Annotated in this window: 57 protein-coding genes, 1 pseudogene and 1 riboswitch (1 of these 59 cut by a window edge); of the genes and pseudogenes, 48 read left to right on the top strand and 10 right to left on the bottom strand. The window is 54.3% G+C overall.

Features of this window, described 5'->3' with window-relative positions; genetic code table 11:
- The 3 genes from ACFSW5_RS04725 to ACFSW5_RS04715 form a co-directional block, all read left to right on the top strand.
- A protein-coding gene (locus tag ACFSW5_RS04725) for an S-layer homology domain-containing protein (protein ID WP_379270255.1) crosses the window boundary here: on the top strand, positions 1-1,194 show its 3' portion. The gene continues 48 nt to the left of window position 1, outside the view; 1,194 of the gene's 1,242 nt are visible here — the last part of the coding sequence; the start codon falls outside the window, past its left edge; its stop codon occupies positions 1,192-1,194.
- A 141-nt stretch (positions 1,195-1,335) separates the two neighbouring features.
- Positions 1,336-2,085 carry an ABC transporter ATP-binding protein gene (locus tag ACFSW5_RS04720; RefSeq protein ID WP_379270254.1) on the top strand — a complete coding sequence of 250 codons (750 nt, stop codon included), beginning with the start codon at positions 1,336-1,338 and terminating at the stop codon, positions 2,083-2,085.
- On the top strand, positions 2,082-3,338 hold the full coding sequence (locus ACFSW5_RS04715) for an ABC transporter permease (protein WP_379270253.1): 1,257 nt from the start codon (positions 2,082-2,084) through the stop codon (positions 3,336-3,338). Before ACFSW5_RS04720 ends, ACFSW5_RS04715 begins: the two co-directional genes overlap by 4 nt.
- Before the next feature lie 395 nt (positions 3,339-3,733).
- Here the strand turns inward: ACFSW5_RS04715 and ACFSW5_RS04710 are convergent, their stop codons facing one another.
- On the bottom strand, positions 3,734-5,026 hold the full coding sequence (locus ACFSW5_RS04710; protein ID WP_379270252.1) for an aminotransferase class I/II-fold pyridoxal phosphate-dependent enzyme: 1,293 nt from the start codon (positions 5,024-5,026) through the stop codon (positions 3,734-3,736).
- Between the two features lie 338 nt (positions 5,027-5,364).
- Between ACFSW5_RS04710 and ACFSW5_RS04705 the strand changes: the two genes are divergently transcribed.
- The gene (locus ACFSW5_RS04705; protein ID WP_379270251.1) at positions 5,365-6,150 is read left to right on the top strand and encodes a helix-turn-helix domain-containing protein; all 786 of its coding nucleotides are present in this window, start codon (positions 5,365-5,367) and stop codon (positions 6,148-6,150) included.
- A gap of 156 nt (positions 6,151-6,306) precedes the next feature.
- Here ACFSW5_RS04705 and asd read toward each other — a convergent pair whose 3' ends face one another.
- Positions 6,307-7,119, bottom strand: coding sequence for an archaetidylserine decarboxylase (asd, locus tag ACFSW5_RS04700; protein WP_379270250.1), 813 nt, complete (start codon positions 7,117-7,119; stop codon positions 6,307-6,309).
- Positions 7,120-7,302: 183 nt separating this feature from the next.
- Here asd and ACFSW5_RS04695 point away from each other — a divergent pair, with 183 nt between their 5' ends.
- From ACFSW5_RS04695 to ACFSW5_RS04650, 10 genes are all read left to right on the top strand, one after another.
- A complete protein-coding gene (locus ACFSW5_RS04695) occupies positions 7,303-7,611 on the top strand; it encodes a hypothetical protein (protein ID WP_379270249.1) in 309 nt (102 codons plus the stop codon).
- A gap of 158 nt (positions 7,612-7,769) precedes the next feature.
- On the top strand, positions 7,770-8,963 hold the full coding sequence (locus ACFSW5_RS04690; protein WP_379270248.1) for a glycosyltransferase family 4 protein: 1,194 nt from the start codon (positions 7,770-7,772) through the stop codon (positions 8,961-8,963).
- 9 nt (positions 8,964-8,972) lie between these two features.
- Positions 8,973-9,077: riboswitch (TPP riboswitch) on the top strand.
- Positions 9,078-9,164: 87 nt separating this feature from the next.
- Positions 9,165-9,476, top strand: coding sequence for a hypothetical protein (locus ACFSW5_RS04685; protein WP_379270247.1), 312 nt, complete (start codon positions 9,165-9,167; stop codon positions 9,474-9,476).
- A gap of 33 nt (positions 9,477-9,509) precedes the next feature.
- Positions 9,510-11,270 carry a phosphomethylpyrimidine synthase ThiC gene (gene thiC / locus ACFSW5_RS04680; RefSeq protein ID WP_379270246.1) on the top strand — a complete coding sequence of 587 codons (1,761 nt, stop codon included), beginning with the start codon at positions 9,510-9,512 and terminating at the stop codon, positions 11,268-11,270.
- Positions 11,263-12,591, top strand: coding sequence for a ThiF family adenylyltransferase (locus ACFSW5_RS04675; protein WP_379270245.1), 1,329 nt, complete (start codon positions 11,263-11,265; stop codon positions 12,589-12,591). Before thiC ends, ACFSW5_RS04675 begins: the two co-directional genes overlap by 8 nt.
- A gap of 18 nt (positions 12,592-12,609) precedes the next feature.
- Positions 12,610-13,464: a thiamine phosphate synthase gene (gene thiE / locus ACFSW5_RS04670; protein ID WP_379270244.1), complete on the top strand. Its 855-nt coding sequence runs from the start codon at positions 12,610-12,612 to the stop codon at positions 13,462-13,464.
- A 16-nt stretch (positions 13,465-13,480) separates the two neighbouring features.
- Positions 13,481-14,287 (top strand): thiazole synthase, encoded by an 807-nt coding sequence (locus ACFSW5_RS04665; RefSeq protein ID WP_379270300.1) that lies wholly within the window; start codon positions 13,481-13,483, stop codon positions 14,285-14,287.
- The gene (gene thiO / locus ACFSW5_RS04660; protein ID WP_379270243.1) at positions 14,284-15,420 is read left to right on the top strand and encodes a glycine oxidase ThiO; all 1,137 of its coding nucleotides are present in this window, start codon (positions 14,284-14,286) and stop codon (positions 15,418-15,420) included. The genes ACFSW5_RS04665 and thiO overlap by 4 nt, the downstream gene beginning before the upstream one ends.
- Before the next feature lie 78 nt (positions 15,421-15,498).
- Entirely contained in the window at positions 15,499-16,533 is a 1,035-nt protein-coding gene (locus ACFSW5_RS04655) for a FecCD family ABC transporter permease (protein WP_379270242.1), read from the top strand.
- A gap of 1 nt (position 16,534) precedes the next feature.
- Complete coding sequence (locus tag ACFSW5_RS04650) at positions 16,535-17,542, top strand: FecCD family ABC transporter permease (protein WP_379270241.1); 1,008 nt, start codon at positions 16,535-16,537, stop codon at positions 17,540-17,542.
- A gap of 119 nt (positions 17,543-17,661) precedes the next feature.
- On the opposite strand, the gene ACFSW5_RS04645 is transcribed toward ACFSW5_RS04650, so the two are convergent.
- A complete protein-coding gene (locus ACFSW5_RS04645; protein WP_379270240.1) occupies positions 17,662-18,267 on the bottom strand; it encodes a copper amine oxidase N-terminal domain-containing protein in 606 nt (201 codons plus the stop codon).
- Positions 18,268-18,533: 266 nt separating this feature from the next.
- Here ACFSW5_RS04645 and ACFSW5_RS04640 point away from each other — a divergent pair, with 266 nt between their 5' ends.
- The 6 genes from ACFSW5_RS04640 to ACFSW5_RS04615 all read left to right on the top strand — a co-directional run bounded on the left by ACFSW5_RS04640 (position 18,534) and on the right by ACFSW5_RS04615 (position 26,012).
- Positions 18,534-23,174, top strand: a complete 4,641-nt coding sequence (locus ACFSW5_RS04640) for a WIAG-tail domain (protein ID WP_379270239.1) — start codon at positions 18,534-18,536, stop codon at positions 23,172-23,174.
- A 206-nt stretch (positions 23,175-23,380) separates the two neighbouring features.
- Entirely contained in the window at positions 23,381-24,730 is a 1,350-nt protein-coding gene (locus tag ACFSW5_RS04635; protein ID WP_379270238.1) for a glycosyltransferase family 2 protein, read from the top strand.
- 70 nt (positions 24,731-24,800) lie between these two features.
- Entirely contained in the window at positions 24,801-25,097 is a 297-nt protein-coding gene (locus tag ACFSW5_RS04630; RefSeq protein ID WP_379270237.1) for a nucleoside-diphosphate sugar epimerase, read from the top strand.
- 63 nt (positions 25,098-25,160) lie between these two features.
- Positions 25,161-25,484: a restriction endonuclease subunit S gene (locus ACFSW5_RS04625; RefSeq protein WP_379270236.1), complete on the top strand. Its 324-nt coding sequence runs from the start codon at positions 25,161-25,163 to the stop codon at positions 25,482-25,484.
- A 4-nt stretch (positions 25,485-25,488) separates the two neighbouring features.
- Positions 25,489-25,809, top strand: a complete 321-nt coding sequence (locus ACFSW5_RS04620; RefSeq protein ID WP_379270235.1) for a hypothetical protein — start codon at positions 25,489-25,491, stop codon at positions 25,807-25,809.
- Positions 25,806-26,012 carry a hypothetical protein gene (locus tag ACFSW5_RS04615; RefSeq protein WP_379270234.1) on the top strand — a complete coding sequence of 69 codons (207 nt, stop codon included), beginning with the start codon at positions 25,806-25,808 and terminating at the stop codon, positions 26,010-26,012. The genes ACFSW5_RS04620 and ACFSW5_RS04615 overlap by 4 nt, the downstream gene beginning before the upstream one ends.
- Here ACFSW5_RS04615 and ACFSW5_RS04610 read toward each other — a convergent pair.
- From ACFSW5_RS04610 to ACFSW5_RS04600, 3 genes are all read right to left on the bottom strand, one after another.
- Positions 25,991-27,016 carry a ketoacyl-ACP synthase III gene (locus ACFSW5_RS04610; RefSeq protein WP_379270233.1) on the bottom strand — a complete coding sequence of 342 codons (1,026 nt, stop codon included), beginning with the start codon at positions 27,014-27,016 and terminating at the stop codon, positions 25,991-25,993. The two genes, ACFSW5_RS04615 and ACFSW5_RS04610, sit on opposite strands and share 22 nt — an antisense overlap.
- A 405-nt stretch (positions 27,017-27,421) precedes the next feature.
- Entirely contained in the window at positions 27,422-28,477 is a 1,056-nt protein-coding gene (locus ACFSW5_RS04605) for an oxidoreductase (protein WP_379270232.1), read from the bottom strand.
- Between the two features lie 57 nt (positions 28,478-28,534).
- The gene (locus ACFSW5_RS04600; RefSeq protein WP_379270231.1) at positions 28,535-28,921 is read right to left on the bottom strand and encodes a RidA family protein; all 387 of its coding nucleotides are present in this window, start codon (positions 28,919-28,921) and stop codon (positions 28,535-28,537) included.
- A gap of 231 nt (positions 28,922-29,152) precedes the next feature.
- On the opposite strand from ACFSW5_RS04600, the gene ACFSW5_RS04595 reads away from it, so the two are divergent.
- The 5 genes and pseudogenes from ACFSW5_RS04595 (at position 29,153) to ACFSW5_RS04575 (ending at position 33,835) form a co-directional block, all read left to right on the top strand.
- On the top strand, positions 29,153-30,004 hold the full coding sequence (locus tag ACFSW5_RS04595; RefSeq protein WP_379270230.1) for a LysR family transcriptional regulator: 852 nt from the start codon (positions 29,153-29,155) through the stop codon (positions 30,002-30,004).
- Positions 30,005-30,314: 310 nt separating this feature from the next.
- Positions 30,315-31,214 (top strand): YhcN/YlaJ family sporulation lipoprotein, encoded by a 900-nt coding sequence (locus ACFSW5_RS04590; protein ID WP_379270229.1) that lies wholly within the window; start codon positions 30,315-30,317, stop codon positions 31,212-31,214.
- A gap of 249 nt (positions 31,215-31,463) precedes the next feature.
- Positions 31,464-31,661: pseudogene (locus tag ACFSW5_RS04585) on the top strand (LuxR C-terminal-related transcriptional regulator); the annotation flags it as partial.
- Positions 31,662-32,384: 723 nt separating this feature from the next.
- The gene (locus ACFSW5_RS04580; RefSeq protein WP_379270228.1) at positions 32,385-33,239 is read left to right on the top strand and encodes an ATP-dependent DNA ligase; all 855 of its coding nucleotides are present in this window, start codon (positions 32,385-32,387) and stop codon (positions 33,237-33,239) included.
- Positions 33,240-33,505: 266 nt separating this feature from the next.
- Complete coding sequence (locus tag ACFSW5_RS04575) at positions 33,506-33,835, top strand: YolD-like family protein (RefSeq protein ID WP_379270227.1); 330 nt, start codon at positions 33,506-33,508, stop codon at positions 33,833-33,835.
- Here the strand turns inward: ACFSW5_RS04575 and ACFSW5_RS04570 are convergent.
- Positions 33,832-34,023 (bottom strand): hypothetical protein, encoded by a 192-nt coding sequence (locus ACFSW5_RS04570; protein ID WP_379270226.1) that lies wholly within the window; start codon positions 34,021-34,023, stop codon positions 33,832-33,834. The two genes, ACFSW5_RS04575 and ACFSW5_RS04570, sit on opposite strands and share 4 nt — an antisense overlap.
- Positions 34,024-34,440: 417 nt before the next feature.
- Here ACFSW5_RS04570 and ACFSW5_RS04565 point away from each other — a divergent pair, with 417 nt between their 5' ends.
- Both ACFSW5_RS04565 and ACFSW5_RS04560 read left to right on the top strand, forming a co-directional pair.
- Positions 34,441-34,782, top strand: a complete 342-nt coding sequence (locus ACFSW5_RS04565; protein WP_379270225.1) for a hypothetical protein — start codon at positions 34,441-34,443, stop codon at positions 34,780-34,782.
- Between the two features lie 133 nt (positions 34,783-34,915).
- Entirely contained in the window at positions 34,916-35,200 is a 285-nt protein-coding gene (locus ACFSW5_RS04560) for a DUF5052 family protein (protein WP_379270224.1), read from the top strand.
- 34 nt (positions 35,201-35,234) lie between these two features.
- On the opposite strand, the gene ACFSW5_RS04555 is transcribed toward ACFSW5_RS04560, so the two are convergent.
- A complete protein-coding gene (locus ACFSW5_RS04555; RefSeq protein ID WP_379270223.1) occupies positions 35,235-36,248 on the bottom strand; it encodes an acyltransferase family protein in 1,014 nt (337 codons plus the stop codon).
- Positions 36,249-36,376: 128 nt separating this feature from the next.
- On the opposite strand from ACFSW5_RS04555, the gene ACFSW5_RS04550 reads away from it, so the two are divergent.
- A complete protein-coding gene (locus ACFSW5_RS04550) occupies positions 36,377-38,485 on the top strand; it encodes a glycosyl hydrolase family 28-related protein (protein WP_379270222.1) in 2,109 nt (702 codons plus the stop codon).
- A gap of 286 nt (positions 38,486-38,771) precedes the next feature.
- Here ACFSW5_RS04550 and ACFSW5_RS04545 read toward each other — a convergent pair whose 3' ends face one another.
- Both ACFSW5_RS04545 and ACFSW5_RS04540 read right to left on the bottom strand, forming a co-directional pair.
- Positions 38,772-40,091: an ISL3 family transposase gene (locus ACFSW5_RS04545; protein WP_379270221.1), complete on the bottom strand. Its 1,320-nt coding sequence runs from the start codon at positions 40,089-40,091 to the stop codon at positions 38,772-38,774.
- Positions 40,091-40,297 (bottom strand): hypothetical protein, encoded by a 207-nt coding sequence (locus tag ACFSW5_RS04540; protein ID WP_379270220.1) that lies wholly within the window; start codon positions 40,295-40,297, stop codon positions 40,091-40,093. The genes ACFSW5_RS04545 and ACFSW5_RS04540 overlap by 1 nt, the downstream gene beginning before the upstream one ends.
- Positions 40,298-40,823: 526 nt before the next feature.
- Between ACFSW5_RS04540 and ACFSW5_RS04535 the strand changes: the two genes are divergently transcribed.
- The 20 genes from ACFSW5_RS04535 to ACFSW5_RS04440 form a co-directional block, all read left to right on the top strand.
- Positions 40,824-41,138: an HNH endonuclease gene (locus ACFSW5_RS04535; RefSeq protein ID WP_379270219.1), complete on the top strand. Its 315-nt coding sequence runs from the start codon at positions 40,824-40,826 to the stop codon at positions 41,136-41,138.
- Positions 41,131-41,337, top strand: a complete 207-nt coding sequence (locus ACFSW5_RS04530; RefSeq protein ID WP_379270218.1) for a hypothetical protein — start codon at positions 41,131-41,133, stop codon at positions 41,335-41,337. The genes ACFSW5_RS04535 and ACFSW5_RS04530 overlap by 8 nt, the downstream gene beginning before the upstream one ends.
- A 158-nt stretch (positions 41,338-41,495) precedes the next feature.
- Positions 41,496-41,936, top strand: a complete 441-nt coding sequence (locus tag ACFSW5_RS04525) for a hypothetical protein (RefSeq protein WP_379270217.1) — start codon at positions 41,496-41,498, stop codon at positions 41,934-41,936.
- Complete coding sequence (locus ACFSW5_RS04520) at positions 41,933-43,648, top strand: terminase large subunit (RefSeq protein WP_379270216.1); 1,716 nt, start codon at positions 41,933-41,935, stop codon at positions 43,646-43,648. Before ACFSW5_RS04525 ends, ACFSW5_RS04520 begins: the two co-directional genes overlap by 4 nt.
- A gap of 27 nt (positions 43,649-43,675) precedes the next feature.
- Positions 43,676-44,908: a phage portal protein gene (locus ACFSW5_RS04515; RefSeq protein WP_379270299.1), complete on the top strand. Its 1,233-nt coding sequence runs from the start codon at positions 43,676-43,678 to the stop codon at positions 44,906-44,908.
- Positions 44,874-45,509 carry an HK97 family phage prohead protease gene (locus tag ACFSW5_RS04510; protein WP_379270215.1) on the top strand — a complete coding sequence of 212 codons (636 nt, stop codon included), beginning with the start codon at positions 44,874-44,876 and terminating at the stop codon, positions 45,507-45,509. The genes ACFSW5_RS04515 and ACFSW5_RS04510 overlap by 35 nt, the downstream gene beginning before the upstream one ends.
- Positions 45,510-45,536: 27 nt before the next feature.
- The gene (locus ACFSW5_RS04505; RefSeq protein WP_379270214.1) at positions 45,537-46,769 is read left to right on the top strand and encodes a phage major capsid protein; all 1,233 of its coding nucleotides are present in this window, start codon (positions 45,537-45,539) and stop codon (positions 46,767-46,769) included.
- 54 nt (positions 46,770-46,823) lie between these two features.
- The gene (locus ACFSW5_RS04500; protein ID WP_379270302.1) at positions 46,824-47,222 is read left to right on the top strand and encodes a hypothetical protein; all 399 of its coding nucleotides are present in this window, start codon (positions 46,824-46,826) and stop codon (positions 47,220-47,222) included.
- A 2-nt stretch (positions 47,223-47,224) separates the two neighbouring features.
- Positions 47,225-47,515, top strand: a complete 291-nt coding sequence (locus tag ACFSW5_RS04495; RefSeq protein ID WP_379270298.1) for a phage head-tail connector protein — start codon at positions 47,225-47,227, stop codon at positions 47,513-47,515.
- On the top strand, positions 47,515-47,832 hold the full coding sequence (locus tag ACFSW5_RS04490) for a phage head closure protein (protein ID WP_379270213.1): 318 nt from the start codon (positions 47,515-47,517) through the stop codon (positions 47,830-47,832). The genes ACFSW5_RS04495 and ACFSW5_RS04490 overlap by 1 nt, the downstream gene beginning before the upstream one ends.
- Positions 47,825-48,271 (top strand): HK97-gp10 family putative phage morphogenesis protein, encoded by a 447-nt coding sequence (locus tag ACFSW5_RS04485; RefSeq protein ID WP_379270212.1) that lies wholly within the window; start codon positions 47,825-47,827, stop codon positions 48,269-48,271. Before ACFSW5_RS04490 ends, ACFSW5_RS04485 begins: the two co-directional genes overlap by 8 nt.
- A 4-nt stretch (positions 48,272-48,275) precedes the next feature.
- On the top strand, positions 48,276-48,656 hold the full coding sequence (locus ACFSW5_RS04480) for a DUF3168 domain-containing protein (RefSeq protein WP_379270211.1): 381 nt from the start codon (positions 48,276-48,278) through the stop codon (positions 48,654-48,656).
- Positions 48,657-48,669: 13 nt separating this feature from the next.
- Entirely contained in the window at positions 48,670-49,086 is a 417-nt protein-coding gene (locus ACFSW5_RS04475) for a phage tail tube protein (RefSeq protein WP_379270210.1), read from the top strand.
- A 70-nt stretch (positions 49,087-49,156) separates the two neighbouring features.
- A complete protein-coding gene (locus tag ACFSW5_RS04470) occupies positions 49,157-49,510 on the top strand; it encodes a hypothetical protein (RefSeq protein WP_379270209.1) in 354 nt (117 codons plus the stop codon).
- A gap of 89 nt (positions 49,511-49,599) precedes the next feature.
- Entirely contained in the window at positions 49,600-49,887 is a 288-nt protein-coding gene (locus ACFSW5_RS04465; RefSeq protein ID WP_379270208.1) for a hypothetical protein, read from the top strand.
- A gap of 41 nt (positions 49,888-49,928) precedes the next feature.
- Positions 49,929-52,538, top strand: a complete 2,610-nt coding sequence (locus tag ACFSW5_RS04460) for a phage tail protein (protein ID WP_379270207.1) — start codon at positions 49,929-49,931, stop codon at positions 52,536-52,538.
- A 14-nt stretch (positions 52,539-52,552) separates the two neighbouring features.
- Positions 52,553-52,903, top strand: coding sequence for a DUF6711 family protein (locus ACFSW5_RS04455; RefSeq protein WP_379270206.1), 351 nt, complete (start codon positions 52,553-52,555; stop codon positions 52,901-52,903).
- 9 nt (positions 52,904-52,912) lie between these two features.
- The gene (locus ACFSW5_RS04450; RefSeq protein WP_379270205.1) at positions 52,913-54,481 is read left to right on the top strand and encodes a hypothetical protein; all 1,569 of its coding nucleotides are present in this window, start codon (positions 52,913-52,915) and stop codon (positions 54,479-54,481) included.
- Position 54,482: 1 nt separating this feature from the next.
- Positions 54,483-54,890, top strand: coding sequence for a hypothetical protein (locus tag ACFSW5_RS04445; protein WP_379270204.1), 408 nt, complete (start codon positions 54,483-54,485; stop codon positions 54,888-54,890).
- 3 nt (positions 54,891-54,893) lie between these two features.
- Positions 54,894-55,438 (top strand): hypothetical protein (locus ACFSW5_RS04440; protein ID WP_449290232.1); only part of this gene is annotated, 545 nt, incomplete at its 3' end.

The raw sequence follows: 55,438 nt of genomic DNA, 5'->3' as shown, positions 1-55,438 counted from the left end.
TTGCTGGTGCTGGCAGGCGGCGGCACGGCGGCTTTCGCCCAAGGAGGGCAAGGCGGCCATGACGATAAAGACCGCGGCAACGAATCCCGCAACAGCGAAAAAGAGAAAAACAACGGCAATAAAGCGACTTGGAAGTTCGAAGACGAAGCCGAATTGAAATGGGCCACGGAATCCATCATGCGGCTCGCTTCCAAAGGTGTGTTTACCGGATACGAAGACGGCACCTTCAAGCCTAACCAAAAAATTTCCCGCATTGAAGCGATCGTAGCGGCCGTTCGGGTCATGGAGCTTGAGGACGAAGCGCAAGACGCGATGGATACGGAATTGAACTTCAAGGACGCCGACCTGATCGAGAAGAAATATCCGTGGGCGGTAGGCTACGTTGCCGTAGCGCTTGAGAACGATCTGTTCGCGGAAACGGAAACGAAGATCGATCCTGCGGTCAACGCTACCCGCCTATGGTCGACGACGCTGCTGGTGAAAGCGCTTGGTCTCGAGGAGGAAGCCAAGGAGAAAAGCAACACGAAGCTGGACTTCAAGGACGCGGACAAGATTCCGGCCGGTTCCGTCGGTTATGTGGCCGTAGCGCTTGAGAAAGGCATTATTACCGGCTACAACGACAATACGTTCCGCCCGAATCAGCCGGTTACCCGCGCCGAGCTGGCCGCCCTTCTCGACCGCACGGACGAAGAGCTGCCGGATCATGACGCTGCGGCCATCGAAGGCGAACTGAAGTCCGAGCCGAAAAACGGCAAAATGACGATCGTCAAGGACGACGACACGGAGCTTACGCTTGAGCTTGCATCCGATGCCTTTATTTTCCGCGAAGGGAAAAAAGTAAAGGCAAGCGCTCTTGAAGAAGGCGATGAGCTGTTTATTCGTACCTACGAGAACAAAGCCGTCTTTATCGAAGTGACGGAAGCGGCCGATGAAGAGGACGAAGATCAAAACGAAGAGGAAGACGAATCGTTCGAAGAGACCGGAGTCATCAGCTCGATTACGCTGAACGCAAGCGGCAAATTGGCGGCGATCTCCATTGTGCAGGAAGATGACGACGACGATTCGGAAACCGTACTCATCTTTAACGTCAGCTCCGACGTAAAGATTAAGGGCGACGCGTCCGACCTTGCGAAAGGAACGGAAGTTGAGCTGGAAGGCGAAAACTCGACCGTCACGAAAATTACGATAAAATAACATCATGCGAAAACAGTTCCGGCGACGAACAGTCCCGGGACTATTTTTTTGATATTCGGGTTTGGATTAGGTATGCTATATAAGTTGAGCAATTGTTTTTGAAGCCATCCCATATCTTCTTAATATTGCAGGTGAACGGTTATGGAAACGGTGTTGCAGGTGACGGGATTAAGCGGGGGCTACAGTCCGCGCAAGCCTGTCCTGCATAATGTCACTTTTGAAGTAAAAGCCGGCGAGATGATCGGCCTGATCGGCTTGAACGGAGCCGGCAAGAGCACGACGATCAAGCACATTCTTGGGCTTATGAAGCCGCAAGAAGGGCAGGTCAAAGTAATGGGAGCCGAACTGGAGGAAAACGCGGAGCGCTATCGTTCGGCGTTCGTTTACGTTCCGGAGACGCCGATCCTGTTCGACGAGCTGACGGTCGAGGAGCATCTGAGGCTGACGGGAATCGCCTACGACGTAAAGCGGGAAGATTTCGAAGCGAGAAAGGAAAGGCTGCTGGAGCAGTTTCAAATGAAACCTAAGCTGAAGGCGTTCGCCTCCCATCTGTCCAAAGGGATGAAACAGAAGGTGATGATCATGAACGCGCTGCTTGCCGAGCCGCCGTTGTACATTATCGACGAGCCGTTTCTCGGTCTCGATCCGCTTGGCATCAAATCGCTGTTGGAAAGACTCGTCGAGGTGAAGCGGCGCGGCTCGGCCATCTTGATGAGCTCTCATATTCTGGCGACGGTTGAAGCTTATTGCGACCGTTACATCGTGCTGCATCAGGGGCGGATCGTGGCACAAGGAACGCTGGAGGAAATCAGGCAGGCGGCCGGATTGGACAAAGGGGCCGGATCGCTGGAGGAATCGTTCTACAAATTAGTTTCCGAGGAACCGCAATGAGAGAGGAAGAACGATCGCTTCAATCGTTATGGCGCAGAAGAGCCGCAAGCTTCGGACGGGAAATGCTGCCTTACGTCCGGTACGTCGGGCAGAGCGGCTTGTCTCTCGTTTTGTCGTTTCTGGTCATTACGTTCGCCATTCGTTACTTCCAGCTCCTGCGCGACGTCCCGTCCGATTTTCCGGTTACGGCTGTTGGCGTCCTTGCTTTGACGATCGCGGTCGCCTGGAGCCCGCTTCGAACATGGCTGTCCGCCGCGGATATCGTCTTTCTCATGCCCCGCGAGGCCGAGATGAACGTCTATATCTTCAGATCCTTCCGCCGCGCAGCCGTTCAAACGGCGCTGCTGCTGGGCGCCCTCCTGCTGTTGTATGCGCCGATCTACCGGCAAGGTCCGGGAAAGGCCGGCATCGCGGCGGTCGCGTTGATTGCGGCGGCGGTCAAGGCTTTAAGCATGTGGGGAGCGTGGCGCGAAAGGCAAGTCGCATGGCCGCGGATAAGGCTTCTTCTCCGCTCGCTGCGCTGGCTGGCCATTGCTCTCATTATGGCGGCGGCGCTCGTTTCCGAGCCTTGGCAAGGCGCGTTGTTCCTTGTTTTGGTCGCGGCGCTCATGGCGCTGCTGTATCGCTTGCCCCGCCGGCACCAAATTCCTTGGGAGCGGCTTATTGCCGAGGAAACGGCGACCCGCAGCCGGCATTACCGTTTTATGAGCTTTTTTGTCGACGTTCCGGCGCTTCCGTCTCCCGTTACGTCCAGACCGTATCTTTCGTGGCTGATCCGGCTTGTCCGCTACAAGCATGAAAATACATACGTGTATTTGTATGCGCTCACGGTTATAAGGACGGAACTGGCCGGCATTATGCTCCGGCTGCTCGTCTTGCTTGGCCTCATCCTTTATTGGCTGGCGGAATCGGCGTGGCTCGGCGGCTGGGGAGCTGCCGCAATGTATATCCTTTTTGTTGCAATATTCGGATTCCAGCTGGGTGCTCTTCATCAAGCCCATCGCCATACGGTATGGCACCATATTTACCCTTTGCCGGAATCGAGACGGCTGGCCGATCTCGTTCGGGTCGACAGGCTCGCGCTTCTCGTCTGCGCTTTGCTGTTATGGCTGCCGCTTGGCGTCACGCTGCTCGTTTCGGGTTATGCCGCTGCCGCCGCCGCATCCCTAATTGCAGCGGTCTGCTACATTTGGATCATCCGCCCGGCAAGCTTGTCCCGCAAGCTAAGGCGCGAAGCGGAGGATGACGATTAGCCGCGGCGGAAGGCGGGACGCGCGCCAGCCGGGAACGGCGCCGAAGCGCCGCACGAGGTGCAAAAATGCACCAGGTGGGTGCCCGGATGGCGCCGAAGCGCCGCACGAGGTGCAAAAATGCACCATATGGGCATGGGAACGGCGCGAAAGCGCCCTATGGGGTGCAAAAATGCGCCAGGTGGGTGCCCGGATGGCGCCGAAGCGCCGCATGAGGTGCAAAAATGCACCATATGGGCATGGGAACGGCGCGAAAGCGCCCTATGGGGTGCAAAAATGCGCCAGGTGGGTGCCCGCCATATGGGGGTGCGACCAACAAAACGGCCCTGACGTAAAGCTTGCGCTTTACGCCAGGGCCGTTTTGTTTTTCAAACCTATGACCATCCGTGCTTACGAAATCAGGACAATTCCCGGACCGCTTTCGCGATCGTGTCGAACAGCTCTTCGAGCCCTTCTTCCTCGATGCAGGAGAACGCGACGCGCAGATCCGTTTCGCCGAGCGCAATCGTGCCGATGCCGTATTGGTCGAGCAGCCGGACGCGCACGTCTTCCGCGGATACGCCGGACAACTTCAGGCACATGAAGTAACCGGAGTTAAACGGATAATACTTCAAAGTGTCGCCGTACTTGCCGCTGTCGAGCAAATCTTTGACGCGATTGGCGCGGCGCTTCATAATATTGAATTTCTCCGCTTTTTGCTCGGCAAATTCCGGCGATTGAAGCGCTTGAAGCACAAACGTTTGGGACGGATGGGGACCGCTCGAAATCGTGGCGCGGATGATGCCCATCGTTTTTTGCTCCAGCGCGGCAAGCACTTTGGCCGATGGAGAAGCGTACGTAATGAAGCCTACCCGGAAGCCCCATACGTATTCTTCCTTCGTGGCGCCGTCCACCTTGACGGCCAGCACGCGAGGATGAAGCTCCGCAAGCTTCCCGAACAGCGATTCATGCACCGAATCCTCGAAGAACAGCCCGAAGTAAGCGTCGTCCGTAACCGCCACGACGTTGATCCCGGCTTCCGCGGCGTCGCGGATAGCGTCTACGATCTCGCTCGCTTCCTGCGGACCGGGCGTATAGCCCGTCGGGTTGTTCGGGAAGTTCAGCACGACGATCGCTTTGCCTTTGCCCTTCTGCGCAAGCAAAGCTTCCCGCAGGCCGGCGCCGTTGAAGCGCATTTGTTCGTTGTACAGCGGATATTCAACGATAACGGCGCCGCGGCGGACGCCGAACGTAAGCTCATAGTTTTCCCAGTTTTTATTTGGAATCACGATCGCATCGCCGGCATCCGCAAACAGATCCGCAACGATGCTAAGTCCGTGAGTAAGCGCGTTGGTAGCGATCGGATTTCCGAAGCTTTTCCCTTCGAGCTCCGGATTTTCCTTGATCATTTTGGAGCGCCATGCGGCGCGAAGCTCCGGCTTGCCCGCAGGTGGAGCGTATTCATAAAGATCCTTCGGGGCATATGCGCTCAGCGTATCCTGAATGACCTTCAGATGCATCGGCTGGCCGCCCTCCGTCGCGATGCCGATCGTAGCGTTGTATTTCGTCGCTTTCGCCTTGGCTTCGGCGGATTGGCTCAGAATGCCTTCCTTCGGGAAAAACATTTCTTTTCCAAGCGTGGACAACATTTCGTACACATGCGGATTTTCATTGTTGATTGTCTCGTTCAACTGCTGGGCAAGTGGGTTCATGGACTTCATTCCATCCTTCCGAAAAATCATATGTGCATGTAAGCTGTGGCCTGACCGGCCGTAACCGTCTTTTCGAAATATAAGAATTTATAAGTTTTGCTTGTATCCCATCGTCTTATATTTCACGCCGAAACGGTTCGTCCTTTGACAAGGAAGGCGTAGCCGTTTCTCTCGGGTGCTATTATAACATTATTTACACGGCGTAAACTACGGCTTCTAAAAAAATTGAAAAAATGTACATACTCGTTCATTGCGAAGCCGTTTGCACTATTGTATGATGACGGCAGGGGGACGAATCGTCCTGAAACGACAGAATTTATAGATATGGGAGGGTTCGTATGCTTCATTTATCGCCGGATTCGTTTGTACTTCTTCCCTTTTCTGCAAAGATCGTATGCGAGCCGTCCTGGAAATGGGCGAAAAGGGACAGGCCGCTCGCCAACTACGATTTGTTTTATGTGTGGAGCGGCGAAGGCGAATTGGAATTGAACGGCGAAACTTACGCCATCGGGAAAGGAAGCTGCTTTTTGTTTCGGCCCGGCGATCATCCGATCGCCTCGCACAACCCGCAGAAGCCGCTCGTTCTGACTTATATCCATTTCGATACGAAGGAGAAGGCGCGTGACTTACCGGCGAGATACCGCGTGCTGGGGGATACCGTCGATTTCGAATATATGCTGGCACGTTACGTAAGGCTGTTTCTGGTGCCGACGTACGCGGCCGACGAGGAAGCCCAGCTCGTGCTCAAGCAAATGATGATCCACCTGCTTCGGGAAGACCGGCAGGCGCCCGTGGAAAAGAAGGGCAGCAACCAGCTGTCGGAGGCCATTCACGAAATCGCCAACTATATTAAACAAAATCCGGGCAAGCCGCACCGGGTCGAGGATTTGGCGGCAAGGGCGCAGCTTTCGCCGAGATATTTCTCGATGAAATTCAAGGAGCTGATCGGCATGCCGGTTCAGACGTACATGATCCGCACGCGCATCGACCGGGCGCAGCATCTGCTCACCTACGGCGGAATGAACGTCACGGAGGTGGCGGACGCTCTGGGGTATCGGGACATCTTTTTTTTCAGCCGGCAATTCAAGCAATATACGGGGCGCAGCCCTTCCGAGATCCGGTAATCGAATGAGAGCCGATATCAAAAAAACGAGGCATCCCGAATGCGGCCGCGCGCCGCTTTCCGGATGCCTCGATTCGTTCGTGTTCCATTCGTCGTTTGTATGGCAGGCGAAACGGGGTGTTCGCGGTCAATCGTGCGGGAAAGCCGCAACGCCCCGCTATTCGGCCGCACCGGATACCGACGGCTGAACGCCAAGCTTGCCGAGCGCTTCTCCCATCTTGATCTTTACGCCTTCCTTCAGGTCGGGGCGGGGGACGAACAAGCCCTGCTGCGTAAGCAGCACGACCGTGGAGCCGAATTCGAAATAAGCAAGCTCCTCGCCTTTTTGCACCGTATCCGCAAGCGGCTCCGTATAGCGGATGCTGCTTACGTTCATGGCGCCCACCTTGACGACGGCCACTTCGCCTTCCTTAAGGCGGATATACGTAATTAGCCGCTCGTTGCGCGACAGCACGCCTCTCATGTGGCGCATGCCGAAATCGTTAACCGGATACACTTTGCCCGCGATATGCTCCCTTTCGACGATCCGTCCGGTTGCGGGCGCATGAATGCGGTGATAGTCGGTAGGACTTAAATAAAGAACGATATAACGGCCGTTCCGGTAATTTTCCATCCGCGGGGAATGGCTGAGCAGCTCGTCTACGGTATAATCCTGCCCTTTTACATTGACGATCGTGCCGTCTTTGATAGTGCCTATCCCCGTAATGAGCGCGTCGACCGGGCTCGTCAGCGTGTCGGCCGAATGGTCGATCGGCCTTGCGCCTTCCTGCAGCCTGCGCGTAAAAAACTCGTTCAACGATTCGTATTGTTTAAAAGGTTTTTCGGCTTCATCCACATTAATGCCGTAAAGCTTGACGAAGCGGGCCAGAAAGATACGGCTTTGCCTGGACTTGGCGAAACGTCCCGTAAGCCTTGAAATCCATTTGCGGGAGCTCAATTCCGTCATCGAACGGAGCAAAAAGCGATTCATGCCCGTACGTCACGTCCTTTCTTGCGATCGGTGCTGCGGAGCGCGTGAAAGCGCACCTCAAAACAGTGTGCCATATCCGGGCGGGCAAATCAACCGCCTTCTTCTCGCTCCGCACCCGCATCCGAGCGGCCGGAGTGGATAAATCAGGTCCGTTTGGCAAATGCTTGATACGAGGTGAATCGTATGATCGAATTGTTGATCGGCATTGGTTATGCCGCGGGGGCGGGAGCGCTGGCGTTCTGGTGGCGGCAGGACGCACGCGTGCGTCCATGGTGCGGCAAAATCGCGGCCGCGGCTTTATTTATCGCATTAACGGTCGTGGCGGGCGCCATTGTCCGCACGATCTTGCACCGGACGGTATTTATGACCGAAGTTCATATGGTGCTGCTGAATCCGTTATTTATCCTATGCGGGGCATACTTGTCCTTCTACCTGCTTGCTTCGTCGCTGCTGGCCTCGCTGGGAACGGAAAGACGGTCCGGAATCGGCTGAAATCCCGAAGCGGGAAGGGTGAATGCCGGTAGCAGGCCGGCACGGGATCGCGTATGCTACTCCTAACGGATTCGTTGACGGCGCCATATTCCCGAAGCCGAGCGCGCGGCGCCGAAGCGATGCCGCGTACCGTCAATAACTTTTAGGAGGGCTTCCAGGTGCCCACGAAAGTAGCCTTCGTTACGCCCGGATCCTACCCGATTCCTTCCTCGAAAAGCAGCTCGGTCGAACGTGTCGTCGAGAAGTTCGTCCCGTTGCTCGCTCCTTACGTCGAGCCGCGCATATACGGCCGGTCAAGCCGTTATCTGTCCAAGATCAGCAGGGTGAACGACATCGTTTGCGAACGGTTTCCGGCAGCCGATAAAGCGCTCTACGCGCGCAAGGTGGGCATGGCGATCAAAAGGTTCTCCCCGGCGCTGATCCAGGTGGAAAACCGTCCGAAAATGATCCCCGTCCTGAAAAGGATGCACCCGGGCAAGCCGTGTTGGCTGAATTTGCATTCCACGACCTTTATCGGGCCGCGTTATATATCGCCGGCCAAGCTGAAGCAAAGCTTGCGCAAGGCGGACAAAATTATCGTAAACAGCGAATTTATCCGCAGCGAGGTAGCCCGCAGAGCCCCGGAAGCGGCGGCCAAAATCCGGGTCGTATACCCCGGCGTGGATACGCTCCGGTTTGTATCCCAGCACTCCGAGGAAGGGGCGCGAAGACGCGAGGATATGCGCCGGCTGAAAGGGCTGACCGGCCGCAAAGTCGTCATGTTTATCGGGCGCCTCATTCCGCTCAAAGGCGTCCATCATCTGCTTCGCATCGCTCCCGAGCTTTCGAGGCGGCATCCCGAGCTGCTGGTCGTCGTCGTCGGCAGCCCGTTTTACGGCTCCCACCGGACTACCGCGTACGCCAGAAAGCTTGTCCGGCTCGGACACAGAAGCTCCGGCAACGTCCGGTTCGTCCCATATGTGCCGCATTCGGACGTGCCGGACTGGTTTCTCGTATCCGACGTCGCCGTCGTGCCTTCCGGCGGGCGGGAAGCGTTTGGCTTGGTCAACGTCGAGGCGATGGCGTCGGGCGTTCCCGTCGTGGCGACGGAGGCGGGAGGAATGAAGGAAATTATCGTTCCGGGCGAAACGGGGTTTCTCGTTCGGCCCGAACGCATCGAAGAAGAGCTGCTCGAGCGGCTGGATTTGTTGCTGCGCGACAAGCCGCTTCGCGACTGGATGGGCATGAACAGCAGAGCGCTCGTCGAGAGAAAATTTACTTGGCTTCACACCGCAAGGCGTTGGCTCGAGGTGTTTCACGAGGACGTTTTTCATCCGCTTTCTATTGACAGCCCTTGGCAGGAGGATGTATAGTTTTTACCATAAATCCACTAGGGGCGCCCGCAAGGGCTGAGATAAAGCTTCGGCTTTGGTCCCTTTGAACCTGATCTGGGTTATGCCAGCGTAGGAAAGTGGGATGATGCGATATTGCCGTTCTGTGCGCGACGGGCCGACTCGGTCCTGTTCGCGGGAACGATGTCGTCTATCAGCCGTTCCTTCGCGGGAACGGCTTTTTTGCCATATCGGAATGTATACGCCGATTCGTTTTGCGGTTTGCACCGGCTTCGATTTTTGCCGGACGAAACCGTCAGAAGCAAAAGCGGCGTGCGTTCCGGCAAATCCGTTGCCGCGTCGGGAAAGCCGGTGAAGCGGAGAATTGTCACAGACAGCAGCGCTGCTTTCAAGCAGTCTGCCGGGAAGACGATTCGCCGCAGCAAGCGCGGGATAGAGCCGCGCTGCAAGGAAGCGGGCGCCATTCGCCCGCGGCCGCTCCGGCAACGCTTTCGCCTGTACGCTTTCGGCCGCAGGCTTGACGAGGCCTCCTAGTGGAAAATTCATTTTCCGCCGGGAGGTTTTTTTATGTCTATTCACATGTCGCCGCTGCCGGGCAGCCGCAAAGTTTACGTAACCGGAGAGAGAGACGACATCCGCGTGCCGATGCGCGAAATCGCGTTGTCCGAGACGGAGGACAGAAGCGGCAACGTGAGCGCGAACGCGCCGGTGCGCGTGTACGATACGAGCGGGCCTTATACGGACGAGAGTTATGTTGCGGACGTGCGGAAAGGTCTGCCGGCGCTTCGCTCCGCGTGGATTGCGGAAAGAGGGGATACCGAAAGCTACGAGGGCCGCAGCGTTCGTCCGGAGGATAACGGCTTCGCTTCCGAGGAGTCGGCGCGGGCCCGCGGCGCGGAGCTGTTTCCGCTGAGCCGCCGTCCGCTTCGCGCCCGCGAGGGCCGCAACGTGACGCAGCTGCATTATGCGCGGCAAGGGATCGTTACGCCGGAGATGGAGTTCATTGCGCTGCGCGAAGGGATGAGCCCCGAATTCGTCCGTTCCGAAGTGGCGGCGGGACGCGCGGTCATCCCGGCGAACATCAACCATCCGGAAAGCGAGCCGATGATTATCGGAAAGGCTTTTCACGTGAAAATCAACGCGAACATCGGCAATTCCGCCGTCGCCTCCTCCATCGAGGAAGAGGTGGAGAAGATGACGTGGGCGACCCGCTGGGGCGCGGATACGATTATGGATTTGTCCACGGGACGGAACATCCATACGACGCGGGAGTGGATCATCCGCAATTCCCCCGTTCCGGTCGGAACGGTGCCGATCTACCAAGCGCTGGAGAAAGTAAACGGCGTCGCGGAAAATTTGAGCTGGGAGGTGTTCCGCGACACGCTCATCGAGCAGGCGGAGCAAGGGGTGGACTACTTTACGATCCATGCCGGCGTGCTGCTCAGGTACATCCCGCTGACGGCCAAGCGGGTGACCGGAATCGTATCCCGCGGCGGTTCGATCATGGCGGCCTGGTGCCTGGCGCATCACAAGGAAAATTTCTTATACACCCATTTCGAAGAAATTTGCGAAATCATGAAGGCGTACGACGTCACCTTCTCGCTGGGCGACGGGCTTAGGCCGGGTTCCATCGCCGACGCCAACGACGAGGCGCAGTTCGCCGAGCTGGATACGCTGGGCGAATTGACCCAAATCGCTTGGCGGCATGACGTGCAGGTGATGATCGAAGGACCCGGCCACGTCCCGATGCATCTGATCAAGGAAAACATGGACCGGCAGGCGGCGGTCTGCAACGAAGCTCCGTTTTATACGCTGGGCCCGCTTACGACCGATATCGCGCCCGGTTACGACCATATTACATCGGCGATCGGCGCGGCGATGATCGGCTGGTTCGGCACGGCGATGCTGTGCTACGTTACGCCGAAGGAGCATTTGGGCTTGCCGAACAAGGAAGACGTGAAGGAAGGCGTCATCGCCTACAAAATCGCGGCCCACGCCGCCGATTTGGCGAAAGGGCATCCGCGGGCGCGGGAGCGCGACGACGCTTTGTCGAAGGCGCGCTTCGAGTTCCGCTGGCATGATCAGTTCCGCCTGTCGCTCGATCCGGAGCGGGCGATGGCGTATCACGACGAGACGCTTCCGGCGGAAGCGGCCAAGTCGGCCCACTTCTGCTCGATGTGCGGGCCGAAGTTCTGCAGCATGCGGATTACGCAGGATATCCGGGATTTCGCCGAAAGCAGAGGGCTGGATACGGCCGAAGCGATCGAAGAAGGGATGAAGGAGCGGTCGGCCGCGTTTAAGGCGTCGGGGAGCTCGATTTATGGGTGAAGCCGGACGCCGTTACGGGGATGAGCGATATTCGCGGCAAATCCGCTTTGCGCCGATCGGGCATGCCGGGCAGCGGCGGCTTGGCGAAAGCGCCGTTCTCATCGTCGGCGCGGGAGCGCTGGGCGCGTCGCTCGCCCAGCATTTGACGCGGGCCGGCGTCGGGGAAATCCGGCTCGCCGACCGCGATTATGTCGAACCGAGCAATTTGCAGCGGCAAATGCTGTTCGACGAGTCCGACGCCGAGGCGGCCTTGCCCAAGGCGGCCGCGGCGGCCGCAAAGCTTCGCCGCATTAACGGCGAAGTGAGCGTCGTGCCGTACGTGACGGACGTGAATTCCCGCACGGTCGGGCCGCTTATCGACGGTGCGGATCTCGTGCTCGACGGCACGGACAATGCGGCGACGCGGCTGCTGCTGTCGGACGAATGCTTCAGGCGCGGCATCCCGCTGCTGTACGGCGGGGTGACGGGCTCGGCGGGCATGTGTGCGACGCTTCTGCCCGGCCGCACCGCCTGTCTCCGCTGCCTCATCGGCGGAGAAGAGGCGGAGGAGGGCGAAACTTGCGACACCGCCGGCGTCATATCGCCGGCGGTCGATCTGGTCGCGTCGCTGCAGGCGGCGGAAGCGCTGAAGCTGCTGACCGGCAACGAGGACGCGCTGCGGAACACATGGATCAGCGCGGACCTGTGGCCCTTCCGGCTGCGGGAATCGCAGCTTCCCGCCGGGAACGGGCGCTGCCCGCATTGCAGTCCCGGCCGCGGGGCGGAGCGGGGGCAGCGGCTTGAAGCGGAGCGCCGCAGCGCGACAACGGCCGCGGCGCCCGTGCCGGGCGGACCGGCAAACGCCGGTCATGCGGAAGGCGAAGGACGTTCGGCGAGCGATGCGCAAGCCCGCCGGCCCGGCAGCGGCGCGGCAGCCGCAGGTTATGCGGCGGGGACGGTGCCAATGCGTCAGTCCGGAGGAGCCGCGGCAAGCGCCGGATATGCGCCGGAGCGAGCGTTCGGGCGGACGAACGGCTCCGGCGCGCCGGCTCCGCTGCAGGCGGTTACCCTTTGCGGGCGCGATACGGTGCAGCTTACGCTCGCCGCGCCGCTGCCGCTTGAAGCGGCGCGGACCGAACTGGAACGGAAGGGCTGCAGGCTGACCGCCAATCCTTATTTGCTTCGGGCCGAGCTGCCGGTCGGCCAGCGGCTTGTCCTGTTTCCGGACGGGCGGGTGCTCGTTCAAGGCACGACGGACGCGGGCGAGGCGGCGGCGCTGTGCGGCGCATATCTCGACTTGGATAAAATTTTCGCCGGAACGCCGGCGGAACCATGCGGATAGAGGGGAGACGATCGATTCATGGGGAATTGGAACTGGGATAACATCCGGCTGTACGTCATCACGGGCGAGAACTACCATCCGGGGCGGGCGATGCTGGACGTTATCGAGCAGGCGCTTCAAGGCGGGGCGGATATCGTGCAGCTCCGCGACAAAACGGCCGACAAAGACGAGCTGCTGCGCAAAGCCCGGTCGCTCAAAGAGTTGACGCGGCATTTCGGCGTGCCGCTTATCGTCAACGACTATCCGGACATCGCGAAGCTGGCGGATGCGGACGGCGTCCATCTCGGGCAGGAGGACGGCGGCTTCGCGGAAGCGCGGGAGCTTCTCGGCCCGGATAAAATCGTCGGCGTATCGACGCATTCCATCGGGCAGGCGCTGGCCGCGCAGGAGGCGGGAGCCGACTATATCGGCGTCGGTCCCGTTTATCCGACCGGCACGAAGCCCGGCCGGCAGGCCGTGACGACAGCTTACGTCCGCGAAGCGGCGGCGGGCGTCCGGATTCCTTTTTTCGCGATCGGCGGCATTACGCCGGCGAACGCGGCCGAGGTGCTGGCCGCCGGTGCGGCACGGCTGTGCGCCGTCTCCGCCATCGTCGGCAGCGATAATCCGCGGCGCGTTTGCGAAGCGTTCAAAGCGCAATTAACGGCTGCCGGGGAGCATGGCGGCGCGGCAGTTCGGCGAATCCAGTTGAACGGCGCCGAACGGACCGTGGCCGCCGCCACGGTGGAAGAGCTGGTGCTCCAGCTCGGGCAGCAAGGGAAAAGGCTGCTTGTCGAGCTCGACGGCGCCATCGTCGATCGTTCGGTCTGGCCGGAAGCGCCGATCCGCGAAGGCGCGTCGGTGGAGCTTATCCATTTTGTCGGAGGAGGCTGATTGTAAAGTGAACAACATGTACAACGATCCGCTGCGCATCGGAGACGTTAGCCTGAAATCCCGGTTTTTTCTCGGAACGGGCCGTTTTCCGAATCCGCTTGCCCTAAGGCAGGCGCTGGAAGCGTCGGAAGCCGAAGTGGTGACGTTTGCGATCCGCCGCGTCGATCTCGACCGGGCCGAAGACGATTCGCTGCTTCAGCACTTGGAGGATAAGCCGCTCCGGTATTTGCCGAATACGTCGGGCTCGCAAACGGCCGACGAGGCGGTGCGGATCGCAAGCTTGGCCAGAGCTGCGGGGATGGGGAATTGGATTAAGGTCGAAATCAGCGTAAATCCCCGTTACTTGCTCCCCGATCCGATCGAAACGCTGCGAGCAACGGAGCGGCTTGCCAAGGATGGTTTCGCCGTATTCGCTTATACGTCGGACGATCCCATCTTGTGCAAGCGGCTGGAGGAAGCGGGAGCGGCGGCCGTCATGCCCGGCGGATCGCCGATCGGCACAGGGCTTGGACTGCTGAATCCGTATAATATCGGGCTGATCGCCGAAGAAGCGAACGTGCCGGTGATCGTCGACGCCGGAATCGGGTCTCCCAAGGACGCCGCCGAGGCGATGGAGCTTGGCGCTTCCGGCATATTGGCGAATACGCCGGTGGCGAAAGCGAAGCATCCGGCGATGATGGCGAGGGCGATGAAGCTGGCTATCGAAGCCGGCCGGCTCGGCTACCATGCCGGTCGCATTCCGAGGAAACCGTACGCCTCGGCAAGCAGCGACCTGCAAGGCTCTTTATTCTCTTCGGGCGCGTCCCGCGAGGGCGAGCCATGACGGCGCAGACGGTCCTTGTGCTCGGCGGCGGCATTATCGGCTTGTCGTGCGCGTTCCGGGCCGCGGCCGAGGGCATGCAGGTCACGGTCGCCGAACCCGCCGCTTGCGGCGGGCAAGCCTCCGGAGCGGCGGCGGGGATGCTTGCGGCCTTTTCCGAGAATACGGACCAGCCGGACGCTTTTTTCCAGCTTTGCCTGGCGAGCTTAAACTGTTATCCCGACTGGATTGCCGAAGTGGAGGAGGCGTCGGGGGAGAGGGCGGAATGGGTCCGAAGCGGCAGCCTTACCCTGTTGAACGGCGAAACGGACTTGCTGCACGCACTCTCCCGCATCTCATGGCAGAACGATTGGGGCGCAAGCGCCGAGCTCGTCGAGGGAGAAGCGCTTCGGAAGCTCGAACCTGCGCTTGCGGACAGCATTCCGGCAGCCGTCTACATACCGGGGGAAAGCCACGTGTACGCGCCCAAGCTTGTGCGCGCGCTGGAGAAGGCGTGCCGCAGATTGGGCGTGCGGATCGCCGACCATGCCGGAGCGCCGGTCGGCTTGACGCGGCTGCCGGGCGGCGGCATCGAGGCGCGGTGCGAACGGCTCCCGGAACCGCTTGTCGCTGACAAAGCCGTCATATGCGCCGGGGCATGGACGGGACTGTACGAGCGGTGGCTCGGCATACCGTTTCCGGTGCAGCCGGTCCGCGGCCAAATCTGCTCCTTCGAGGTGCCGTTCGGTCAAGTCCGGCATATCGTATTTTCCAATCAGGCGTATTGGGTCGGCAAACAAAACAACCGGCTCGTATGCGGCGCATCCGAAGACGCCGCCGGCTTCGACACGTCGGTCACGGAGCGCGGCATTAACCGGCTTATCCGAAGCGGGGAGCGCACGCTTCCTTTCCTGAGCGGCAAGGAGACGGCGTCCCGCTGGGCCGGCCTTCGTCCGGTCGCCCCGGACGGGTTGCCGCTTATCGGGCCGGTAAGCGGGACGGGCGATATCGTGATGGCGGCGGGCCATTACCGCAACGGCATATTGCTAAGCCCGGCGACCGCGCGCATTGTGGCGGATTTGCTCCGGGAGAAGCCGCCCGGCCCCATATCCGCCTTCGCTCCCGACCGTTTCGCGGTCGCTGCAAAAAACGATTGAATAACCTTTCGCGGCATGCTATGATTTGTTAATGAGAATCGTTATCATGTCGAGGGACGAACAGAAAGGTTGTTACATATGGCTTCAGAACGTCATCCCGCATCCGGCGCGAAAGCCAAAACCCGGCCGGCTGCGGCCGCTTTCGTGCTGCTGCTTGGCGCCGCAGCGCTGGTGCTCGCCATCGCCGGATCCATCTCGTTAGGCGCCGCCGATATTCGCTTCGGCACCGTATGGGAAGCCGTATTCCGGTTTAATCCGGGCGTTCAGCAGCATGTGGTGATCCAGGAGCTGCGGCTGCCGCGAACCGTCGCCGCCGTCCTGATCGGCGCGGGTCTTGCCGTGGCCGGAGCGATCATGCAGGGGATGACCCGCAATCCGCTCGCCGATTCGGGGCTGCTCGGCCTGAACGCGGGCGCGGGTCTTGCGCTCGCATTATGCATGGCTTTTATGCCCGGCAATTATATGTTCACGATGTTTATGTGTTTCCTGGGCGCGGCGCTCGGCGCGCTGCTCGTTTACGGGACCGGATCGCTCGCAAAAGGCGGCTTGACGCCGATTCGGCTGACGCTTGCGGGCGCGGCGGTGAGCGCGTTGTTCGTTGCCGTTAGCCAAGGCATCGAAATATCGTTTAAGATCGGCCAGCAGGTCGCCTTCTGGCAGGCGGGCGGCGTTGCGGGTACGAATTGGAAGCAGCTTGCCGTCGTCGGCCCGTGGATGATTGCCGCCATGATCGGGGCGATCGTCATCTCCCGGTCGATTACGCTGCTTAGCTTGGGCGACGACGTTGCCGTATCCTTGGGGCAAAAAACGGTATGGATCAAGATCGTTGGACTCGCGATCGTTCTCGTTCTTGCGGGAGCGGGCGTATCGATCGCCGGGCCGATCGCTTTCGTCGGCCTTCTTGTGCCGCATATCGCCCGTTATCTGGTCGGCGTCGACTACCGCTGGATCATTCCGTGCTCGGCGCTGCTCGGCGGCCTGCTCTTGACCGGAGCGGATACGGTCGCAAGGCTCGTCAACCCGCCGTCCGAAACGCCGGTCGGCGTTCTGATCGCCGTGGTCGGCGTGCCGTTCCTCCTTTATATTGCGCGCAAGCAGAAGGGGGAGCTGTAGCATGACCATTACAGAAGCGTCCAGACGCAAAAAAGCGGCCGTCGTTCTATTCGCGCTTGCCGCGCTTATCGTGATTACGTTTATCGTCAGCATGAACACGGGCCATATGCGGCTGTCGCCGCTCGACGTGCTGCGCACGCTGATCGGGCTCGGAACGGACAAAAACGAGCTTGTCCTGTTCGAATTCCGTTTGCCGCGCATCGTCATCTCGGTGCTCATCGGAGCGGGCTTTGCCCTGTCGGGAGCCATTCTGCAAAGCGTGTCGAGAAATCCGCTCGCGGATCCCGGGCTGCTTGGCATCAATTCCGGGGCAAATCTGATGATCGTGCTGTACATCAGCTTTATTCATCTGGATGTGACGAATTCCGTACTGACCCGGCCGGTTATCGCTTTTATCGGATCGTTTGCCGCGGCGGCCGTCATCTACGGCTTGTCGTTCAAGAGACATCACGGCGTTCTGCCGACGCGGATGGTGCTCGCCGGAGTCGCGATCGCGCAAGGGATAAACGCTTTAATTCTAATTCTGACGCTGCGCATCAATCCCGAAGAGTACCAGCAAATCCAGGTTTGGATGGCGGGCAGCATCAGCGGCACGAGCTGGACTTACGTGCTCGCTTTCCTGCCGTGGTTTATCGTGCTGGTTCCGTTTATTGTCTTCAAGGCCCGCGTGCTGAACGTGATGAATTTGGGCGATCAGCTGGCCACGGGGCTGGGATCGCCTGTCGGGAAAGACCGGCTTCTGCTGCTTGCCGCCGCCGTTGGATTGGCCGGCGCCTGTACGGCCGTAGGCGGAGGCATCAGTTTCGTCGGCCTGATCGGTCCGCATTTGGCGCGCCGGCTCGTCGGTCCGAACCATCAGCAGCTGATTCCGGCGTCGGCGCTGGCGGGCGGGCTGATCGTCATGGCGGCGGATACGATATCCCGCAATCTCGGCGATTTTCCGACCGGCCTTGTCGTTGCCGTCATCGGCGCGCCGTATTTCCTCTATTTGCTGTCGAAGAGCCGATAACGATCGGAAGTCCCGAATAAATAAAAAGCGCCAAAAAGCAAGAAGCTCTCCTTCCGCCGAAGCCGGCGAGAGGAGAGCTTCTTGTTATGGGCTTCGAATTATGTCCTTCGACATGCTCGTTAGTTTTTCTTGTTGCTTCCCGTTTTGCTTGCGTTGCCGGAGGATTGCGGTTCTTTTTGCACTTGTGTGCCGTTCCATTTGCCGTTCCATTCGCTGACGGTTTCGTCGTCCAGCTCCTTCTTGTCTTCGGAGATGTAGATCAGGCCGTCTTTGTAAGCGACGTGCTTGCCCAGAACGTTTTCGGCAATGCCGCGCATCGGCACGAGGACGGAACCGTTTTTCAGTTGAACCTTGGCTCCGAGTTTAATTTTGTCCCCGTCTTTCGATTTTGCTTCGCTTTCCCCGACTTTAACGGTATATGTTTGACCGTCGACCTTAATCGTTACCGTTTTGGCGGCGGCATCGTAGGAAACGTCCGCGCCGAAGTTTTCGCTTACGAACCGAAGCGGCACGTAAGTATTGTTGTCGATCAGCACCGGGGCTGTTGCCGCCGTCACCTCTTTGGAGCCGACATAGGCTTTCGATTGGCCGATTTTCATGACGATATCCTGCTGCGATGCCAAAGTGTTCACGGCTGCAAACGCGTTAGCCGAAAGAGTCATCGTTAGTACCGCCGCCGCCATCGAAGCTGCCGCTGCCCGTTTCACGCTTTTTGCTTTTTTCATCATTTTATTCCTCCTAGATAGGTTTGTTTTATTGGCAATTGCGATTGCCATGGATAAAGAATAGCAACGGTTTATGAAAGGCGACTGAATATCATATAAAAAATAACTGAAATTAACGTGAATGCACTAATGTTATTAATAATGGTTATATATTCCAATCATTAAAATTAACGATTCGTTTCTTCGCTGCTCGAACTCCCAGTAGCCGGCCTATAGGTGATTGCATATATTGCCTATGACATTTCAACGGGAAGAAGGAGAGGGCAATGGCAAAAAGCAGAAAACCGAGAAGCCCTAAAGGGCGAAGACCGCTTTTTTATGTCGATAATCCGAACGCTTCCGAGTTAAGCTGGCTTGATGAATTAAACAGCAAAAAAACAGTTCAAAAAAAAGCGGCATTGTCGCAAGTTCACGCTCCGGCGGAGCCGGGCGAAAGGGAGAAACGGGTTACAATCAACTCGGTAACGGCCGCCCCCGCTCCCTTGCATATACAAGCGCCTTCACCCGTGCTTGGTCCTGCAGACATACCTGCACCCGAAGCGGAATCCGCGCCAGAAGCCATACACGATTCTGCAGACATGCTTCTGCTGGACCCGGAGTCGCCGGAGGAGGGGGCAACCGTAAATACGAAGGACAGCCCGGGCGGCGCCGGCTTTCGGATCAAGGCTCATGCGTCCGGCAACCAAGCGGAGGAGCCGGAGCTCTTCCTGCCGTCCGACTCCGGCGAAGAACCTTCTGCGTTCGTATATTCCCTTCAAGACAAAATGGAGAAAGTGCAGGAACGGAAGGAGGAGGCCGGATCCGCGCCGTTTATTTATACGGATGACCTCGTAAACGGATCGGTTACGTCCGAGAAGCTTGCTCCGGGCTCGGTCGACGGCTCCAAGCTGAAGCGCGGGAGCGTGGACCGGGAAGCTTTATCCGACTATGCGGTGCAAAGCATTCATATTTCGGACGGGGCTATTACGACGACCAAGCTGGCGAACGAATCGGTCAAGTCGGAGCATCTGGCCAACAACGCCATTACCGGCGACAAAATTTTGGACCATTCAATCGGCGGCCAGAAATTGCAGGACAACAGCATTACGTCGGATAAGCTGGCCGACCGGACGATCGGTTCGCATAAAATCGCGGAGGGATCGATCGAAGCGAGGCATTTGAAGCCCGCTTTTTTGACTGCGGAGCTGCTTGCCGATCAAGCGGTTACTTCGGAGAAAATAAAAAGCGGCGCCGTCCGAACGGAAAATTTGGCTAACGACAGCGTCAACAGCACAAAGCTGGCGGACGGCGCGGTTACCCGCTCCAAGCTTCGGGACGGCGCGGTAAACGGGGAAAAGATCGCCCCCGAATCGATCGGCTCGGGTCATCTGAAGCCGGGAGCGCTGCTTTCCGACCATGTCGCTCCGGGGTCGCTGCTGGGAAAGCATATCGCTCCCGGAGAAATAAGCGGCAGCCACTTAATGGAAGAGGCAATCGGCACAAGGGAGCTCAAAGCGGAATCGGTCGACGAAAGCCGGCTGTCCAAGGGAGCCGTCACCCAAGAGCACATCCGGCAAGGGGCCGTGCTAAGCCGTCATATCGCCGAGGAGCAAATAACGGGAAGCCATCTCTCTCCGCAGTCTATTACATCAACAAAGCTGTCCGACCAGTCCGTCTCCACCATTAAGCTGGTGGATCAGGCCGTCACGTCCTCGAAGCTGGCCGATCAAAGCGTGACGGCGTCGAAATTGTCCGAAGAAGCCGTGCAAAACTCCCATCTGGGCCACTCAAGCGTAACGTCGGATAAAATAGGCCTTTCGCAAATTCAGGGCAAACATATCGCTCCAAATGCGATATCAGGCAGCCAATTGCAGGCGGATTCCGTCGGCGAGCTTCACCTGAAGGGCGGCAGCGTAACCGGCGAGAAGCTGGCGTCTAAGTCGGTTCAACATGCGCATATCGCTCCGGCATCCGTCGGAAACGGCCAGCTTATCGACGAATCGGTAACCGAAAGCAAGTTGGCCAAAGGGGCTGTGACGGGTACCCGGCTGGCCGACGGCTCCGTCGGTTCCAAGCATTTGAAGGACGAGGCGGTCGTTTTCCGCCATATCGGGCCTGAAGCGGTGCGGACCTATCACTTGTCGCAAGGGGCAGTAACGGGAGAGGCGATTTCGCCGGAAACGGTAAGCGGCTATCATATCGTAGCGGGAGCGATCGAGGAGAGGCATCTTGCAGACGAAAGCATCGGCGCTTCCAAGCTGCAGGACCGTGCCGTCAAAAGCGAGAAGCTCGCATTCGGCGCGGTGACCGAGCGCCATCTCGGCGCAGGGGCCGTTTCGTCGCATCATTTGGCCGACTATGTGATCACTTCGTTGAAGCTTTCCCCGGAATCGGTATCGACCGATAAGTTGTCCGATATGAGCGTAACCGCGGCGAAGCTTGCGAACAGCAGCGTCACCGGCGAGAAAATTATGCCCGGCACGATCGGGCCGGAGCATCTCGGACTCGATTCCGTTGCAGAACAACACATTCAACCGTTTGCGATCAACGGCGGACATTTGCAGAACGGCATCATCGAATACAGACATTTGGCCGGAAACGTCATCGGAAGCGACTCGATTGCGGACGAAGCCATAGACTCCGATAAGTTGGCCGCAGGAGCCGTGCTCGCGAAACACATCGGCAACGAAGCGATCAACAGCAGGCACTTGACGGAACGGCTGGTGCACGGCATTCATTTGAGCGAAGGCGCGGTTCGAGAAGCTCATATTGCCGCGGCCGCCGTAACCGGGGAGAAGCTGGCTCCGGGCAGCGTCGGAGAAGAGCATATGCAGCCTTGCTCGGTCAACGGCAGCGTTATTGCGCCGGACGCCGTCGGCGAAGCGCATTTGCGGACGGGAGCCGTAACGGAAAACAAGCTGGCGGAAGATTCGGTAAGTTCGGCGAAGCTGCAGAAAGGCTCGGTGGAGGCTGCCCATTTGACGCGCGGTTCGGTTTCGGAAGAGGCGCTGCAGAATGGAGCGGTCACCGCGAATAAGCTCGCTTCGGAAAGCGTAACCGGAGAGCATCTTCAATTGGAAACGATCGCGGGCAAACATTTGAAGCCGGAATCCATTCAAGGCTACCATATCCGCAAAGGCTCGCTGTCGCTGTCCCATTTTGCAGGAGACGGGGCCTTCCTCGACAAAATCGCCGACGGCAGCATATCCGGCAACAAGCTTAAAGCGAAATCCATCGAGACGAAGCATCTGGCCGAACGCAGCGTGGGGAGCGAACAGCTCCTGGAGCGAAGCGTAAACGAGGAGCATGTGGCGGATGCCGCCATTACCGCGTCGAAGCTGGCTCCGGGCAGCGTCACGGAAGCTGCTGTAGCGGACGAATCGATCGGCGCGGGCAAGCTGCAGGACGGCGCGGTGACGGGCGCCAAGCTGGCCGCCGGCAGTGTGACCGCCGCGAAGATTGCGGATGCCGGCATCACGTCCGAGAAGCTGGCTCCGGGCAGCGTTAGCGCATCGCGCCTGGGGGCGGGGGCTGTCGAAGCCGAACATATTGCGGCTTATGCGGTGAACGCCGAGCACTTGATTCCCGGCGCGGTCATGGAACAGCATATCGGCGAAGGCGCGGTCAACGGCTATCATCTGGCCGAAGCTTCGGTTCAATCCGTTCATCTGGCCGAAATCTCCGTCCGCGGAGAGCATATCGACTTTGAAGCCGTTAATAGCAAGCATCTTGCGCCTTCTTCGGTTGAAAGCAAACATCTGGCGGTCGATTCGGTATGCTCCGTTCATTTGGCGCCGTCCTCCGTCACAAGCGATCATTTGGAAGCGAGCAGCGTTCGAAGCGGGCATATCGCGGCCTCGGCCGTTCGCAGCATCCATCTGGAGCCGGAGCTGGTGCGCAGCGAGCATTTGAGCGCCGGGGCGGTAAGCGGCGAACATTTGGCGTCAAGCAGCGTTCAGAGCGGGCATATCGCGGCGTCGGCGGTGCGCGGCATTCATCTGGAGCCGGAGCTGGTGCGCAGCGAACATTTGAGCGCAGAAGCGGTTACCGAGCAGCATATCGGCAAAGGCGCGGTCAACGGCTATCATCTGGCCGAGGCGTCTATTCAAACCGTGCATTTGGCGAAAAGCTCCGTCGGGGAAGAACAAATCGCCTTTGAAGCCGTTAACAGCAAGCATCTTGCGTCTTCTTCTGTCGAAAGCAAACATTTGGCGTCAGGTTCGGTATGTTCCGTGCATCTGGCGGAAGGCTCCGTGACGAGCGGACATTTGGCGACAAGCAGCGTCCAAAGCGGGCATATCGCGGCCTCGTCCGTACGCAGCGACCATTTGAGCGCCGGCGCGGTCATGGAACAGCATATCGGCGAAGGCGCGGTGACCGGCTACCATTTGGCCGAAGGGTCGATTCAATCCGCGCATTTGGCCGAAGGGTCGATTCAATCCGCGCATTTGGCGGAAGCGTCGATTCAGCCCGCCCACTTGACGGAAGCATCGGTTCAATCCGTCCATCTGGCGGAATGCTCCATTACGCTGGATAAATTGGCGCCCGAAACGATCGCTGCGCTGAAGGGTGAAGACAGCGCTGCCGTTAGACCGTTCAAAGACGAATCCGAATCCAAACCCGCCGAAGCGACACATGAGCCAAACGCCGCCCCGGCCGGAACCGCGCAAGGCAATGCCGCCGTTAAGCAGGCGTATGGCCTTCAGCTTTATCGTTTCGCCCAAGAAGAAGAGTATACCGAAATAAAGGTTGTATTCGAAACGCCTTTTGCGGACACTAGGTATTCGATTGTTGCAGTGACCGATCATCCTGCCTGCTATGCGACCGTTACGACGAAATCGAATTCAGAAGCCGTTTTGGTGCTGGTGCGGCCGGAGTCGAGTTATGTGCTGCAGGGCGTCGTCAACTGGATTGCCATGGGAAGATAGAAGATAGCATATAAAACAAGCCGGCATGCCGCTTTCATGGAGGATCGTCCTCATGGGAGCGGCTTCCTTTTTTTTCGGGCGCATCTTCTTTCTAGACAAATGTCCAATGCGGAACCGATGCGCTTACATATACTATACTGTTTATCTCTTCGCATCGGCTTACCGGGGGGACGCTCATTATTTTGCGGCAGATAGGAGAGGGATGGATGATACGGACAAAACGGCACGTCCGGCGTCCGGCGCCTAAGCGGAAAACGTCTCGCGTACTTCCGCAGGAAGCTCTCGGCTACCGGGCGGGTTACCGGGACGGATATGCGCAAGGCGAAGCGGCCGGGTTTGGAAGCTATTCGATTCATTATGACGGTACAAGCATCGTGATTCCTGCCCGCAATCAACGGAAAGAGCTGGAGCGATGCTTAAACGGCATATGGGACCATACCGATTTGCCTTATGAAATCATCGTCGTAGACGCGGGCTCCGAGGACGGAACGGATTTGTACTTGGAGCGCTTGGCGGGGCAAATCCGCTGTAAAAGGCTGGAGAAAGGCAGCGGCCGGGCGGCGGCCGTCAACGAAGGACTAAAGATGGCGAAAGGGACGACGATCGCCGTTCTGGATAGCCGTTCGTCGGTAAAGGAAGGTTGGCTTGCCGCTTTGCTTAACGCTTTAATGTCCGACGAACGGGTCGGGATGGCAGGTCCCGCCCCGAATACGAGGGAAAGCGTCCAGCGACCCGGAGCGGGCGGCGAGTCGGCCCGGGAAGGGGGGACCGGCATATCCTCCGGCGGTTCCGCGTGGATCGGAGCGGACAGTTTGGGGAGCTTCTGCATCGTGTTCAGAAGGGAATTGTGGGAGAAGACCGGGTATTGGGACGAAAGATTCGACGCAGGCAGCTTCGACGTCGAGGATTATTGCATTCGGGCCAGGCTGCAAGGCCGAAAGCTGCTCATTGCCAATGATGCGGACGTCCGCTTGATGCCGGCTGGGGAAAGCGGCGGATTCGGCGAAGGCGATGCGGAGGCGGCAACCGCAAATATGCTTCGTTTTATGAATAAATGGAAAAACCCGAACGAGCTTCTTCATTATATACAAAGCGATGTCCGCAACGTGTCGGGCCGGCCGTCCGATGATGAAGCGGAACCGAAGGGCGAATCGGCCTTTTACCCGCAAGGCGTCGCCGTGAAAGGCATCGGCCGGACCGTGTATGGGATCGACCGGAACAGACGGCGCCCGATAGAAGGCGAATGCCCTCTTCCGGTCGCGACAGTGTCCAACGCCGATTTGCGCCGATGGGAGCGGGGCCATCCGATCGCGGCGGTTGAGTTCGGATCTCAGCGCGCCGGCGATTATGCGCCGCACGGGCTGAAGACGTTAGCTCCTGACGGCGTCGCTTATTACCTCGAATACGGGATCAGGCGCAGGATATTGTCCGATGCGGCATCGCAGGCATGGGGGCTTGACGGGAAGCCCGAAGTTCCGTGGACGGAGGACTTCATAGCGGAGTTGCCGGAAGGGCTCCCGATCATACCGCCGGCTTCCGTCCACGGGTCGTTGTAGGCGGAACGTAAGCAAGTATCAGCCGGGAAAAGCGCGCATATGCTACTAACAGCATGAAGGAGGGAACCGGATGCAGCAGCAACTTATTACCGAAATTATCGAGCACATGGCTCATTCGCATACACATCTTGCCCGCATGCTGGAAGCAAAGCGCGACGTCACGCTTAAAATGTCCGAATTAATACAGGCATTGCCGGACGTGCAGCCGGATTTGGGCGGACCGCTCGAATTGATGGACAATGCCCAGATGCTGACTCAAAGCGTCATTTCCTATTTATCGAGCCTCGCCGATTTGCAAGAAATTTTGGCCGTTCATACGCAGCATATCATAAGGGATCTTTACCCTGGCGAATCCGAGGATGAATAAATAGCCCTGTCTGCTAAGCCGGTCCAGGGAGGCAGGAGAAGGTTAGTCGAAAGGAGAGTGCCGATGAGCCGGGAGAACGCTTATTTGAAAATGCTCGGAGCTTCCGCCAACATGCAATGGAACATGGCGATTATTTTGGAAGCGAAAGCGTTGGAAGCGGAAAAAGCAAGAAACTGGATTTGCAAGCATGTGTCCTTCGACGCCTTTGACGAGAACGAACAGCAGCTGCGGCAATCCGTGCAAGTCCACGATCAGGTCGTCGAGATGATCGAAGGGATTGCGAAATACAATCAGAGCATGGTGGCAATGCTGAGAGCGGTTCTGCAGACGGACGACGAGAACGACAGCGATTCTTTCTCCATGGGCAGAAGAAGAAGGCTGGGCTGAAACGATGGAAAGAACGATCGAGTACAGTCGATTCCGTGAAGAGCGGCAAATTAAGCTCGAGTTTATCGCTTCCATTGCCAAAAGCCAGCATGCGCTGGCCCGAATTCTGGAGAGCGTGGCCGATATTGCCGATCATTCGGAGGAGACGGCCCGCCTCATCGGGGAAAATGTCAGCCGGCTGGCCGAGCTGCAAGCCGCATTGACGGAATCGGTGACGGGGTTGAAATTAAAAAGCGGAGTTATGCTGCAGGGACGGCCCGTAAAACCGTGGCTGAACCCGCAGCTACAGCGATGCAGCCTGCCGGGAAGGTATATGTCGATATGAAAAAGAAAAGAAAAGCGATCCGCGCGAAGGTGGAAACGGTGAGCAGACGCAAAGCGGCGCGCCGTCTTCCGCCCGGCGCCAAACGGCAACCGCGCCGGGAACCGGAAAACGGCAGCTCCCAATACAATGCCGGTTATAACGCCGGCTTTGCGGCAGGCTTCGAAGCCGGCCATCAAAAAGCTTACGAGGAGGAAGGGCTGTAGGCGGGAAGCGTCCATTTGACGATAATTCCCGCTTGCATCAGCCCGCCGCCGTAACCGTGCAGCAGCACCGTTTGACCCGGGCCGACCTTCCCTTTCTTTACCCCTTCATCCAAGGCAAGCAGGATGGAAGCCGCGGAAGTATTGCCGTAGTACTCCAGGCTGGTCAACGTCCGGTCCATCGGGATGCCCGTTTTCTCGCATAAATGCTCGATGATCCGGATGTTCGCGCTGTGCGGCACGAACCAGTCGATTTGGTCCGCCGTCAGGCCGCTTGCCTTGATAAAAGCTTGAATGGCGTCGGCTACCCGGCTGGTCGCCCACCGGTATACTTCTCTTCCGTTCTGCACGATCATGCCGTTCGTCTTGATCGGCTCGTCGCCGATGCGGCCGGACAAGCTGCTGCGGTACAAATGTTTGCCGCCGGTACCGTCGGTTTCCGCATAAACGGCGATAAGAGAGCCTTCATCCTCCCCGGCGGCTTCGAGCAGCAGCGCTCCTGCGCCGTCCCCGAACAGAACGCAGGTGGTGCGATCGGCATAATCCGTCGCTTTGGATAATGCGTCGGCGCCGACGACCAATATTTTGCGGAAAGCTCCCGAAAGCAGCAGACCGTTCGCCAATTGGACGGCCGCCGTCAACCCGGCGCATGCCGCCTGGATGTCCGCGCTGCCGCAGCGGGCGATGCCGAATTCGGCTTGCACTCTTGCGGCCATGCTCGGGAAAAACGTATCCGGCGTGGACGTCGCCACCAATATATAATCGACATCGGCAAGATCGACCGAATACCGGCGCACCATATCGCGGACAGCGGCGAATATGAGGTCGCTTGTGTATTCGTCTTCAGCCGCGATTCGGCGTTCTCTCATGCCGGTTACGCGCACAATCCATTCGTCGCTCGTATCGACGATTTTCTCCAAGTCGGCATTCGATAACACCCGATCCGGCACATAGGTGCCAATGGCTGTAATGACGGCACGGGAACGAAGCGGGACGGAAATAGACATAAGCATACACAACCTTTCGCTAAATTTAGTACCAGGTATTAATACTTGATATTAAGATAAAGCCATATAAGGTTGTTGTCAAGTATGCTTCGAATGGAGTAAGTGGGTGGCGTCAGAATTGTTAAGAATGCTATCGAGGATTTTGGATGGATTAACGGTCAAATCATTCATTCTAACGGTGGTCTTTTTAAGACTATAACGGGGAACGAGATTAAAAAGATTACAAAAGGAGCAGGCGCCGAAGCCTGCTCCTTGTTTGTGTACGCCCAGCATGGGCGTCATCTCTAGGGTAAAAGTCCCGAACGGGGGGCTGGTGAGCGCCTGCCGTAAAGTGTCCGCGAATACTCTGCGCAGAGAATGGCCCGAAAATGACAAGAGCGCATAACAACGATAGCCACGGCCGGCTTATCTCAGATGCTTCAAATGGATTGCCGGATCATACGGGACAAGCGATTGCCCCCTTCTCAACCGTTGAACGAAATCAACATTTGCCAGTAATGGACGACCGAATGCGGCCAGATCAATCACGCCTTCCCTGATTGCATCCGCAGCTAAGCTCGGGGTTAGACCACCCACGCCAATGACGATGCCGTCCCAGCGTTTACGTACGAGTTCGTGCAACGTTTGGCCGTTTGACATTGGCTGTGAAAATGAATTGGTAGACGGATGAATGATCCGCAGACCTACCTCGCGAAACATTTCGAGGAAGGTCTCGATTTCCGCTTCGGGATCCGACCACCGGAAATTGGGCTGATCATCCTTAATTTCAGAGAAACGAATAATGACGCGATCCATGCCAGCAACTTCGCCAACGGCTCCGAGTATTTCTTTCATGAGCATCAAGCGGTTTTTTCTTTCGCCGCCATAACGATCTGTCCGGCGATTCGTGACGGCTGAGACGAATTGATCGATTAAGTATCCGTGAGCGCCATGAATCTCGACGCCGTCAAAACCTGCTTCGATAGCATTTTTCGCTGCCTCTTTATATTGAAGAACAACCTCTCGAATGTCAGCGATCGTCATCGCTACAGGCGTCCCATAGGGCTTCCGAAGCCGATGTACGAGACCCTCCGCGCGCAATGCTGACGGTGCCTGAGGAGCGATACCTCCAATTAGATCGGGATGGGTCAACCTCCCGACATGCCATAGCTGCGCGACAATCGTGCCTCCAGGTAAATGGACGGCATCTGTTACCTTTCGCCAAGCGTTTACTTGATCCTTAGTATATAATCCGGGTACTCCGAAGGTTCCCTTTCCACGAGGGGAGGGCGTTATGCCCTCCGTGATAATTAGGCCGATTCCGTTTTCTGCGCGCTGTCGATAGTAGGCGACGACATCTTCTCCGACCGTTCCTTCGGCATCATCCGCAAATCCGCGCGTCATCGGCGCCATCACGATTTTCGTCCGAAGATGCCATCCCTCGATTCGAACAGGCTGCAACAATTCGTTATTTGTCAACATGTTCTCGCTCCTTGCGAATGGTGTGTTTTATGATTTGCCGGTGGTTTGATGATAGGTTTATTCGGCGAGCGCGATAGCGTCAATCTCGATCATGGCATCAGATGAATAGAGCGAGCTTACCTCCACGATGGTGTCTGCAGGATAGGGTTGTGACCACCATTTACGCCGAAGTTCGACGATCTTGTCAAAGTTCGACATTGACGTTAAATAGATGGTGACCTTTACGACTCGGTCCAAGCCAGATCCGGATGCCTTGAGTACACGCTCCAAATTTCGAAAGGCTTGATCCGCTTGTTTGTCGAAATCGCCGACTCCAACGAGCTCTCCGTCATCGCCAATGGCTGCCTGGCCCGAAACGAATACCAGCCCATTCGTCTTAATAGCTTGGGAAATAAGAAACGGCGCGTAAGGATCCGGTTGGGTGTGTACTTGCTCAAATAACATGGATCTTCATCCTTTCATTCAATGAAATTTAACAAGTTTAAATCTTACTTGCAACCTCAGTGCCGCAAGCCATTCCTTCCGAGCAGATTCCCGTGTTCGGCTGCAATCCCCCCCTGTTTAATCGCGATTCGTATTTCTAAGAATATTGTATTTAATCTTTCCTATATAGTAAAATGAATGGAAATGATTATCCCATCAATTCCAATGATGGGTTTATACTTTGGGGGCAGGATGGAGATCATAGACTTTAAAATATTTAAGGCGATTGTAGAAGAGGGGAGTATAACGCGAGCGGCTGAAAAGCTGGATTACGTCCAATCGAACATTACAGCGCGGGTTCGCAAACTTGAGTCCGAACTTGAAACACAGCTTTTTGTCAGGAATCCGAAAGGGGTAACACCGACCGAAAAAGGACTCCTCTTTCATAAATATTCAACAGACATTCTTCGTACCGTCGAAGAGATGACGAAAGCCATTAAGGGACCCGATTACCCTTCCGGACCGCTCGAAATCGGCGTTGTGGAGACGATGGCTTCGTCCGAACCTTTTATAAGCGCCTTGAGCGAGTTTCAGCATAAGTATCCCGGAGTCGCCTTGTCGCTGGTCACCGGGACATCGCCGCAAAATTACGAAAAGGTGTTAAATTACCAGTTGGATGGAGCGTTTCTCTCCGGCGAATTCGATTTGTCGGCTCTACACGTTGCTCATGAGATACGGGAAGAGGTCGTTCTGTTGTCTGCAGCCGGCGCAGCCCCTGACCATTCAAACGCAGCATGGGTCGTATTCCCGAAAGGGTGCCCTTTACGGTCGGCAAGCGAGGATTGGCTTCGCAGCGAGGGGCTGCCGCCAGCCAACATTGTCGAGGTGAGCACATTGGAGACAATGTTAAGTTGCGTGCGCGCGGGAATCGGATATACGCTTATGACCGCTTCGGCTGTTCCTGTTGGCGACAACCGGGTTCAAGCGCACACGGTTCCGGAACGTTACGGGTCTGTAACAACGCGGCTGGTCACTCGCAAGGATCAATTTCATAGTAAAGCATTCACAGCTTTTGCCGACTGTATAACAACGGCGGGATTTTAGGTCAACGCTGTCACTGCCGGATAGCATCATGGCATCCCAAGCGGCGATCCATTAGCGAAATAGAGCCTCGAAGCGATTCGGGGCTCTTTGACCGTGAAGGAGGGGCAATACCCAGGGCATGTCCCGTGCCCTAAAAGCACCGGTTATTTTCGGAAATTTTGGGTAGAAGAATAAGCGTTTCGATTTTGCCGTTCCGACTTCTCCGGAAATGGAAAGAACTTCAGCCATGCGGCCGGCTTAAGCCGCCACATATTTTAAACTGCGCTTGCTCAACCTAACGATGATTCTTAAAAGAAGGGTGAAATGGCGCATGATGAAACAATGGTCCATTCTTATCATATTAGGCGTTATGCTTGCCGGCTGCGCCGCCAACCAAGGGCATCTCGGCAACCGCGATTTGGGCGACGTTCGCCCGTTTACGGTTCGCGAGGACGCAAACGGCAATCCGATAATGAGCAAACGGTTTGCCGACGACCAGATGAACGAGATGAACCGGGTTAACGGCCGCCGCTTGAACGGCAACAATATTGTCGGGACGCACGAGAACTACAGCTTTCAGATGAACGATGCGATCGGGAAAACGATCGAGGATAAATTCGGATACGATGCGGCTTACGTTGTTCTTACCGATCGCAACGCGTATGTCGGGGTAAGCAGCGGAAACGGCTCTTACACCGCCAAGTCGGCCGCGCAAGGACGAACGAATGCGAGCTATACCCGTCCGGAGGCTGCGGACGGCACCGGACTTATCCCGGGCGCGGGCAACGGAACAAGCGGTGCCGGCACCGGAACGAACGGTGCGGGCAGCCGCTTCAACTTCAGGACCGACGGCATGTACGACGCCCGCAACAACGGCATCTACGATCCGCGTCCAAACGCCGACGGCGGCCGTCCGAATACGGAGGCGAACCGTTCGCTCCAAGCGGCCGGGGACGGGGCGGACGAGCAGCTGACCGAGAAGCGGAAGGCGGAAATCGAGCAAGTCGTAAAAAGCATGAAACCAAGCGTCGCGCATGTATACGTATCGGGCAAAGCCGACTTCGTGAACCGGCTGGCCTCTTATGCGGCCGACGTTAGGGCGGGTCAACCGATCCAAGGCTACATCGCCGAGTTCAACGCGATGGCGGAGCGGATCTTCCCGTATCAAGCGGACGGGCAGTTCTCCGCCAGAGAGGCCGGGCAAAGACGCCCGAGCTATATTTACGATTAATTGGATTGTGAATGCCTGTCCAGCTTTGTCGGACAGGCTTTTTGTCTTTGGGGCTCATCCGTCATTCCCCGCTCTTCTATTTGTTATCCCCTCGGTTCAGGCGATACCGGCATTCGCCCGACAGACCGGGCAATTCGCCTATTTTCCTCGGCTACAGCACCTCTTGCTTTCTCCGCTCATACTATAATTTGACTGTATCCCTTGACCTTGTATAACTATAAAAACCCGGGCAAGGAGGGGTGACGCACATTGAAAGGCAGCGACCACAAGAGCAAATTCATCCTGACGCATCGAGAACGTGAGGTATTTGAGCTGTTGGTACAAGACAAAACGACAAGAGATATTGCGCAGCAATTGTTTATCAGCGAGAAGACCGTACGAAATCATATTTCCAATGTAATGTACTTTCAATCACACATATCAAAAATTGATGCAATCGTAAAAATGAACTTGATGCAATTTTTGATGCAATTCATTTTTTTCGTCCTGCAAATGCCACCTATTAGCGAGAGGACCAAACGAAAAGCACCCGACACACATACGTACCTATTTCCGGCTGTGAAGTCGCAAAGGTAGCACTGCGGGGATGGCTTCGGCAGGGTCCTCTTAAATTTTGGCTCTCAGAACGCGCAGAATGGCTCAATAAGCGTTGCGAACATTTTCTCGCATAATCCGGCGGGTAAAAATTTCGCCGCTCAAAAGGGCATTTCTGTCCGTTTGGGAGCGTGTGTTCGATTGGGGTTGAACTCCCCCCAACCATTTGGAGAATGCCTGTTGAGGACAATAGTCCGAGGGCGCGTGATGCCTCACTCCGAGGATGGCGCATTGGCGGTAGGCGCATGTAATAAATTACCGCTCATTTCTATCGTGGGAGTTTCGCGTTTCCGGTGCTGTTTTCTCCCTGTAAAAAGCCTGAACCGGTTTGTATGTTCCCGCGTCTGCATCAAAGGCAGAGAGCAATCGCGATGATCGGCAATGCCGAAGCAGCTAAGCCACGCGGGAATACATAACAGCCAGCCCTGCACTGACGGGAGGCACCCGAGAAACTGGCGAGGAGGTACACCTTCTTGCTTTGCCTGGCAGCCTTTGCAGGGCAACAATTACCAACGCCACGCTTTTTCCTCCAATGGTAGAATTGATATACGGAATTCTACACGGAGGATACACACCATGATCACAGCACCCGAAGCAATGCTCCTGACGAAAATCGAAGAACCTTTTGACGATCTGCGCTACATATTCGAGCCGAAGATTGACGGGCACCGGCTGTTGCTGGTCAAGAAGGATGGCGAGCTGCGGCTGTTTACGCGGCATGCCAATGACGTGACCGAGCGATATCCCGAGCTTCATACGCCGCCGCTGAACTGCTCCAGCGTGATTCTGGACGGCGAGGCCGCATATGTTGATCCGGTAATGGGCACCATTGACTTTGAAACGGTTATGGAGCGGTTCAGGATCAAGCAGGCGCCGAAGATACAGGAAGCCATGCGACGGCTGCCCGTGCAGTATTTCGTATTCGACGTACTCGAGGTTGACGGCCGCGACGTTCGCCGGCTACCGCTGATGGAGCGCAAGCAACTGCTCGATTCGGTGCTCGGTGAGAATGACCACTTCCGGAAGGTACTGCGCGTGGACGGGGCGGGGAAAGCACTGTTCGACGTGATCAAGCAGCAGAAGCTCGAGGGGATCGTCGCGAAGCTGAAGGATAGCACCTACGAGGGGCGCCGCAGCGAGAAATGGCTGAAGGTGATCAATTACACCTACGCCGACGTGCAGATCGGCGGCTACCGAAAGGACGAATTCGGATGGTTAGCCCGATACAACGGGCGCCCGGTCGGCATTATCGAGTTAGCCGTGCCGGCAGCGCACCGCAAGGCGTTTTACCGGATCGCGCAGAGTATCGTAACCGGTGAGGACCGGAACTTCGTTTATGTGCAGCCCGTCATCACCACCCGGGTCCGCTTCCGTAACTGGTACAAGAGCGGCATGCTGCGGTCGCCGGAGTTTGTCGATTTTGTTATATGATGCTTATTCCAAGAACATCCTAAGGGTGTTCTTTTTTGTTACGCCGAACCTGGGCGATTGCCGGATTGGACACCCGGCATCGTCTTTGGGTCTCTCCTCCATCCTGCCGCGATCCCAGCGGCTAAGGCTCGGCTCGGGACGGCTTGCGACGATGCCGCAGGAAATCGTCGCTCATAAACCAAAATTGGCAAAAATTCAAGTCTGTATAAGAACATCCGTTCGGTTTAAACTATATACTGTTGATATCGATACGGAGGTGCTTTACCATGCAAAGAAAACTGTTGGAGGGCAATGGGATGTGGGAGTCGTCCCGCATGATGCTGCCGGAGCACAAGGCCGCGCTGAACGAGCATTATATCCAGTCGAAGCGCCGGCCGCGCGTAGAGCTCGACGAAAGCGAATGGGAGCTCATATCGCGGGCTGTAGCCGAGTCGCTTCAGCTGCGGAAGGTGATTGAACTGCGGATGTATGATCCGTTCGAGGAGCTGGTCGTGCGCGGCGTCGTGGAGCGCGTAGATCAGTTCGGCAGCCGCTTTATGGTTGACGGGGAATGGTTCAAGGTTCAGGACGTTGAGGGAGCGACGGTGGAGGATTAGGCGTCGACGAAGAACTCGCAGTCCTTGCGTGAGAAATATTCGCCATCGATGACCACGTAATCATCGGTGTACAAGTCAGTTCGCCCGCAGCCGATCCGGCTGGCGGATACATAATAAACGGTTTTCCCGCAGTATACAGCGTAAAAGAAATCGGCATTGTTCTTAAGATCATATCTCGTTGGATTCACGTTCATCGTCCTCCTTTTGACAAAATTCGCCACAAAAGAGGGATTTCCTTCCTATTGGCGAATGCTTTAGGTGAAAAGGAGGATGATCATATTGGCACAGTCTAAATGCGGCAGTAATAGTTCATTATGAGAAGTCCATTCGATTATGCTGCTAACAGGTTTGCGAATGAAGTCGCAAATGCTTATGTGCGAAGTAGGCGTAGGAAAAGGAAATACCAGCCACCACCCAAAAACGATAAGGATGGCTGTCTAAAATTAATTGTAATCTTGCTAGGGTTCTTAATGTTTTTGGTGATTGTGAGTCAATGTAATGGAGATTAAAGAAGACGCTCGTTCGAGCGACTTCTTTTCTTTTACCAAAAGGATTTTCCCCTTTTGACAGCGAATCTTACTGTCCATATAAGAGGGGGATTAATAATGAACTTTGATTTAGGTGGTTTTACTGGAGGGCTTATAGGTACATTTGGGGCTTTTGGGGTTGCTTTCTACACACTAAGGCACCAGAGCAAAAAAGAATTTCCAACAAAACAAAAAATGAAGTATAAAATCGTATTGGCTTTAACTGATGAAATTATTAATGCAAATAATGAATTAGTTGCTGTTCTATATGATGAGAAGTCCTCGAACATAATTTTATTTTTGATTTTTGTAAAGAAATTTTCTTATTCTATGATGAAAAGTCCAAACTTACCGAAAGCCCTGAGAGTAATTTCGATATCGAAAAATGTAAGCAGTTTATGGAGGACTTTCACAAGGTAACTCAGAGAGTTGCATTCCAATGTGGTGGCCTTTTGAAACTTTACCATGTAGAAGCTGAAAAATTTCACACTAAAAGAAGACTTAAGTTGTTTAGCCGCTCAAAATGAGTGGCTTTTTCATTTTCTAAAAGGAGGTGAGAACCATCAAACGAATAGCCATTATCCTGACCGCGCTGGCGGTCTTATTTGCGTTGGCCGGATGCAGCGAGTCGATGGAACGCTCGATAAAAGATTACCAGTCGAGCGTCAACGGCCTCGAGCGCCGCGCCGAGGTCTACGATCAGAACGGCAACATCATCAAGACTTACGAAGGCCGGTTCGATGTCGAAGTAAACGAGTACGGCAACAAGGTAAAGTTCGACCTGGACGGGAAGCGCGTGCTGATCTACAACGCAACGGTTGTTGTGGAAGAAAAATAAAAGACCCCGCTGTAGAGATGGGGCCTCCGAAGTTTTAAGCGGCATAAGCCTTTTTGTTTCCCGAACCCAGAAAAAGCACTTTGGCTAATGTTATCTTATCGAGAACCGAATGTATGATTGCTGGAACAATACACCCGAGCAGTAAGAACTGGATCGCACCATGTTTTCCGATCACTTCTTCGGCGATCAAATTTATGGGGAAATGCATGTACATGATAGTTAAAGACATTAACCCTATGTAAGAAAACACCTTGGCAATCGATTTGGCTCGAGCAATCCAGTAGCAAATTATCGAAAATGCGAGTGTCATCGTGATTGGTATGATTAGATCCATAACCCAACTCGTGTATTCAAGAACTTTCATATCGAGACTGTAATGGAACAGTTTAAAGTAATCCCCGCTGAATAAAAGCGCTGGAATGATCAGAGCAAAAAGCAAGATAAATTTGCTCTCAAAAAGTTTCTGTAATAAGGGTTTTGTGTAATATCCGGCGGCGTAGTAGGTCATAGCCAGCATGGTAACATCTGCGTTCAACGGAATATTTGCATTTGGATAAACTGTGGTTTCAATATGAGCCAATAGGTATAAAGCAATGATGATTGCAATCTGGAAGGGTACTCCCTTAACCAATGTGGTTAAAACTGCAAATACCACTTGAGTTATGAGGAGACATGTAACGAACCAGAATACAGCGTACCCTCCAGTCAGCATTTGGCCACCATATATCAAATTGCCCAAGTCTTTTAGCAAAATATTCATATCAAGATGCCCGTTCTTGAGTTCCTTCGCGAATTCCAAAACGGTGATGACCAGACCAAACGAAAGGTACGGGATTAGTAGTTGCTTTGACCTTCTTTTCACCCAACCCAGTAATTCTTGACCAGAGGATATTGTTTTGAAGGTATAGCCACTGAGAAAGAAAAATAGAGGCATATGGAACCAGTAAATATAGTGCGATACTGTGCTGTCGGGATTTGAATGTCCTAGAACGACGGCAATAATCCCCAGCCCTTTGGCTACATCGATCCAAATCTCGCGCTTTGACAAGTTTATCAGTCTCCTCCGCAAATCATATTATACAAAATGTAACATTTTATGTTCCGTATTGTATCACGTAAATGGTGCTAAAGATACATTTTTTTGGCCCTGATTTATTAAAGAAAGGTGTGAAAATAATGACTTTAATGAGAAAGGCGTCAACCGCGAGAAAAGTAAAAAATCTCGTAATTCTCGATGTCCTAACTTCTGGAGCTGTTGGTGATGGAAAAACCAACGACACGGATGCAGTAAATGCTTGTATTGGCGCAGCGCCGGAGGGAGCTACGATAAAATTTCCTGCCGGCCAAACTTATGTTTTGGATGGACTGGAGCCTATTGAAAAATCAATCACATTGGACATAACAGGCGCAAAGTTTATCGTAAATCCATCAAAAGCAAGACCAGGGTATCCGAACGGATCGCCGGTATTTTGGTTTAGAGGGGCAGTCGAGGAAGAAGTCCCCATCGCGAACACAATAGCCTACAGCAAGGTTATCACGCTCAGTAATCCGCAGGATGCTGCCAAATTTAGTATTGGCGATGATGTAGTCATATCGGACAATTACCAATGGAAAAAGTATAATAATACCGATAGCGGTTTTTTTGGAAGGGCAGAATGCAATACCGTTCTCGACATTAATGGGGCAACTATAACGTTAGGCAAACCGGTTGAACTAGCTTACAATGTAACTCCAACATTGTTGAAGATCAAAACGCTCGATAATGTTCGGGTCATTGGAGAAGCATCTCATATTACGGAACCAGATCCCGGCGAACCATATGATACATCGAATGGACTGTACGGGGCGTGCCCGCACATTTTCCATTTCCAGTATTGCAAAAATCCAAATCTTAGTGGTGTAACGATCGACAAATGGCGGGTACACGCAGTGAACTTCCACCGTTGCATCAATCCTGTCGCGAAGAATTTTATAGCAAGAGATCCTTACTATACTTCGACTGGTGGGAATGGTTATTTTCTTCGCGGGGATCAATGCTTGGGCGGGAATGTGACTCAAAACTATACTCGATCGGTACGGCATGCAATCGACTGGGTTTATTGCCAAGATTCCCAGTCATCACACAACATTTCTTACGGCTGTATCGAATCGGATTATACATGCCACGGATTAGGGAATCGGAGAATAAAATCTGTTAACGACACGTCGATCGGGTCGCTGGGATATGGTTGGGTCTCGGGGAACACCTCGTTCCGAGAGGATTACGATTTTACAGTAGAAAACCCAACATACTACGGCTTTGGCAGCGGTGTTGTTCGATTTACAACTTACTCTGAAAGAATGCGGATTATTAACCCTACCTTCTTTTGCGCAGGCGGCGCAATTCAAATGAACCTTGGCGCTCGAGGTTTGGAGGTTGTAGGGGGCACAATCGCTTATATTTCTGATGTGTCTCGCAGTCGGGCAATTCTCATTAATCAAGGTGACTTATCATCTGAAGTACCGAGGGATGTATCATTTGTTGGTACTCTCTTTAAGCACCCGGGATTATCGGCACTTGCTGCATTCATTGAGATCACGTCATGTAAAGGCACTTTGGAGTTCCGAGATTTAGAATTCGAGATCAATGATGCTACTTGCAAACCGATGTTGATCGGTTCTTCGGCCGCTCCGGAATATGTTGTGGTCAAAGGCGTGCAGGTTTCCGGTGTTTATTCGTCTGGCTTGTGGGTCGAAAATTCGGCATCATACCTGTGCAGTGTTATGGATTGCATCATGAAAACGGGCAATACCGGATATGCTTTCCATCTGCCAATAACAACAAAAACCCGTTTTACAGGTAACGTTGTAGAAAATACTGCTAAACCTTACGAATGGACTGGCGGAACCGTTCTTGATAAGGCTTCAAATGGAGCTATCGTCAGGAACAACGTCCCTGAAGTTCCCGGTAGTGAACAAGGAGTCAAGTATAGCAGTGCCGCTCCAACAACTGGTGTTTGGCGGAAAGGTCAAATATCGCTGAATACGGGAGCAACATCGGGCGGAAATGTAGGCTGGATTTGCACAAGAGCCGGTGAAGCTGTCGCAAATACTTGGGCAGCAAACACAGCTTATGCCGTAGGAGAAAAGGTACAGGCAAATGCAAAAGCGTATCTTTGCACCGTGGCGGGAACATCGGGCTCCACCGCTCCATCACATAGCAGTGGAACGGCAACAGATGGCACAGTAACATGGGAATACCTTGGTCCATCTGCGGCATTCAGTGCTTTTGGAACGATAACCTGATAAACGGTGATTTAGAGACTGGGAACGAACGGGAACATGTGTTTGGGGATTTTATTCAAAGTTTTCCTCGAATATCGCCTTTGACTCGGAAAAATGACCATTTGTATAATGGTCTTGTTCTTCCTCCAAAGTTACAAAGTACGTATGCTTTTATAAAACGCGTCGTTTTACGACGCCACCACGCTTTTAGTGACGAGCGCAGCGCACGTCATGCCTTTAATCTTTTTCTTCTTTGTAGGGCTTCAAATAGAATATTGGGTATTCGTAAAAGTGTATTGAAAAAGGGTCATAATGACCCCTCTTCGATACGTTTGATTAGGGTTGAAATGTCTGCTCCGAGTGTGACGGCTTGTTCCATGTTCTCATTAAGCGAATTACCCAACATGTTATACATCAGGTCAATTGATTTCTTGTAGTTGATTTTGGTTTTCTTGTGGATGCCTTTTGAATACAACATTTTGGCTCTAAGAGCCTTGAAAGAATAACCTCGTCCCATACGGTTCACCACCCGTGTTAAGCCGTTTATGGACTCTGTATAGGCATTTGTAACCCTATGAGTGAAATAGTTATTGATCTCATGTTGCCAGTTGCCGTAAGCCTTGATGATGTCGCTGAATGCCGATTTCATTCTGTCTGGAATAGATGCTTGCCATGCGGCATAACGCTCTTGTGCTTCCTTTGCGTCATTCGCTTCCCATATCTCATAGAATGCTTCTTTAAGCTCGTAGGCTTGCTTGAGACGAGGGAAGTTGAGCGTCCAAGAATCAAGAATAATCTGCTCCATCGGCGTTAAGTCCTTACGGCGTTTAAGCATCAAGAAACGGTCGTTCTTTAACTGCCTGCGTTGCCTTGCGTCCAGTTCTTTGCGGATATTCTTGCGGATTGTTTCGACCGCCAGATTAGCCATTCGCACAACATGAAACTTATCAACGACTATAACAGCGTTAGGAAGCGTCTGACGGACTGCATCGCGGTATGGTTGCCACATATCCATGGTGACGATTTCAACGTCTTCACGGTCAGGCAGATGGCTGAGATAACGTATTATGGTTTCCTTATTACGATCAATCAAAAGGTCAACCAAAACGTTCTCTTCTACATTGGCGATTACTCCTCTTGGTTTGCCGAGTATATGGATTTCATCGATACCTAACCACCTTGGCGTAACAAACTGGTGAGATGATTCAAGAAAGTCAATGTACTTGTTGAAAATGTTTCGTACCGTACCCTCACTTATTCCAAGTTCATCCGCAATGCTGGTGAATGTACGCTTTAGCGATTGCTCTTGAACGTACTCGTTAAAGCGAACGGTACACATATGGTCGTCGTCGATGTCCCAGAGTATCTCACGGAAGGTTGATCCGCAGTCTTTGCACAAATAACGCTGACGGTTGATGATAATGCCTACCCGTTTACCGTGCATAGGTAAATCCATGAATAACTGACGCTTGGTTCCGAACTTAGAGAATTTCGCTTCCATGGAGCCGCAATTAGGGCAGAAGTCTGGAGGATTCGCAACCTCTGCCCATATCTCGTAGCCATGTTCGTTTAATTCGATTTTTGTGACTTTCAGTGATGGGAGGTTCAGAATGTTTGGGTTCTGCATTAAAGGTACCATGCTCCTAAAACATTCTTCACTTCACGGTAGTTACGGCCATTAATCTCTACGCCGTAATAACCATCGTAACGAATAAAGAATCTCGATCCATCAGTAAATATCGGACGTTTTAAGTTCTTCTTCCAAGGATTCATTCCTGGTTGTTTTATTTCTGCTTTGTCAACGAATCTTTTCAATGTTACATTTGCTTGCATTTTCCATCCCTCCTTTCTTTATTTTACCAATCATCGGAGGTGATTTCAACACGATTTTACGATTTTTTATAGTTTGAACAAAACAGCTATTTCAACACGTTTTTACGAAGAGCCAGAATATTTAATCCGTCCGGTCATTTGGCGGTTCTCAGCCAATATGACCCGGGTGAATGCCGATAGGCAGAGGGCGAGGAGCCCTCTTTTATTTCTTTGGGTCACGATTTTCAGTGACCCTGGTTTTAAAACACCGTCTATGTAACTTAGTACGTATAAAGCAAATCTATGAGAAGTCGCTCACATGTTGGGCGGCTTCTTTGGTTTGCCGAGAAAGGGTGAATCGATTGTACAACGCCTATTACAGCAAAGAAGCGAAAGGGCTCGCAGGATGGGCTTTATCGGAGAACAATCGCATTAAAGCATCAAGAATAATGCGGGTCGCACAAAACGTTGAAGAGAGATACCGCAAAGCTCATCCATACATTGTTGCCGATCTGGGTACGAAGCCGAGCATTGCGGTTCCTACAAAATGAAACCTTGGGCCCGCAAGTTCTACAACAGCCGAGCATGGAAGCTATGCCGGGAATCGTACATCGCCAAGGTATTCGGTTTATGCGAGCGTTGCGGAAAGCCTGGTAAGATCGTTCACCATAAGGTTTACCTGACGCCGCAGAACATCGACGATCCGAACATCTCGCTTAACCATGAGTTGCTGGAGTATCTCTGTCAGGATTGCCACAACAACGAGCATCACGGTAGCAGTGAGCCAGCAATAAGAGAAGGGCTAGCGTTTGATGCGTATGGGAATTTGATTCAAGTAGAGGAGCGTGAAGGTTATGGGTAAAGATGAACGTTGGCGCCCGGCGTATGAACAGCAGGGATTTATCACAAATGAAAGAGTACAACTAAAGCTGCAGTACCTTGATCGGCTGATCGAAGTGAAAAGGGCTGGAGCAACAAAGCAAATCTATGATAAATGCGACGAGAGAATCTTTGCTGTATGCGACAGCATCGAGAAGGACTTGGGGTTGCGAGAAGAATAATTTCGCGTTTTTCGATGTTTGTCGAATTGTCGAAAATTTTCGAGGTAGGCCCCCCCCTTCGAAAATCGAGACGGGGCGCGCCTAAGACCGGTGTGCCCCTTTCAAAGAATACACAGGGCTCGCGCATGACCCCCCTCCCCTTGAAATGAGGTGATTCGATGACGAAAAAATCCGCAGGCAAGCGGTCTGAAAGCGCGAAAAAAGCAGCGCAAACCCGGGCTGAAAATGCGAAGAAAAAGGCCCGGCAACAGGCGATTTCGGCGGAGGAAGAACGACTTCGAAAAATATACGAGGTTTTGCCGAAAGAACAAATGGAGATCGCCGACGGCCTCATCCGGCGCGCCGCTTTCATGCGGATTACGCTGGAATCATACGAGGAGGACCTCGGCGACAGGGGCTCCGTCGAGATGTTCTCGCAATCGGATAAGCAAGCTGCCTATGAACGGGAGCGGCCGGTTGCCAGACTCTACAACTCGATGAACAGTAACTACCAGAAGATCATCAAGCAGCTCTCGGATATGCTGCCTAAGCCAGATGATGGCGGCATAGGGAAGGGTGAAGTCGACGATGGCTTTGAAGACTTCGTGGCTCGCCGATGAGTGCAGCGCTCCGGAAGCAATATCCTTTAGCTTATAACCCGATTCTTGAATACTGGGCTCAGATCGAGTCTGGCAAGGTCACGGTCGGCGATAAGGTCCGGCGGATGTATCAGAAGCTGGTCGCCGATATCTACGACCAAGATTCAGAATACGAATACAGTCCGAAGCACGCGAACCATGCCATCGAGTTCATCGAGAATTACTGCAAGCATTCGAAAGGCAAGTGGGGCGGCAAGCCGATCGATTTGGAGCTCTGGCAAAAGGCCTTCATCGCGGCAACCTTCGGTTTCATACACAGAATTGACGGCACCCGCAAATATCGCGAGGTGCTTCTTGTTGTTGCCCGGAAAAACGGGAAGTCGACGATCGCTTCCGGCATCGGCCTTTACCTTCAGGTGGCCGACGGCGAGCCTGGCGCGGAAGTCTACGCCTGCGCCACGAAGAAAGACCAAGCAAAGCTCGTATGGTTGGAAGCAAAGCGGATGGTCAACAAGTCGCCGTCACTCCGCAAGCGAATCAAGCCGCTCGTCTCTGAACTCGTCGGTAAGATCAACGACAGCTCCTTTAAGCCGCTTGGCTCCGATAGCGAGACGCTCGACGGCCTGAACGTTCACGGCGCGCTCATGGACGAAATACATGCCTGGAAGGACCGGAACCTGTATGACGTTATCGTCGACGGCACGAGCGCCCGGGAGCAGCCGCTGATCGTCATGATTACGACGGCCGGCACGATCAGGGAGGCCGTCTATGACCTCAAATATGAGGAGGCCGAGGCCAAGCTGAACAATATTGGACAGCCCCAAGAGGAGGGTGAGGCCGACCCGTACGAGCACTTCCTGCCGATCATTTACGAGCTCGACAACCGGCACGAATGGACGGATCCGGAATGCTGGCAAAAGGCGAACCCGGGACTCGGGACGATCAAGCGCATCGACCAGCTTCAAACGAAGGTGTCCAAGGCGAAGAAGAACCCGATGCTGGTCAAGAACCTCCTGACCAAAGATTTCAATGTCCGGGAGACGTCGACGGAGGCTTGGCTGACGTTCGAGGAACTGAACAACGAAGCGACCTTTGATGTGCAGGAGCTCGGCCTGACCTACGGCATTGGGGGCGCCGACCTCTCCGAGACGACGGACCTTACGGCGGCCAAGGTCATTGCCATGCGGCGGGATGACCCGACGGTTTACGTCCTGCAGATGTATTGGCTGCCGGAAGACTTGCTGGAGAAGCGGGTCAAAGAGGACAACATCCCTTACGACCTGTGGCATCAGCGCGGCCTCCTGCGGACGACGCCGGGTAATCGGGTGCATCACAAGTTCGTCACGGACTGGTTTGTCGAGATTCAAAACGAATACGGAATATATATTCCGTGGGTCGGCTACGACCGCTATTCGGCCATCTATTGGGTTGAGGAAATGGCCTCCTATTTTGGCCCCAGCGCGATGGAGGCAGTTGCCCAAGGTAAACCGACCCTCTCGGGCCCTATGAAGCTGCTCGGGGCGGATTTGGCGGCCAAAAAGGTCAATTACAACAACCATCCGATAGACAAATGGTGTTTGTCGAATACGCACGTCGATTTGGATTTGAAGAACCAGACCATTCAGCCGCATAAGGGCAAGAATCAGCGGCGCCGGATCGACGGCACGGCCGCTCTGCTTAACGCTTATGTCGCGCTGGAGCGGCATCGGGAAGAGTATATGGGCTTGTTATAACGGGAGGAGGCGACAAAACAATTGGGCATGTTTCAAAAGGTGTTTAGCAGGTTCGCCGGCGCCGTTCGAAGCGCCTTGAAGTTTCGGTTCCTGGGCGGGTATAACCCGGTGTTCACGCCGTTCGGCGATAATACCTACGAAAGCGACGTTGTCCGGGCCACGGTGGACACAATCGCTCGGAATGCGGCCAAGCTCAAGGCCAAGCACGTCCGGCGAGTAAACGGTAAGGTCCAGAACGTAGGCGGCAATATAGAGCGGCTTCTCAGCGTGCGGCCGAACCCTAAGCAGAACGCATATATTTTCTGGTACAAGGTTTTTACGCAGCTGCTGCTTCGATCGAACGCCTTTATCCTGATCGACCGCGCCGGGCCGATGGAGAAATACAGGGTCCGCGGCTTTTACCCGATTGATTGCGTTCAAGCGGAAATGCTTGAGACCGAAAACGAATCATTCATACGCTTCCAGATGAAGCAGGGCCAGACCTATACCGTTCCTTATTCCGACGTGATTCATTTGCGTCGGTTTTTTAATTCCGATTCGGACTTCGGCAGCGGCAATGAAGAACCACTCCTGCCGACGCTGGAGCTTATCCATGCTTCGAATCAGGGCATCATCAACGCCATTAAGTCGTCGGCTTTCGTCCGCGGAATATTGAAGTTTACGCAGAACTTGAACCCGGCGGACCGGAAGAAACAAACGGATGACTTCATTCGGGATTATCTCAATCCGGAGAATGGGGGTGGCATCGCGGCCACCGACGTTAAGGCGGAGTTCACACCGATTAACAGCGACCCGAAGATGATCGATGCCAAGCAGATGGGCTTGATCGAACAGAAAGTTTACAAATACTTTGGCGTCAACGAGAAGATCATCAACTCCAGCTACACCGAGGACGAATGGAATGCTTTTTACGAGTCGGTCATTGAGCCGACCTTCGCCATTCAGACGAGCCTGGAGGCGACGGCAAAGATATTCAGCGATAACGAGCAGGCTCATGGTAATGAGATTGTTTTCGAAGCCAACCGGCTGCAGTACGCCAGCGTGAAAACGAAGCTCGAATTGAGGGAAATGGTCGACCGCGGCGCGATGACGCCCAACGAATGGCGGGAAACGTTCAACATGGCGCCGGTCGAAGGCGGGGACGAACCGATCCGCCGACTTGATACGGCGACGGTAAATACGGCGCCTGTGAACCAGACTCCACCGAAGGGAGGTGAGGAAGAAAATGACGATGACGACGGGGACGACGATGACGCCTAATCAACGTTGGAAAGACCGGGAGTTTCGGGAGTTTCAATTCGAGATCCGCGCGGCTGCGCTGACTGAGGATGAAGGCGCCGAAGAAGCGCTGTACGTTGAAGGATACGCTGCCCGGTTTAATGAGCCGACCGTGCTTTACGAATACGGCGACACCCAGTACAAGGAAAAGGTCCATCCGGACGCTTTCCGCGACGCGGATATGTCGGACGTTATCTTTAACTACAACCATGGCGGCAAGGTGATGGCCCGGACCCGTAACAAGACGCTTGACCTGAAGGTGGATAGCAAAGGCCTGTTCATCCGGGCGCGCTTGGACGGTACCGAGGAAGGGCGAAGGCTCTATGAGGAAATCAAAGGCGGCTATATCGATCGCATGAGCTACGCTTATACGGTCAAAGAATCGTCTTACGACACCGAAACTCGGACCCGGACAATTCTGCGCATCAAAAAGCTTTATGACGTATCCGCGGTGGACATTCCCGCTTATGATACCACTTCTATTTCTGCGCGTTCGGCCTTCGAAATGGAGATCGAGAAGGAAAAACAAGCGGCGGCAGCTGCTGAACGGCGGAAGAAGTTATTGCTTCAAACGTACCTTTAAAACCATTCCAGGGAGGGTTTAACCCATATGAAAAATCAAAAGTATCGCTTTGCTCTTAACCTGCAAACGTTCGCCGGCGAATCCGAGGCAGAAAAGCGTCTGAAAGAAATCGGAGAGCGCCGCATTGAAATTCGCGGTCTTCTGACAGGAACGGGGGAAGTTGACCTCGACAAATTGGAGACGGAACTTCGCGCCCTCGAAGACGAAGAAAAAGAAATCCGTCAGCGCGAGAAACGCGCGGCCATCGCCGCCAGCATCCAAACTGGGGAAACTGAAGCACGTCAAACGGCTGCATTTACGGCCGGTAATACTCCAGCTGATCCGGCTAAAGAAGCACGCAAAGCTGCTGAGGAGCGCGGCAAGGCGTTGAAAGAAAACCGTTCGGTAACGGTCGGTTCCTCGAATGTTATCCTTCCGAAGTATCAGGCTTCGGACATCCGGCCGACGTTCAATGAGGTTTCTGGCCTTATTGACCGCGTTGCACCTAAGGTTCTGCTTGGCGGCGAGAGCTTCCAACAGCCGTACCTGAAAGGTTACGGTACGGGCGATTACACTGCTGAAGGCACGGACTATGCGACGGCCGAACCGACTTTCGGTTACGCCGACATTAACAAGACCAAGGTCACTGCATATGCAGAGGACTCCGAAGAAATTCAAAAACTGCCGGCCGCGGATTATGACGGCGAAGTCATGAAAGGCATCACGGTGGCGACTCGCAAGAAAATCACCCGTGAGATCCTGATCGGTGACGGGACTTCCGGCCACCTCGTAGGTATTTTCTCGGACGCTGCAACGGCTATCGACGCTGCGACTGACCTTGAAATTTCCGTTATCGACGAGGACACGCTGACCAACATTATTTATTCCTACGGCGGCGACGAAGATGTCGAGGATACGGCTGTCCTTATCCTGAATAAGAAGGATTTGAAGGAATTCGCGAAGCTGCGCGGTGATGACGGCACGAAAATCTACAACGTCGTTTCCAATGGCAACAGCGGCACCATCGACGGCGTACCTTTCATCATCAACAGCGCCTGCAAAGCGATCTCCGACGCCGCGACGACAACGGGGCAATATTCGATGGCATACGGTCCGCTCAGCAATTATATGCTGGCGATTTTCTCTGACCTGGATGTCAAGCGTTCGGATGACTACAAATTCAAACAAGGCATGATCGCTCACCGCGGCTCCGTATTCGTCGGCGGCAACGTCGTTTCGAAGAACGGCTTCCTGCGCGTGAAGAAAGCGGCGACGGTGTAACCTATGGCCAATCTATTCGCTGTCGTCAAGCGGGCATTCCGGTGCAAGTTGACAATGAAGCATTATGAAGTCGGCAGCGCATATGAGGCCGACGAGGCGCGACTCGCCGCTCTCATTGAGGGCGGCTTTTTGCTACGCCCGCCGGAGTCTGAGGAGGCTAACAGCCCCGCCGGCGAGGAAGGGACCACGACGCCGCCGTCTGAACCGGAAAAAGCGGGTGATGACCAGGCGCTCGATCCGAATACTTCGGACATCGTTCAGCAGCCGGACCTGATCGCCGCCAGCGACACCGACGATATGGACGGCTCCAACGCAGGCGACCTTGAAGAGGAAGATGGGTTCCCGAAACACGTTGGTGGCGGCTATTACGAGCTTTCCAACGGCGAAAAGATTCGGGGCAAAGAGAAGGCCGAGGAGGCGCAGGCGGAGCTCGATAAGGGTGATGACGAGTGACAATGCTCGCCGACGTTAAAACCGCTCTGCGGCTGAGCCAGAACGTCACAGCCTTGGACGGCGAAGTCGAGGACCTGATCGCCGCGGCGCGGGATGACCTCCGATTATCCGGGATCCTCCCGGCCAAGGTAGCTGATGACACGGATTCGCTTATTAAGCGTGCCGTCGTCACTTACTGCAAGGCGAATTTTGGATTCGATAATCCGGACGCGGCTCGGCTGCAGGCTTCCTATGAGTCGCTCAAGGCTCATCTATCGATGTCGATCGAGTACACGATGGAAGGTGATGCCTAATGTTGTGGCGTGACGTGATCGAACTGCTGACGCCTGTTTCGTCGCGAAACAGCTACGGCGAAACGATCGAGACTTATCCGAATCAGAAACAGGTATTCGCAAACAAGAAATCGGTCCGGCAGTCTGAATTTTATCAGGCTGCCGCCGTCGGATTACGACCGGAGATGGTGTTTGAAATTCAAGTCATCGAGTATGAGGAGCAGCCGAAAGTTCGATATGGCGATACGGTTTACCACGTTGTACGGACTTTTTCAAAAAATGGCGAAGTGCTGGAGCTTGTGTGCTCCCGGTACCCGATGGAGGGCGGCAATGGCTAAGAAAAGCACAATCGAGGGAATGGCTGAGCTCGAGCGGGCAATGAAGAAGCTGGAGAAGGTACCGCAGCGGGTTGTGACAAAAGCAGCCCGTGCCGGCGCCACAATCGCGCTTAAGGCGGCCCGCGCCAACGCTCCTGAGGATACCGGGGAACTCAAGAAAGGCATCGTGTTGAAAGGGGAACGCCGGACCAAGATCGGCAAGAAGGTTTACGATGTAATGATGGATCCAGCCAAAAACGACATATTCGTGAAGATGACGAAGGACGGCACGCGTTACTACTATCCGGCCTCTCAGGAATACGGCTTTATGACCGTGGACGGCGGATATATCCCAGGCTACCGGTTCCTCCGGCGAGCCTTGACGGACAACGTCGTCAAGATCGAGCGTCGGGTTGTCGAGGTCGCCAGCAAAGAAGTCGACAAAGCACTGAAAGGGTGACGGTATGGAATTCGAAGAAGCGCTCGTTGCGGAACTGGAATCCATATCGGGGCTTTCCGGCAAAGTGGTTCCTGCTTTCGCCGCCGCGGGCACAGTTGCCCCATACGTTATGTACGAATCGTCATTTGGCCAACAGATTAAAGCTCTGAGCGGCTTTTTGACCAGTAAGGCAGTGGAAGTCGAACTGAACCTTCTAGCTGCGTCATACGCGGAGATGAAGCGTCTGCAGGCCGACATCATTACACGCTTGACTGGATTCGAACAGCGGGTTATTGGCGATGACGGGCCATTTGTTCAGGAGCTCACCTACGGGCAGCCGGCTGAGTTGTATGAGTCGGCGCCGAAACTCCATCGGTGCGTTATATCATTCGAAGTACATTTTTAAGGGGGTTTGAACATTGGCTGAGGCTACTCGTGCGTTAGGCACGCAATTATTGATCGGGACGCAGGTTGTCGGTAATCTGACGTCCATCGGGGGCGTCGAAGCTTCAGCTGAGACGATTGACGTCACAGCTCTGGACAGCACTGGCGGCTACCGTAAGTTCTTGGCCGGCTTCAAGGATGCTGGAGAGGTAAGCATCTCCGGTTATTTCGCTCCGGATGATCCGGGTCAAGCCGCCATGTACGCTGCTTTCGAAAGCGGCGATACGAGCGCGTTCAAAATTAAGTTTCCGGCATCCATGTCGGCACAATGGGAGTTTAACGGCGTCGTAACTGCGTTCTCGACGAGCGCAGAACTTGAAGAAGCCGTCGGTTTCGAATCGACAATCAAAGTATCGGGCGAACCAGTTCTGAATCTTAACCCGACCACTTAATCAACTTCACGGCTGGAGCTAAATCGGGTTCCAGCCGTTTTATTTTTTATTCTCGAAAGGTGATGAATACATGACCAGCGCAAACAACAATGACGTTGTCATTTTAGAATTAGACAGACCACGGGAAGTTCGGTATGGCCACAAAGCTCTGAAGCAACTCATGGCCTTAACCGGCAAGAGCCTCGAAAATATTGAGGCAAACGATATCAACCTGGAAGAGATCGAGAAGTATCTTTATTGCGGGCTTCTTTCCGATGCTAAATCACACGGAGAGACGCTGCAACTTTCTCAAATGGAAGACCTTCTTGATAAAGCTCCCCGATTCATGGATATTATCGAATCCATGCAAAAAGCATTAGCCAATGCATTCGGCGCAGAATTTACTCCTGTTCAATTGGAGGGAAACGGGAAGACGGGGGAGTAATTGACGACGAGTCCAATGAGCCCTTTGATTGGCAACAATCCCTTCGGATGGCTTTTAGGATAGGCTTGACACTCCATGAGTACAACGAAATGACGCCTCATGAACTGAACATGCAGATTGAGGAATGGAGTAGCCGTCTACAGGCCGAGCATCGGGAGCGTATAACAATCGCCTACCTGACGGCATACTGGCATCGGATTCGGAAAATGCCGACACTCAAGAAAGTTCTCGAGGACATCCAACTCAAGAAGAAGAGGCCGCAGACGCCGGAGGAGATGCTTGCAATGGTTCGAGTTCTAAATGCAGCGCTGGGCGGCAAAGAAGTCAGCAGTAGAGGCGAAACAAATACGGACGGAAATGCAGAGAGCGGTAAATAGGTGCTCTCTTTTTTGCGTTCAGAAAGGAGTTGATCGGTTAAATGGGTGTCGTAAAAAACCTAATGATCCGGGCCGGCGCCGACTTCTCCGGAATGCGAAAGGAATTGTCGAAAGCCCGTCAGGATCTGGCTGATTTCAAAAACAATGTCTCCAATACCATGAAGGCCATAGGCGGGGCGCTCGCTGCTGTCGGTATTGGCACCGTTTTTAAGGATGCAACGAGAGCCGCGATGACGTTCGAATCGTCCATCCAGCAACTAAACCGGACGATGGGAACGAATGCGAAAGCATTCGTGGAATGGGCAAATGCCAATGCGCAAGCTTTCGGTATGGGGCGTAGAGAGGTCATCCAATACGGTGCCGTTTACTCCAACCTTCTGAGTAGCTTTTTCAAGGATACTAGGGAAACCACGAAATACACACAAGAGTTGCTCCGTGCATCCGCAGTCGTCTCGGTGGCGACCGGGCGGCAAATGGAAGATGTCATGGAGCGTATCCGGTCCGGCTTGTTGGGCGAAACGGATGCGATCGAAGACCTGGGCATTAACGTGAACGTGGCAATGCTCGAATCGACCGCCGCGTTCAGGCGCTTTGCCGGCGACAAATCATGGGAGCAGTTGGACTTCCAGACACAAAGCCAAATCAGGCTAATGGCGATTCTCGAGCAATCCACGCAGAAATATGGCAACGAGGTCGCCAATAACACGAACGCGAAGATGAACCAGTTCGTAGCCGCGCTGAAGGATGTACAGCTTTATCTTGGTCAAGCGTTCCTCCCCATCTTGAATATTGTGCTTCCGATTCTGACGAAGCTGGCCTCTGCACTGGCGACCGTGATGAATGTCGTAGCTCAGTTCTCGCAGGCACTATTTGGCAAGACGCCAGCCAAAGAAGCACAGGCTCAGGCTAAAGCAACAAACAGCCAAGCGGCTGCTGTGGGTGATTTAGGGGATGCCTACAAACAGGCAGGCAAGGAAGCGAAGAAAGCGGCTGGTTCTGTAGCCGGGTTTGACGAGGTGAACACGCTGGCGACAGGTGGGGCGGAAGCGGTCGGAGGTGCTGCTGCAGGGTCCGGTGTAACTGGTTCGGCCGGCTCAACTGACCTTGCTGACTTGACACCGGATCTCGGGGGATTTGCTGAAAGCACTGTCCAAGTCTCCGAAAAAGTTCGTGAGATGGCAACGAAGATTAAAACTGCCTTCGCAGAAATGTCGTCGTTCATTCAACAACATAAGGACCTCATCATTGCTGCACTTGCCGGCATTGGGGCGGCGATCGTCGCGGCCTTCCTTATAACTCAGTGGTCTGCGATTGTCGGAGCAATTGCAAAAGCTATGTCCGCGATCGGAGCTGCTTTTGCGGGGCTCTTTTCCCCGGTCGGGTTGATAGTAGCTGCCATTGCAGCTGCTGTGGCCGCTTTCGTTTACTTCTACCGCACAAACGAAACCTTCCGCGGTGTTGTTGATGGGATTCTGAAGGCGATCGGAGAGGCGGCAAAGTGGTTGTGGGAGAACGTCATGGTGCCATTTGGGGAATGGCTTTCGACGAAGGGCGTTGAATACTGGGAGCAATTTAAAGACGCGATGTCGAAGCTTTGGAATGACGTACTGGTGCCACTGGGTAAATGGCTCGGTAATGTTTTCGTCAAAGCGTGGGATGTAGTCTCGGACGCGGCTAAATGGCTTTGGAATAATGTGCTCGCCCCGTTTGGAACATTCTTATCCGCGTTATGGGTTAACGTGCTCCAGCCGCTGGCCGTAATTCTAGGAGATGTGCTTGGTGTTGCATTTGATACCGTCGCCCGTATTGCTCAATCGTTTTGGCAAAATGTGTTGGTCCCCCTTGGCCAAGCTTTATCTCAAATGTTCGGCCCTGCCATTGAGGCTGTTACATCTGTTCTGAGATTTCTATGGACCAACGGCTTCGAACCGCTCGGGAAATTTCTTAAAGACACAATGCTGCCGATCTGGACTGAATTGACCAAAGCCCTTGAATATGTATGGAACGAAGTGTTGAAGCCACTGGCAGCTTACGTTGCAGATGTTTTCGTCGGTGTTTTGGACAATGCTTTCCGAGGGATCGGGGACGTCATTCAAGGTGCAAAGGAAATTTTCGTCGGCCTTATGGACTTTATTACCGGTGTTTTCACCGGGAATTGGGAAAAGGCTTGGAACGGAATAAAGGGCGTCTTTAAAGGCGTTTTCGACAGTCTGGCGGGTGTGATTAAAGTTCCGCTGAATTCGATAATTGATGCCATAAACGCGATGATAAATGGCATCAATAAAATCAAAATTGATGTTCCGAAATGGGTACAGGAGATCACCGGCTACACTTCTTTTGGTTTCAATATTCCCAAGATTCCTAAGCTTGCCCGCGGCGGGTTTGTCGATGGTGCAACCAATATGGGGAACTACATTGCCGGCGAGGCTGGTCGCGAATTGATCGTTCCGCTCGAGAACACCTCCTTCACGGATAAGATCGCGAGCGCACTCGGAACGGCGGTTTTGACGGCGATGCAGGTCGGGCAGGTTGGGCGGGGTAACGGCGACATCGTGATTCAAATCAGCGGAGTCGAACTGGCTCGGGTAACTGCTCCATACAACAATGCCGAGAGCTCTCGTCTTGGGAATGCTCTGATCCAAACAACATAGGAGGCGGATGAATAATGGCGTTGATTGAAATTGACGGCAAGACACTCCCGTCTCCTTCCGATATTAATTTCGGTATCCAAGACATCAGTAAGGCGGAGCGAAATGCCAACGGCACCATGATTATCGAGCGAATTGCGACCAAGCGAAAGATTGAACTTTCTTGGACATACCTTTCGCCGACCCAGCTTGCTCAAGTTCTATCGGCGGTAAAACCGGTTTTCTTCGATGTCACTTACACGGATCCTGAAACTAACGCGGAGCGAACTGCCACATTCTATTGCGGTGATCGTAGCGTCGGCGTAATGGATTTTATTAATGGCAACCTTCGTTACAAAAGCATCAAATTTTCCTTAATCGAGAGGTGATGTGGGGATATGTACCAGACAACACAGCTATACAAAGAAAAAGTCTATGCCCCCGTCCGAACTGTAATAGGAAGAGTGACATTCGATATCTCGGACCTCACGGCTGCCGGTGATATATTGTCGTTGACTACGTCGTCGGAATTGTTCTTTAGCCGGAAGGACCAATTGATCGATAAGAACCGCAACGCCACCTACAACTTAGCGACTCTTGAACAAGATCGTTTCCGGCTGGACGGTTCGTTTTCTTTCCCGGATGATACGGTTGCAAATAATGGGGAAGTTGGTTTTATCAGCTCCTCTCTTTGCGACGTGAACGGGGTATTTTCCAGCCCGCCAACGATCACCATTGACTTTGTTGGCACACACTCCAGCGCAGGGCTCACAGTCACGTTCGACTCAATCAATGAGGAGTATGCCACCGACTTCAACGCTAGCGTGTATGACGCCGCTGGAGGCGTTCTGCTGAGCCAGAATGTGACGGGGAATACATCGAGCCGGTGCATCATCCAGCAACAGATCGTGGGATACAAGAAGGTCGTTATTACGATTCAAAAGTGGAGTGCCGGGAACCGACGGGCGCGGGTGCTGGAGGTTGACTTTGGAATCGTTCAGTCGTATACGGATTCGCAGCTGATTTCTATGAACCTCATTGAGGAAATGGACATGACATCGGGGCAACTACCTTCCCCAGAATTCCGGTTTGTCGTCGACAACAGCAGCAGGGCTTTCAATATCCTGAATCCGACTGGTTTTTACAAGTTCCTTCAGCAGCGGCAAGAGGTCATTCCAGAAATGGGCGTTGAGGTTAACGGCGGCCGTATCGAATATGTGCCGCTTGGCAAGTATCTGCTTTGGGAATGGACCAGTGAAGAGGGTTCGCTGACGGCTTCTTTCATGGCCCGGACGAATCTCGACTTAATGGCCAACTACGAATACGAGCAGTTAACGCCGAGCAGCAAGACGCTCTATCAACTCGCCGTTCAGGTCTTTGCCATCTGCGGCATTACGAATTACAGCATCGATCCAGTTCTCCAGAACATCACGACCAATTCGCTTGCACAGAAGACGGATTGCCGGACGTTGCTGCAGATGATTGCACTGGCTGGCATGGCGAACATCTTCGTCACCCGTTCCAATATCATCATGCTGAAGCGAGTTTCACTCGGCAGCCCCGTCGATGAGGTGACGTTTGACAATACTTACAGCGAGCCAAAAATCGAACTGGATAAAGTCGTAAAACAGGTGGACGTGAATTACTGGCCGGACCTGAACACGTCAGCGGTACAATCCGTTTCAGCAGCGGGAGTTGACCTTGGCGATACCCTGAGGCTTGAAAATAACACGCTTATAAATACCGCTGCCGTCGCGGCTTCCGTTGCGAATTGGCTCCTTACTCAGAAGTCATATCGGGCAAAGTACACCATTAATTGGCGTGGGAATCCAGCACAGGAGCTGGCTGATGTAATTGGGATTGAGAACACCTACGTGGCTAATATGACGGCCATGATCGTAAAAACAAGCCTGACTTATCAGGGTTACCTTTCGGCTCAAACGGAAGCGAAAGGAGCTGTGAACTGATATGGCTTGGATCGCTCCGAAGCTGGATTGGAACGCCTTAGACCGAATAAACGCAGTCGACTTCAATCGGATTGAGAACAACACCCAAGAAGTAGCCAACTTCCTGAATTCGATTCAATACACGCTCCCCGCAATGACCTTCATCACGAACCGTACTCAAACCAGCGTTGATACTCTCAGCAGCATAAATAGAATCGAGGAGAACCTCGAACTGATCCGGACACACTTTATGACTCCTCCTGGCTATCCGGGGGCTGAGACATGGACGACCGGGAAGCCATTCGATTATACGGACGCGAATCGCCTTGAATTGGCGGTGGAGCTGCTTATGGATTACGGAGTTCTCGTTTACAAAAGCTTTCGTTATTGTGGGGCAGCGATATGTGGGGAAACAGGGGTGATTTACTGATATATGGCATATACAAAAACGAACTGGCAGGATAGAGTTGTTGAATTTCCGAATCGTTACGCTAAGAGCGACGAAACGGCGTCCGAGATTACCTTGACACAATCACCCGGAACTGTTACCCAAGCCGGAACTCCGCTCAATGCTGGGAACATGAATAAGATCGAGCAAGGGATCGCCGATGCTCACGCGAATGCAGCGGCAGCGCAGACAGCCGCGGACAATGCGAATGCAAATGCTAATACCCGTCTGAAGAAAGATGGTAGCGAGGCGATGACGGGCCCTCTGACGTTACATGCAGCAAATGGAACAAACCAATTCAAGGCCGGTACGGGCGATGGCGCTTCTTATACCCTTTATAACCTTCTCTTGAAGCTTTGGTGGGGAATGGGGATTGCGGGAAATGATGATACCGTAAGAATGTTTTTCGACGCAAGAGTTGGGAAAATCGATGTCAAAAACGGGTTTTATGTAGACGGGCAACCCGTTTATCATACAGGGAAAAAGCCCGTAATTTTGGAAGGCATATATACTTCGTCCGATACTGCAAC

It is taken from the genome of Paenibacillus thailandensis (genome assembly GCF_042685365.1).
GTDB classification, from domain to species: Bacteria; Bacillota; Bacilli; order Paenibacillales; family Paenibacillaceae; genus Paenibacillus_AP; species Paenibacillus_AP thailandensis.
The sequence above is the reverse complement of the archived record's forward strand: the minus strand, read 5'-3'. Positions and strand labels throughout refer to the sequence as shown.

What these genes read in the sequence shown, in the direction of transcription:
- ACFSW5_RS04720 (WP_379270254.1), top strand. Translation starts at nt 1,336, where the DNA reads ATGGAAACGGTGTTGCAGGTGACGGGATTAAGCGGGGGCTACAGTCCG.
- ACFSW5_RS04610 (WP_379270233.1), bottom strand. Translation starts at nt 27,016, where the DNA reads ATGTCTATTTCCGTCCCGCTTCGTTCCCGTGCCGTCATTACAGCCATT.
- thiC (WP_379270246.1), top strand. Translation starts at nt 9,510, where the DNA reads ATGTCTATTCACATGTCGCCGCTGCCGGGCAGCCGCAAAGTTTACGTA.
- ACFSW5_RS04530 (WP_379270218.1), top strand. Translation starts at nt 41,131, where the DNA reads ATGGGTAAAGATGAACGTTGGCGCCCGGCGTATGAACAGCAGGGATTT.
- ACFSW5_RS04525 (WP_379270217.1), top strand. Translation starts at nt 41,496, where the DNA reads ATGACGAAAAAATCCGCAGGCAAGCGGTCTGAAAGCGCGAAAAAAGCA.
- ACFSW5_RS04445 (WP_379270204.1), top strand. Translation starts at nt 54,483, where the DNA reads ATGGCTTGGATCGCTCCGAAGCTGGATTGGAACGCCTTAGACCGAATA.
- ACFSW5_RS04650 (WP_379270241.1), top strand. Translation starts at nt 16,535, where the DNA reads ATGACCATTACAGAAGCGTCCAGACGCAAAAAAGCGGCCGTCGTTCTA.
- thiO (WP_379270243.1), top strand. Translation starts at nt 14,284, where the DNA reads ATGACGGCGCAGACGGTCCTTGTGCTCGGCGGCGGCATTATCGGCTTG.
- ACFSW5_RS04630 (WP_379270237.1), top strand. Translation starts at nt 24,801, where the DNA reads ATGCAGCAGCAACTTATTACCGAAATTATCGAGCACATGGCTCATTCG.
- ACFSW5_RS04600 (WP_379270231.1), bottom strand. Translation starts at nt 28,921, where the DNA reads ATGTTATTTGAGCAAGTACACACCCAACCGGATCCTTACGCGCCGTTT.
- ACFSW5_RS04500 (WP_379270302.1), top strand. Translation starts at nt 46,824, where the DNA reads ATGAAGCATTATGAAGTCGGCAGCGCATATGAGGCCGACGAGGCGCGA.
- ACFSW5_RS04715 (WP_379270253.1), top strand. Translation starts at nt 2,082, where the DNA reads ATGAGAGAGGAAGAACGATCGCTTCAATCGTTATGGCGCAGAAGAGCC.
- ACFSW5_RS04535 (WP_379270219.1), top strand. Translation starts at nt 40,824, where the DNA reads ATGAAACCTTGGGCCCGCAAGTTCTACAACAGCCGAGCATGGAAGCTA.
- ACFSW5_RS04635 (WP_379270238.1), top strand. Translation starts at nt 23,381, where the DNA reads ATGATACGGACAAAACGGCACGTCCGGCGTCCGGCGCCTAAGCGGAAA.
- ACFSW5_RS04490 (WP_379270213.1), top strand. Translation starts at nt 47,515, where the DNA reads ATGTTGTGGCGTGACGTGATCGAACTGCTGACGCCTGTTTCGTCGCGA.
- ACFSW5_RS04505 (WP_379270214.1), top strand. Translation starts at nt 45,537, where the DNA reads ATGAAAAATCAAAAGTATCGCTTTGCTCTTAACCTGCAAACGTTCGCC.
- ACFSW5_RS04580 (WP_379270228.1), top strand. Translation starts at nt 32,385, where the DNA reads ATGATCACAGCACCCGAAGCAATGCTCCTGACGAAAATCGAAGAACCT.
- thiE (WP_379270244.1), top strand. Translation starts at nt 12,610, where the DNA reads ATGGGGAATTGGAACTGGGATAACATCCGGCTGTACGTCATCACGGGC.
- ACFSW5_RS04455 (WP_379270206.1), top strand. Translation starts at nt 52,553, where the DNA reads ATGGCGTTGATTGAAATTGACGGCAAGACACTCCCGTCTCCTTCCGAT.
- ACFSW5_RS04665 (WP_379270300.1), top strand. Translation starts at nt 13,481, where the DNA reads ATGTACAACGATCCGCTGCGCATCGGAGACGTTAGCCTGAAATCCCGG.
- ACFSW5_RS04645 (WP_379270240.1), bottom strand. Translation starts at nt 18,267, where the DNA reads ATGAAAAAAGCAAAAAGCGTGAAACGGGCAGCGGCAGCTTCGATGGCG.
- ACFSW5_RS04620 (WP_379270235.1), top strand. Translation starts at nt 25,489, where the DNA reads ATGGAAAGAACGATCGAGTACAGTCGATTCCGTGAAGAGCGGCAAATT.
- ACFSW5_RS04485 (WP_379270212.1), top strand. Translation starts at nt 47,825, where the DNA reads ATGGCTAAGAAAAGCACAATCGAGGGAATGGCTGAGCTCGAGCGGGCA.
- asd (WP_379270250.1), bottom strand. Translation starts at nt 7,119, where the DNA reads ATGAATCGCTTTTTGCTCCGTTCGATGACGGAATTGAGCTCCCGCAAA.
- ACFSW5_RS04465 (WP_379270208.1), top strand. Translation starts at nt 49,600, where the DNA reads ATGACGCCTCATGAACTGAACATGCAGATTGAGGAATGGAGTAGCCGT.
- ACFSW5_RS04625 (WP_379270236.1), top strand. Translation starts at nt 25,161, where the DNA reads ATGAGCCGGGAGAACGCTTATTTGAAAATGCTCGGAGCTTCCGCCAAC.
- ACFSW5_RS04615 (WP_379270234.1), top strand. Translation starts at nt 25,806, where the DNA reads ATGAAAAAGAAAAGAAAAGCGATCCGCGCGAAGGTGGAAACGGTGAGC.
- ACFSW5_RS04520 (WP_379270216.1), top strand. Translation starts at nt 41,933, where the DNA reads ATGAGTGCAGCGCTCCGGAAGCAATATCCTTTAGCTTATAACCCGATT.
- ACFSW5_RS04605 (WP_379270232.1), bottom strand. Translation starts at nt 28,477, where the DNA reads ATGTTGACAAATAACGAATTGTTGCAGCCTGTTCGAATCGAGGGATGG.
- ACFSW5_RS04565 (WP_379270225.1), top strand. Translation starts at nt 34,441, where the DNA reads ATGAACTTTGATTTAGGTGGTTTTACTGGAGGGCTTATAGGTACATTT.
- ACFSW5_RS04545 (WP_379270221.1), bottom strand. Translation starts at nt 40,091, where the DNA reads ATGCAGAACCCAAACATTCTGAACCTCCCATCACTGAAAGTCACAAAA.
- ACFSW5_RS04540 (WP_379270220.1), bottom strand. Translation starts at nt 40,297, where the DNA reads ATGCAAGCAAATGTAACATTGAAAAGATTCGTTGACAAAGCAGAAATA.
- ACFSW5_RS04655 (WP_379270242.1), top strand. Translation starts at nt 15,499, where the DNA reads ATGGCTTCAGAACGTCATCCCGCATCCGGCGCGAAAGCCAAAACCCGG.
- ACFSW5_RS04510 (WP_379270215.1), top strand. Translation starts at nt 44,874, where the DNA reads ATGACGATGACGACGGGGACGACGATGACGCCTAATCAACGTTGGAAA.
- ACFSW5_RS04450 (WP_379270205.1), top strand. Translation starts at nt 52,913, where the DNA reads ATGTACCAGACAACACAGCTATACAAAGAAAAAGTCTATGCCCCCGTC.
- ACFSW5_RS04675 (WP_379270245.1), top strand. Translation starts at nt 11,263, where the DNA reads ATGGGTGAAGCCGGACGCCGTTACGGGGATGAGCGATATTCGCGGCAA.
- ACFSW5_RS04710 (WP_379270252.1), bottom strand. Translation starts at nt 5,026, where the DNA reads ATGAACCCACTTGCCCAGCAGTTGAACGAGACAATCAACAATGAAAAT.
- ACFSW5_RS04550 (WP_379270222.1), top strand. Translation starts at nt 36,377, where the DNA reads ATGACTTTAATGAGAAAGGCGTCAACCGCGAGAAAAGTAAAAAATCTC.
- ACFSW5_RS04695 (WP_379270249.1), top strand. Translation starts at nt 7,303, where the DNA reads ATGATCGAATTGTTGATCGGCATTGGTTATGCCGCGGGGGCGGGAGCG.
- ACFSW5_RS04595 (WP_379270230.1), top strand. Translation starts at nt 29,153, where the DNA reads ATGGAGATCATAGACTTTAAAATATTTAAGGCGATTGTAGAAGAGGGG.
- ACFSW5_RS04590 (WP_379270229.1), top strand. Translation starts at nt 30,315, where the DNA reads ATGATGAAACAATGGTCCATTCTTATCATATTAGGCGTTATGCTTGCC.
- ACFSW5_RS04705 (WP_379270251.1), top strand. Translation starts at nt 5,365, where the DNA reads ATGCTTCATTTATCGCCGGATTCGTTTGTACTTCTTCCCTTTTCTGCA.
- ACFSW5_RS04460 (WP_379270207.1), top strand. Translation starts at nt 49,929, where the DNA reads ATGGGTGTCGTAAAAAACCTAATGATCCGGGCCGGCGCCGACTTCTCC.
- ACFSW5_RS04495 (WP_379270298.1), top strand. Translation starts at nt 47,225, where the DNA reads ATGCTCGCCGACGTTAAAACCGCTCTGCGGCTGAGCCAGAACGTCACA.
- ACFSW5_RS04515 (WP_379270299.1), top strand. Translation starts at nt 43,676, where the DNA reads ATGTTTCAAAAGGTGTTTAGCAGGTTCGCCGGCGCCGTTCGAAGCGCC.
- ACFSW5_RS04640 (WP_379270239.1), top strand. Translation starts at nt 18,534, where the DNA reads ATGGCAAAAAGCAGAAAACCGAGAAGCCCTAAAGGGCGAAGACCGCTT.
- ACFSW5_RS04575 (WP_379270227.1), top strand. Translation starts at nt 33,506, where the DNA reads ATGCAAAGAAAACTGTTGGAGGGCAATGGGATGTGGGAGTCGTCCCGC.
- ACFSW5_RS04480 (WP_379270211.1), top strand. Translation starts at nt 48,276, where the DNA reads ATGGAATTCGAAGAAGCGCTCGTTGCGGAACTGGAATCCATATCGGGG.
- ACFSW5_RS04470 (WP_379270209.1), top strand. Translation starts at nt 49,157, where the DNA reads ATGACCAGCGCAAACAACAATGACGTTGTCATTTTAGAATTAGACAGA.